The sequence below is a fragment of the Streptomyces albiaxialis genome (genome assembly GCF_039530985.1).
GTDB classification, from domain to species: domain Bacteria; phylum Actinomycetota; class Actinomycetes; order Streptomycetales; family Streptomycetaceae; genus Streptomyces; species Streptomyces albiaxialis.
In genome coordinates this window covers 56,175-112,848 of record NZ_BAAAPE010000006.1, presented here as the reverse complement: position 1 = coordinate 112,848, position 56,674 = coordinate 56,175, and the positions used below count along the sequence as shown (strand labels likewise).

Sequence of the window (56,674 nt, the reverse complement as noted above, 5' to 3'; positions counted from 1 at the left end):
GAAATCGCCACCTACGACCGCGCGTTGGCCGAGGCCGGGCTCCCCCCGGTGCCGGTCTTCGGCTACATGCCGGGCCTCTCCGGCGACGTCGCCCCCGTCGCGGGCTTCGACTACGAGGCGCTGCACTACCTCCGCCGCGCCTATCTGCTGCTGGTCAGCGGCCTGGAAGTCACCGCCGTCGACCAACTGGGCGGGGACTACGAGCAGTTGCTGGAGATGTTCGAGCAGCCCGCCCAGCAGTCCCACCTCGTCTGGCACTTCGACCACGCGGGCGCGTACGTCCCGGTCGACTTCGCCGCGCCGCTGGCCGGGGACGAGCTGCTGGAGGGCGGCGGCCCGCTCGGCTCCAGCCACGGGCTCCTGCGCGAACTCCAGGCCGTCGCCCCGCACCTGGGCATCGACCCGGCGAACCCGCCCCCGGCGCCCGCCGCGCCGATCCGCCCCACGGAGCTGGACGAGCCGGCCGCCTCGGCGGCCATCGGATACGACGACGGCACCCCGTTCGGCCGGGAGCGCCACGTCTGGCTCGGCCTGCACGCCGCGGCGACCCGGAGCCTCGCCCAGGGCTCAATGATCGTCTTCAGCTAGCCGCCGCGGGACACGGCCCCTTGCCGGGGGCCGGGGACCGGGGGCTTACCGGGTTTACCCCTCCGGCGGCCGTTGCCGCGGCATGTTCGGGCGGGTGCCCGGAGCGCCGGGGAACGGGGGCGGCGGGAACCGGTTCCAGCGGGGCCCGCCGCCCCCGCCGCCGGGCCCTGGCCCGTGCCCCGCTCCGGCGGCGCCGCGGGCCGTGCGCGCGCCCCCGTGCAGATGCAGCGGCCCCGAGAGCGTGCGGAACTCGACCATCCAGTCCGCCGTCTCGGCCCGCACGATCTCCTCGACGTCCTCCGCGAAGCGCCGCAGCACCGCGAGCGACCGCTCGGCCGCCTCGCCCGCCGTCCCCTCGGCGGGCCCGAGCACCTCCCGTACGCGCTCGGCCGCCCACTCGTACTGGAGAACGGTCAGCCGTGCCCGTACGGCCTGGGCCGTGGCGATGTCGCGCATCCAGCCGGAGGTCAGCCCGAGGCAGCGGTCGGCGGCGAGGCACACCGCGGCGCCGAGCAGCGCCACATACCCCCACCAGGGCTCTGCGGCCGGGGGTCCCGGGCGCACGCCCGCCAGCGCCAGCAGCGGAAGCAGCCCGCCCACCGCGCCGCCGCCCACCGCGCACACCCGCAGCACACGCGCTCCCCGGCGCTTCCACACGCGGTCGTCCAGATACCGGGCGACCACGCGCAGGGCGTCCTGCTCCACCCACTGGTACAGCTCGTCCAGGCGCTCCGCCGGCTCCCCCCAGTCCCCGGACGGGAAGGCCCGTCCCAGCAGATCCCCGGGCCGCATCTCCGGCTGACTCACCCGCACTCCCCACGCTCGGAGCTGAACTCGGCCCCCCTTCATACAGCCGGACATACGGCCGGAGACGTCGCCCGGAGGCCGTACGAGGGCCCGCCGCACACGGAATCGCCCCCTGCTCAGGCAGGGAAGCCCGGACCCCCGCCTCCCCCTCTCACCCGAAAGAGGCTCCCGGGTCGCCCGCTAGGCTGAGCGCGTGAGGATCCTGGTCATTGGCGGCGGTGCCCGCGAACACGCAATCTGTCGCTCGCTCTCCCTCGACCCCGAGGTCACGGCCGTGCACTGCGCGCCGGGCAACGCCGGGATCGCGGAGGTCGCGACGCTCCACCCCGTCGACGCGCTCGACGGCGCGGCCGTCGCCGACCTGGCCGTCTCCGACGCGGTGCGGGCCGACCTCGTCGTCGTCGGCCCGGAGGCCCCGCTGGTCGCGGGCGTCGCGGACGCCGTACGGGAGCGGGGCGTGCCCGTCTTCGGCCCGTCCGCGGAGGCCGCGAAGCTGGAGGGCTCGAAGGCCTTCGCCAAGGACGTGATGGCGGCGGCGAACGTCCCGACCGCGCGCAGCTATGTGTGCGCGACCCCGCAGGAGGCCGACGCCGCGCTCGACGCCTTCGGCCCGCCGTACGTCGTGAAGGACGACGGGCTGGCCGCGGGCAAGGGCGTCGTCGTCACCGACGACATCGAGCGGGCCAGGCAGCACGCGCGGGACTGCGGCGGCGCCGTCGTCATCGAGGAGTTCCTCGACGGCCCCGAGGTCTCCCTCTTCGCGCTCACCGACGGCGAGACCGTCGTCCCGCTCCAGCCCGCCCAGGACTTCAAGCGGGCCTACGACGCGGACGAGGGCCCCAACACGGGCGGCATGGGCGCCTACTCCCCGCTGCCCTGGGCCGACCCGAAGCTGGTGGACGAGGTCGTCGCCACGGTCCTCGAACCGACCGTGAACGAGCTGCGCCGCCGCGGCACCCCCTTCTCCGGGCTGCTCTACGCGGGCCTGGCGATCACCTCGCGCGGGGTGCGGGTCATCGAGTTCAACGCCCGCTTCGGAGACCCCGAGACCCAGGCGGTGCTGGCCCGGCTGAAGACGCCGCTGGGCGGCTTCCTGCTCGCGGCCGCCACCGGGCGGCTCGCCGACTTCCCCGCGCTGCGCTGGAGCGACGGCGCGGCGGTCACGGTCGTCGTCGCCGCCCACGACTACCCGGCGAAGCCCCGTACGGGTGACCGTATCGAGGGCCTCGACGCGGTCGCGGAGCAGGACGAGCCCGAGGCGTACGTGCTGCACGCGGGCACGAAGCGGGACGCGGACGGGCACCTGGTCAGCGCGGGCGGCCGGGTGCTGTCCGTCACGGCGACCGGCGCCGGCCTGCGGGAGGCGCGCGAGCGCGCGTACGCCGCGGTGGGCCGCGTCCGGCTCGACGGCTCCCACCACCGCTCGGACATCGCGCGCGAGGCGGCGGAGGACTCCGCTCTGTGACCCCGCTCCGGGCCGCCAGGGTGGCCCGGGGTGGCGCGGAAGGGTGGCGGAATCGTCCATAACCCCTGGACGGTCCCCGGGCAATACCTCTCCCCAAAGCCATTCCATCGAGTGACCGGACCCTTGTCCGGCTGACGGTCCCGGACGCCCCAACTAGGGTGCCGCACAAGCGGTATGGACCAAGCGCGTCCGACTGGCGCAGCGCGCATTGCGGTGTCAGTGCGCGGTGCCACAGTGGGTGGGAAGCCGGAGAAGCCGGAAGTCCGCGACATCGTCGGGGGTGTGTGAGCTCGTGGCCGGGGTTGGTCAGCAGGCGGACGCGCGATCGGCGCGCGCACACGCCCTCGCGGTGCTGCGGATCCGCAGCTCGGCGCTGGGGGCCGCGCTGCTGCCCGCCGCCGTCGCCGTCATCCTCCTCGCGGGGCACACGACGGGTCACCTGGGCCCGGTGTGGGAGACCCCGCGCTGGATCGTCACGGGAGTGGCGCTCGCGGTGCTCGCGGCCGCGGCGGCGGTCGCCGCCGTGATCGCGCGGGCCCGGCCCGCCGTCTCGCCGACCGTCCCCCTGGAGGAGCGCGAGGCCCCGGATCTCTACGCACTGGTGCGGGACCTCGCCGACCGGCTCGACGTGCCCGCGCCCTCCGCCCTCGCCCTCACCCCCGACTGCGACAGTTGGCTGGAGGACCGCACCCACCCGGCCCAGTCCGAGGACGCGGGGCGCCCGCGCGGACCGCGCGGCAGCCGCTCCCGGGACGCGGCGCCCGTGCTGGTCATCGGCTCGCCCTTCCTCTGGTGGATGCGGGTCGCGGAGCTGCGGGCCCTGCTCGCGCCCGTCGTCGCGGGCACCGGCCCCTCCGCGCACCCCGACATAGCCGCGGCCCGCCGCTTCGTGCGCGGGCTGGACGCCGCGGTGGCCGTGGCCGAGCGCGCGCGGACGACGAGTTCGGGCGCGGGCATCGGCACGGCCCTGCGGCTGGTCGGCGTGCTCGCCCGGGTGATGCTGCGCGCCAGCGGGCCGCACGCGGCCGAGATGGAGCGCGGGGTCGCCGCCGCGGCCTCCGAGCGCGCCCAGAGCGTGGACTACGGCCTGCGGGTCGTCGCCCAGGAGCAGGTCGGCCTGGCGTACGCGGGCTGGGACCGGCTCCTCACCCGCGTCGCGCTGCCCGCCTGGCGCCTCGGCCTGTGGCCCTCGCGGCTGGACGCCGGGGTCGTCTCGGCGCTGACCGAGCTGTCCCGCCGCGACCGCCTCGCGGAGGGCTTCACCTCCCGCCTCGGCGAGCGCCCCGCCTGCGACCTGCTGGAGGAGCCCGGCGCGGTGGACGGCGCCGTCTCGCTCCTCGCCGCCCGCCTCTTCCACGGCCCCCGGCCCACCCCGGGCCCGGGCGGCCCGGCGCCCGAGTGGACGCCCGTCGACTGGTCGGCGTACCCGGAGGAGGTCGTGGACCGCATCTGGCGCACCGAGGCGGCCCGCCTCTTCGACGCGCTCGCGGACAGGGAGCCCGCGCCCCGCGCCGACGCGGACGGCACCCCGGACGCACCCGGCGGGGACCCGGCTCGGGACCTGTCCCCGTCCCCGTCCCCGGAAGCGGACCGGCGCCGTGCCGGCGAGGGCGACGCGCTGTGCGGCCCCACGCTCGCCCGCGTCCTCGACCACCTCACCGGCTCCGGCTCCGGCTCCGGCACCGGCCCCGGCTCCGGCTCCGGCTCCGGCACCGGCGAGGCGCTCGCCGCCCGTATCAGCGCCGACGTGGCCCGCGAGGAGGCCGCGGGCGCGGCCGAGGAGTCCGGCGCCCTGAGCGGTGCGGGCGGCGTGGGCGCCGTCCCGGGCGCGGGGGACATGCTCCCCGCGCCCCCGGCCCCGATGGGCCTGCCCCTCCGTCCCCCGCGCAGCGGCCGGGAGCTGCTGGCCGACCACGTCACGGCGGCGGTCTGCTGCGCGACCGTGGACACCGCGGGCGGCGCCCCCGGCCTGGACTGGCTGGACGGGCCGACGCTGCTGGTCGCGGGCGAGCGCAGGACGGACCTCTCGCGCCCGGTCCTCGCCCTGGTGGAGGAGGGGGACGCACAGCCGTTGCGCGAGTGGCTCGCGTCCGTCGGCGTGCGCCCCGACAAGCCCGTGCGCCTCGTCTGAGAGATCAACTCCAGCCAATTCACCACGAACGGTGACTACGCGCTTGCGTAATGTGATGTGCTGTCTGCCGTCAGCAACTCGTGACAAAGGGAGCGACGCGGGGCGAGCGGGAAGGGCCGGGTGGCGCAGGTGGGGTCCGAGCAGACCGAGCAGATCCGCAGGTGGGAATCGGGAGCGCTGGCGCACGCCGTCACCGATCCCTTCGGCCAGGGCCCGCTGCCCTGGCTCAGGGTCAGCGAGCACTACTTCGAGAACGGCCGCCTGGTGCCCTGGTACGTCGAGTGTCTCGACCCGGCGCCCGGCCAGACCACCGGCACCCCCGAGCTGCTCCTCGGCCGCGAGGGCGGGAACCGGCTGCTGGCGCCCCCGCGCCCGCGCCGCGTCTCCGGCAGCGGCCCGACCACCGCCGACGACGTGCGGTGCCAGATCAAGGGCTTCGCCTCCGTCGCGGGCGGCACCGCGCCCGGCGAGTCCATCGACTTCCGCATCACCGTCAATCCGCCCCAGCCCTTCGGCGTCGACGTCTACCGGATCGGGCACTACGGGGGCGACGGTGCCCGGAAGATCACCACCAGCCCCCGGCTCTCCGGCATCCAGCAGCCCCCGCCGCTCACCGCCGACCGCACCGTCTCCTGCCACCACTGGTGGCTCTCCTGGCGCCTCCAGATCCCGGACTACTGGTCGACGGGTGCCTATGTCGCCGTCCTCACCACCGCCGACGGCCACCGCTCCCACATCCCCTTCACGGTCCGCGACCGCGACCCCGCAGACCTGCTCCTCGTCCTGCCGGACGTGACCTGGCAGGCGTACAACCTGTTCCCCGAGGACGGCCGCACCGGCGCGAGCCTCTACCACGCGTGGGACACCCACGGCCGCCTCCTCGGCGAGGAGGACGCCGCCGTGACCGTCTCCTTCGACCGGCCCTACGCGGGCGCGGGCCTGCCCCTCCACGTGGGCCATGCCTACGACTTCATCCGCTGGGCCGAGCGGTACGGGTACGACCTCGCGTACGCCGACACCCGCGACCTGCACGCGGGCGCCGTCGACCCCGCCCGCTACCGCGGCCTGGTCTTCCCCGGCCACGACGAGTACTGGTCGGTGCCCATGCGCCGCGCCGCCGAGAAGGCCCGCGACAGCGGCACGTCCCTCGTCTTCCTCTCCGCCAACACCATGTACTGGCAGGTCGAGCTGGACACCCTCCCCTCCGGCGCCCCCGACAGCCTCCTCACCTGCCGCAAGCACCGGGGCACCGGCCGCTCGGCGCTCTGGCGCGACCAGGGCGAGCCCGAGCAGACGCTGCTCGGCATCCAGTACGCGGGCCAGGTCCGCCGGCCCTCCCCCCTCGTCGTGCGGAACGCGGAGCACTGGCTCTGGGAGGCGACCGGCGCGGGCGAGGGCGACGAGCTGCCGGGCCTGGTGGCGGGTGAGGCCGACCGCTACTTCCCGCGTACGTGCCTGCCGGACCACTCGGAGCGGATCCTGCTGGCCCACTCCCCGTACCGGGACGGCGGCGGCACCCGGCGCCACCAGGAGACGTCCCTGTACCGCGCCCCGTCCGGCGCCCTCGTCTTCGCCTCCGGCACCTTCGCCTGGTCCCCGGCCCTCAACCGGCCCGGACACGTGGACGAGCGGATCCAGCGGGCGACGGCCAACCTGCTGGACCACATCTGCAAGCGGGACTGACCGCACCCCCGAGGGGCACTCGTACGGTCCCCCGGACGGGGTAAGGGAGAATCGCCCCCAGGGAGTACGTCGGCTGCCCCGGGAGGAAGAGAACGTGAGCGGATTCGTCGAGAAGCCCGAGCCCGTGCAGGTGCCCCACCTCACGCACCTGCACACCGGCAAGGTGCGGGATCTCTACCAGAACGAGGACGGTGACCTCGTGATGGTCGCCAGCGACCGCGTCTCGGCCCACGACTGGGTGCTTCCGACCGCGATCCCGGACAAGGGCCGCATCCTCACCAAGCTCTCCCTGTGGTGGTTCGACCAGCTCGCGGACCTGATCCCGAACCATGTCCTCGGCACCGACGTCCCCGAGGGCGCCCCCGCCGACTGGGAGGGCCGGACCACGGTCTGCAAGTCCCTGCGGATGGTCCCCGTCGAGTGTGTGGCGCGCGGCTATCTCGCCGGCTCGGGCCTCGCCGAGTACGAGGCGAGCCGTACGGTCTGCGGGCTCGCCCTCCCCGAGGGCCTGGAGAACGGCTCCGAGCTGCCGGGCGCCCTCTTCACCCCCGCCACCAAGGCGGCCGTCGGCGACCACGACGAGAACGTCGCGTACGAGGAGGTCGCCCGCCAGGTCGGCCCCGAGGCGGCGGCCGAGCTGCGCCAGGCGACCCTCGCGGCGTACGACAGGGCGCGGGACATCGCCCGGGACCGGGGCATCATCCTGGCCGACACCAAGTTCGAGTTCGGCTGGGACGGGGACGTCCTGACCCTCGCCGACGAGGTGCTGACCCCCGACTCCTCCCGCTTCTGGCCCGCCGACCAGTGGCAGCCGGGCCGTTCGCAGCCGTCCTTCGACAAGCAGCCGATCCGCGACTGGCTGGTCTCGCCCGAGTCCGGCTGGGACCGCGCCTCCGAGCAGCCGCCGCCCCCGCTCCCGGAGGAGGTCGTCACGGCGACCCGCGCCCGCTACATCGAGGCGTACGAGCGGCTGACGGGCGTCTCCTGGGCGTAGGCCCGCAACGGTGTACGAAGAAGGGCCCCGGTCCGAAGACCGGGGCCCTTCTCATGCGGAGCGGACGACGAGGCTCGAACTCGCGACCTCAACCTTGGCAAGGTTGCGCTCTACCAACTGAGCTACGTCCGCATCACCCACGGGTCGCCCCGTGTGCGCGCCCCAGTATAGCCAGTCGCCGGGGCGCTCAGATCCACCCCCGCTCACGGGCCATCCGGGCCGCCGCGTGCCGGTTCTCGGCGCCGATCTTCGTCGCGGCGGCGGAGAGGTAGTTGCGCACCGTCCCCTGCGTGAGCGAGGCCCGTTCGGCGATCTCCGCGATGGGCGCACCGTCGGCGGCCAGCTCCAGCAGCTCGGCCTCGCGCGCGGAGAGCGGGGAGTCCCCGGCGCTGATCGCGTCGGCGGCCAGCTCGGGATCCACGTACCGGTTGCCGTCCCGCACCGTGCGGATGATCTCCGCGAGCTGCTGCGCGGACGCCGTCTTCGGTACGAAGCCGCGTACGCCCGCCGCGAGCGCCCGCTTCAGATGCCCGGGACGGCCGTGGCTGGTCACGATCATCGTCCGGCAGTCCGGCAGCGACTCCCGCAGCTCCGCCGCGACCCGCACCCCGTCGACGCCCGGCATCTGCAGGTCGAGCACCGCCACGTCGGGCCGGTGCGCACGGGCCATCGCGAGCGCCTCGGGCCCGGACGCGGCCTCGGCGACGATCGCGAGGTCATCCTCCAGCGCCAGCAGCGCCGCGAGGGCGCCCCGGATCAGATGCTCGTCATCGGCCAGCAGCACGCGGATGGGCGGGGGACCGCTCCCCGGCCCCCCGCCCCGCACCTGACTCCCGTCGCCCACCGTCACCGTCTCCTTCACCCTCGCCCGTAACCCTGTGATCCCCCGATCCCGAACCGTCCCCGGCGCCGCCCCCAGAAGCCGCACCGTCCCGCGTGGCCGTGCCGCTCGACGCGGTGTCCTCGCGTGGCACCTCGGCGCGCAGCCGGAAGGTGCCCCGGCCGTCGTGGCCGGCGGTCAGCGTGCCGCCGAGTGCCGCCAGTCGTTCGCGCAGGCCCGGAAGGCCCGAGCCGCCCTCCGGCGGGCCCGCGTCGCCGCGCGCCCCGTCGTTCTCGACCTCCAGCACGACGGCCCCGGTCCCGGTCCCGGTCCCGTTCCCGGCCCCGCCCCGTACGCGGACACGTACCCGCACGGTGCAGTACGTCGCCTCCGCGTGCCGCAGCACATTCGTGGCCGCCTCGCGGACCACCCAGCCCAGGGCCGATTCCGCGCGCGGCGGTACGTCCGCGTCGGCGCCCTCGATACGGCAGTCGACCCCGGCGGCGCGCAGCACGCCGCGCGCACCGGCCAGTTCGGTGGCGAGCCCTGCCTCGCGGTAGCCGCGGACGACCTCGCGGACCTCGGTCTGGGACTCACGGGCGAGCCGCTGGACCTCGTTCATCTGCTCGACGGCCTTCTCCGCCGCCTCCGGCCCGCGCCGCGCCAACTGGACGGCCAGCTCGCTCTTGAGCGCGATGACCGACAGGTTGCGGCCCATCACGTCGTGCAGGTCGCGGCCGAAGCGGAGCCGCTCCTCCGCGACGGCCAGCCGCGCCTGCGCCTCCCGGGCCTCGGCCAGCTCCCGCATCACGGCGATGTACCAGGCGGAGGAGCGCGGCGTGAAGAGGTTCACGCCGCCGGCCACCAGCATCAGGAACGCCGTGGGCGCCAGGTCCCCGGGCCCCATCCCGGCGAGGGCGAACGCCACGAGCGGCACCACCAGGTAGGCGCCGACGACCCTGGCCCCCTGGCGCCATGTCACCGTCAGCCCGTAGACGGCCGGGAACGGCGCCAGCACGGCGAACATCGTCAGGCCCGGCGCCTGCGGATCCTTCTCCAGGCCACCCGTCGCGACCACGGCGGTCACCAGCGCGGTCAGCACCACCATCAGCACCGCGAGCACCGCGATCCGCCGCCGCGGCGGCTCCGCCTCGCCCAGGTAGCAGTCCAGGCCCTGGCGCAGCCCGCCCCGTACGAGCAGGCACTGCGCCAGCCCGACCGCCGCGATCGACCACGCCAGGGCGGTGCCCGTGGGGGAGTGCCGGGCCGCGGCGAGGAGCTGGGGGATGCCGCCGATGTAGAACGCCCAGGGCGTGACGTTGAGCATCCACCGCGAGGAGGTCTCCACCTGCTCGTGGCTGCTGCGCCGGTACCACCCGCGCCGTTTGTCCCTGGCCCAGCCGATCACTGTCTCTCCCGTCCACCGCCGTGCCGCCGTCGCCGCCGTGTCAGCGGCGCGGCTCCCAGCGGAACCACCGTCGTACAGCAAACACCCCGAGCGCGATCCACAACACCGCCGTGCCCAGCGCGCGCATCGTGTCCATGCCGCCCAGCTCGCCCGTCCAGCCGCCGCGCAGCAGGTCCGTGACCGGCGTCAGCGGCAGCAGCCGGCAGATGTCGGCGACCCGGTCCGGCAGGATCTCCAGCGGCACGAACATGCCCGAGCCGATCAGGCTCACCATCATCAGCGGCATCGCCGTGAGCTGTGCCATCTCCGTCGTACGGGTCAGGGCCGCGGTCGCCACCGCGAGCACCACCATCATCGGCAGCCCCAGCACCAGCCCGGCGACGATCAGATCGGGCCGCTCGGGCGTCCCGACGTCCATCACGACCGAGCCGCCGATCACCAGCACCACGGCCTGGATCAGCCCGATGCCCACGGCGGGCAGCGCGGCGGCGGCCAGTATCTCCGGCTCGCTCGCCTGTCCGGTCCGCAGCCGCTTGAGCACCAGCTCCTCGCGCCGCGCGACATAGACGCCCAGCAGATTGCTGTAGACCGCGAAGATCAGCACCATCCCGATCGAGCCGGGCAGCACGGCGGTGCCCAGGGAGAGCCCGTTCTCGGCGAGCTGGTCCTTCGGCATCGTCTGCTTCATCGAGAAGGTCAGACCGATGGGCAGCGTCAGCGCCACGAACAGCGCCGCCTTGTTCCGCAGGAGCAGCGTCAGCTCCGCCCGGCCCAGCGCCAGCATCCGGTTCGCCGAGGCCCTGCCCGTCATCGTCGTCGCACTCATGCGAACGCGCCCTCCCTCGTGTTTCCCGCTCCCGTCGTCTCCGCCTCGGCGATCTCCAGGAACGCCTCCTCCAGCGACGCCGAACGCGCCTGGAGCCCCTCCAGCTCGACGCCCTCGGCCCGCGCCCACAGCAGCAGTTCGGTCAGGGCCTCCTGGAGCTGCGGGGTCTTCACCGAGACCGTCCGCCCGTCCACGGCCGCGGGCACGGTCAGCGGCAGCCGCTCGGGCGCCACCCCGGCGGGCAGCTTGAACCGGATACGGGACGGCCGCGCGGCGACGACCTGTTCCGTCGTCCCGGCCGTGACGATCTCCCCGGCCCGCATGATCGCGAGCCGGTCGGCCAACTGCTCGGCCTCCTCCAGATAGTGCGTGGTCAGCAGCACCGTCGTGCCCTCGTGGCGCAGCGCCCGCACCAACTCGGCCGTCTCCCGGCGCCCTTCCGGGTCCATGCCGGTCGTCGGCTCGTCGAGGAACAGCACCTCGGGCCGCCCCACCAGCGCCAGCGCCAGGTCCAGCCGCCGCCGCTCGCCGCCGGAGAGCTGCTTGACGCGTACGCCCGCCCGCCGGGCCAGCCCCACCAGCTCCAGCACCTCGGGCACGGGCCGCGCCTCGCTCATGCAGCCGGCCCACATCCGCGCCGTCTCGGCCACGGTCAGCTCGGACGGGAAGCCGCCCTCCTGCAACATCACGCCGGTGCGCGGCCGTACGTACGCCCGCTCGGTGAACGGGTCGAAGCCGAGCACCCGCACCTGCCCCGCGCTGGGCCGCGCCAGCCCCTCCAGCACCTCGACGGTCGATGTCTTGCCCGCGCCGTTGGTGCCGAGCAGCGCGAAGATCTCGCCCTCGCGCACGGAGAACGAGATGCCGCGCACGGCCTCGTACCCGCCCTCGTACCGCCGTTCCAGTCCCTCAACCTCGATCGCGTCCATGCCCCAAGCCTTCCGCCGGGAAAGGGGAGCGGGCGGTGCGCGGCGTCATGGATGCGCATGACGAATGTCATCCGGGCACATCCGGACTGGAACGGGGCCGGGAACACGACGAAGGGCCCCGGTCCAACGACCGGGGCCCTTCTCCTACTTGAGCGGACGACGAGGCTCGAACTCGCGACCTCAACCTTGGCAAGGTTGCGCTCTACCAACTGAGCTACGTCCGCACTGCCCTCACTGTACCCGACGGCCGGGGCCGGGGGTCCAGGGAAAGGAGAGCGGGTGACAGGAATCGCACACTGCGCCTCCCCCTTGGAAAGGGGGCGCTCTACTACTGAGCTACACCCGCGTGTCCGTGAGGTCTTCCCCGTTTCCGGGGCTGCCCTCGCGGCGTGCCTGAACTTTAGCCGATCACAGGGGGTCGATGGCAAGTCGGTGGAACGAAGGGGGACGAAGAGGGTGAAAACCCCCTTCGGTCCCCTCGCTCAGCGGGAGGCGTTGAACGCCTCGTAGATCTTCTTCGGGATGCGGCCCCGGGCCGGCACCTCGTACCCGTTCGACTCGGCCCAGGCGCGCACCGCGCGCGGGTCGGGCGCCACGGACGTGCGGTGGTACGTCTTGCCGGACTTCGCACGCTTACGCCCCGCCTCGACATAAGGCGCGAGGTCCTTGCGGAGACGTTTCGCATTGTCGCTGTTGAGGTCGATCTCGTACGACTTCCCGTCGAGTCCGAAGGAGACCGTCTCCGCCGCTTCCCCGCCGTCGATGTCATCGGAGAGTGTGACCACTACGCGCTGTGCCACGGATATCGGTCCTTCCTTCAGGATCACGAAAGGGATCACTCCGCCTTTCCGTCCGGCCCGCCGGGGACTTGACCTCCCATGACGCGCACTGCCGGAACCGGCCGAGTGATCCGGCCGTCGGAGTGAGTCCCGCTATAGGGGACGGGTCCATTTTCTGCTGTGCGAGACCTGCGGCAGCAGGCATTGCATTGCCGGGCCCGGAATTCCGAGAGGAACCGTGCCGCAATCGGGACCATACGTTTTCCCCGGCCGTTTTCCCAGTGCTTCACGAACTCTAGGCCCGATCGTCACGTATATCAACGCGCGTAGATTTTCGAGCCGGGTACGCTGGCCAGCGCAGCCTCACCGCCGCGCCCCCGCGCAGAACACCTAGGAGTACCCGTGGCTCGCGTCGTAGTCGACGTCATGCTGAAGCCCGAGATCCTCGACCCCCAGGGACAGGCGGTGCAGCGCGCACTGCCCCGCCTGGGCTTCGAGGGAATCGCCGATGTCCGCCAGGGCAAGCGCTTCGAGCTGGAAGTGGAGGGATCCGCCGACGAGCTGGACGACGCGGCCCTCGCCCGTATCCGGGAGATGGCGGAGACCTTTCTCGCCAACACCGTGATCGAGGACTTCACCGTCCGCGTCGAGGAGTCCGAAGGAGCCACGGCGTGACCACCCGTATCGGCGTCGTCACATTTCCCGGTTCGCTCGACGACCGTGACGCGCGGCGCGCGGTCCGTATCGCGGGCGCCGAAGCCGTTCCGCTCTGGCACCGCGACAAAGGTCTGCACCAGGTCGACGCGGTCGTACTCCCGGGCGGATTCTCGTACGGCGACTATCTGCGGTGCGGGGCCATTGCCCGCTTCTCCCCGGTGATGGAGAGCGTGATCGAACAGGCGAGGGCCGGAATGCCGGTTCTCGGTATCTGCAACGGCTTCCAGGTGCTGTGCGAATCCCATCTCCTGCCGGGCGCGCTCACTCGGAACGACCACCTCCACTTCATCTGCCGGGACCAGCGCCTGCGCGTCGAGAACGCGGCCACGGCCTGGACGTCCGACTACGCGTCCGGCGACGAGATCACCGTCCCGCTCAAGAACGGCGAGGGCGGTTACGTCGCCGACGAACGCACCCTGGACGAACTGGAGGCCGAAGGCCGCGTCGTCTTCCGGTATCTGGACGTCAACCCCAACGGCTCCCGCCGCGACATCGCCGGCATCACGAACGAGGCCGGGAACGTCGTCGGCCTCATGCCGCACCCGGAGCACGCCGTCGAGTCCCTGACCGGTCCCACGACCGACGGGCTCGGCTTCTTCACCTCGGTACTCAAGAAGCTGGTCACGCACGCATGAGCCCCACGCCTTCCCACGGTCACCTGGACACGGTCACCCACGCCGAGCAGACCCCCGACAGCGAGCAGCCCTGGGCCGAACTCGGGCTGAAGAAGGACGAGTACGACCGCATCCGCGAGATCCTCGGCCGCCGCCCGACCGGCGCCGAGCTGGCGATGTACTCGGTCATGTGGTCCGAGCACTGCTCGTACAAGAGCAGCAAGGTCCATCTGAAGCAGTTCGGCGAGAAGGCCCCGACCGAGGGCCCCGGCGCCGAGGCCATGCTCGTCGGCATCGGCGAGCAGGCGGGCGTCGTGGACGTCGGCCAGGGCTACGCGGTCACCTTCAAGGTCGAGTCCCACAACCACCCGTCGTACGTCGAGCCCTACCAGGGCGCGGCCACCGGCATCGGCGGCATCGTCCGCGACATCATCGCGATGGGCGCCCGCCCCGTCGCCGTCATGGACCCGCTGCGCTTCGGCGCCGCCGACCACCCCGACACCCGGCGCGTGCTGCCCGGCGTCGTCGCGGGCATCGGCGGCTACGGCAACTGCCTGGGCCTGCCCAACATCGGCGGCGAGGTCGTCTTCGACCCCTGCTACCAGGGGAACCCGCTGGTCAACGCCCTGTGCGTGGGCGTCATGAAGCACGAGGACATCCACCTCGCGAAGGCCGCCGGGACCGGCAACAAGGTCGTCCTCTACGGCGCGCGTACGGGCGGCGACGGCATCGGCGGCGCGTCGATCCTGGCGTCCGAGACCTTCGAGGACACCGGGGGGAAGCCGGCGAAGCGCCCGGCGGTCCAGGTCGGCGACCCGTTCCAGGAGAAGCTGCTCATCGAGTGCACCCTGGAGGCCTTCCACGCCGACCTCGTCGTCGGCATCCAGGACCTCGGCGCGGCCGGGCTCTCCTGCGCCACCAGCGAGCTGGCCTCCAACGGCTCCGGCGGCATGCGCGTCGAGCTGGACGACGTGCCGCTGCGCGACTCCACGCTCTCCCCCGAGGAGATCCTCATGAGCGAGTCGCAGGAGAGGATGTGCGCGGTCGTCGAGCCGGGCAAGGTCGAGGACTTCCTCGCGATCTGCGAGAAGTGGGAGGTCACGGCCACGGTCATCGGTGAGGTCACCGAAGGCGAGCGGCTGGAGATCTTCTGGCACGGCGAGAAGATCGTCGACGTCGACCCCAGGACGGTCGCCCACGAGGGCCCGGTCTACGAGCGCCCGTACGCCCGCCCCGACTGGCAGGACGCGCTCCAGGCCGACGACCCGGCCAAGCTGCCGCGCCCGTCGGGCGGCGAGGAGCTGCGCGAGGCCGCCCTGGCGCTCCTCTCCTCCCCGAACCAGGCGTCCAAGTCCTGGATCACCGACCAGTACGACCGTTACGTCCTCGGCGACACGGTGCTCGCGCAGCCGGAGGACGGCGGCATGATCCGTATCGACGAGGAGACGGGGCTCGGCGTCGCCGTCTCGACGGACGGCAACGGGCGGTACGCGAAGCTCGACCCGTACGAGGGAGCGCGCCTGGCGCTCGCCGAGTCGTACCGCAACGTCGCCGCGACCGGCGCGCGCCCCCTCGCCGTCACCGACTGCCTCAACTTCGGCTCGCCCGAGGACCCGGCGGCGATGTGGCAGTTCGCCGAGGCGACGCGCGGCCTCGCGGACGCCTGCCGCGAGCTGGGCACGCCGGTGACGGGCGGAAACGTCTCGCTCTACAACCAGACCGGCGAGGCCGCGATCCACCCGACGCCCGTCGTGGGCGTCCTCGGCGTGATCGACGACGTCACGCGCCGTACGCCGATGGCGTTCCGCGACGAGGGCCACCTGCTCTACCTGCTCGGGGAGACCGCGGAGGAGTTCGGCGGCTCGGCGTGGTCGCAGGTCGCCCACGACCACCTCGGCGGCACCCCGCCGCGGGTCGACCTGGACCGGGAGCGGCTGCTCGCCGAGATCCTGATCTCGGCCTCGCGCGACGGCATGGCCGACGCGGCGCACGACCTCTCGGACGGCGGCCTGATCCAGGCTCTCGCCGAGTCCTGCCTGCGCGGCGGCAAGGGCGCCCGGATCGTCGTCCCGGACGGCATGGACCCCTTCGTCTTCCTCTTCTCCGAGTCGCAGGGCCGCGCGGTCGTCGCGATCCCCCGCAGCGAGGAGGTCCGCTTCACCGACATGTGCGCGGCGAGGGGCCTGCCGGCCACCCGTATCGGCGTGGTCGACGGCAACGCCCTGGAAATCCAGGGTCACTTCACGCTGCCGCTCGGCGAGCTCCGCTCGGCCCACGAGAAAACGCTCCCGGAACTGTTCGGCTGACGCCGGGAGACCGATGGGGGGTGCCCCCAAGAGAGGGCACCCCCGCTTCTCCCTCGAGCACCCGAGATGCCTGCGCCCCTTACGGGGCGAGGGCTGGGTTCGGGCTGCCCCGCGCGCTGCTTCGCAGGCTGCGGCTACGTCGTGGCTTGTCGCGCAGTTCCCCGCGCCCCTGAAGGGGCAAGCCCTGGAGTTCCGGCCCCCCGAAAAGGGGCGGGCTCTGGAGAGTCGGGCGAGCCCCTTGGGGGCTGGGTAGTCTCGGCGGCATGGCGCCAAGAACGTACGACCCGGCGAGGACCCGCAAGGCCCTGGTGGCCCAGGTCGAGGCCGTGGCCGAGGCCGCGCACCGCCTGAGCCCCGAGCAGCGCGCACTGCCCACCGCGCTCCCCGGCTGGGACGTGCACCATCTGCTCGTCCACATCGCGCTCCAGATCGACGCCGTGCCCCGCTTCCTCGCCAGGCCCGAAGCCCCCGCCACCGGCCCCGAGGTGTCGCTCACCGCCTGGGCCCTCGGCACGCGCACCCTCGCCGACCAACTCGACGCGCAGACCCGCGAGGACGCCGCCACGTGCGAGGACGGCGCGGCCCGTATCGACGCGGCCGTCGCCGACCTGGAGCCGGTCATCGAGGAGGCGGTCCGCGAGGACCTGCTGATCCCGCACCACTTCGGCGCGATGCGCATGCACGACTTCACCGTGACCCGGCTCGTCGAGCTGGTCGTGCACAGCGACGACCTCGCCCGCGCGACCGGCGCCCGCGTCCACCTCGACCGGCTCGCCCTCGCCGCCACCGTCCGGCTGCTCGCCGACACGCTCGCGGCGAAGGCGCCGGGCGGCTCCGTGGAGGTGCGGATCCCGCCGTTCGCCGTCGTCCAGGCCGTCGAGGGCCCCCGGCACACCCGCGGCACCCCGCCCAACGTCGTGGAGGCCGACCCGCTCACCTGGCTGCGCCTTGCCACGGGCCGTACGACGTGGGACGAGGCCCTGGGCACCGCCCACCTCTCGGCGAGCGGCGAGCGCGCCGACCTCTCGTCCCTGCTCCCCGTGCTCGGCTAGGACGCGTGGCGAATATCACCGCCCCGCCCGGCACTCCGCGAGGGACAAACGTGAGGAGTGCGACAACTGTGCTCACGCGCAGCGACAGGCGGCGCCCGTGACGTGACCGGGGCCCGTGCGAGGGGCCAGGACAGGGCCGGAGGGGCATGCGCGGGCGGGATCGTGACCGCGAAACGGTGCAGGCGTCAAGTACCCCCCGGCCCCGTGGAACGTTCCCCGGTTCGGCCCATCCCGGCACCTGTCCTAGACTCGAAGGCGTGCCACGTGGTGACGGACGACTCAACCACGACCTCCTCCCCGGCGAGAAAGGTCCCCAGGACGCCTGTGCGGTCTTCGGCGTCTGGGCCCCCGGAGAAGAGGTCGCGAAGCTCACGTACTTCGGGCTGTACGCACTGCAACACCGCGGTCAGGAATCCGCGGGCATCGCGGTGAGCAACGGCTCCCAGATTCTCGTCTTCAAGGACATGGGCCTGGTCTCCCAGGTCTTCGACGAAACCTCCCTCGGCTCGCTCAAGGGCCATATCGCGGTCGGTCACGCGCGTTACTCGACGACGGGCGCCTCCGTCTGGGAGAACGCCCAGCCGACCTTCCGCGCGACCGCCCACGGCTCCATCGCCCTGGGCCACAACGGAAACCTCGTCAACACGGCGGAGCTGGCCGAGATGGTCGCCAAGCTCGCCGTCAACGGGAACGGGCGCGCGACCCAGGTCGCCGCCACCAACGACACGGACCTGGTCACCGCCCTCCTCGCGGGCCAGACCGCCGAGGACGGCACGCCGCTCACGGTCGAGCAGGCCGCTCCGAAGGTGCTGCCGCAGGTCCAGGGCGCGTTCTCCATGGTGTTCATGGACGAGCACACGCTCTACGCGGCACGGGACGCGCAGGGTATCCGCCCCCTCGTCCTCGGCCGCCTGGAGCGCGGCTGGGTCGTGGCGAGCGAGACCTCGGGCCTGGACATCGTCGGCGCCAGCTTCATCCGGGAGATCGAGCCGGGCGAGCTGGTCGCCATCGACGAGAACGGGCTCCGCTCCACCCGCTTCGCGGAGGCAAAGCCGAAGGGCTGCGTCTTCGAGTACGTCTATCTCGCCCGCCCCGACACCGACATCGCCGGGCGGAACGTCTATCTGTCCCGCGTCGAGATGGGCCGCAAGCTCGCCGCCGAGGCCCCGGCCCCGGACGCCGACCTGGTGATAGCGACACCGGAGTCCGGCACCCCGGCCGCGATCGGGTACGCCGAGGCGAGCGGCATTCCGTACGGCTCGGGCCTGGTGAAGAACAGCTATGTGGGCCGGACCTTCATCCAGCCCAGCCAGACCATCCGCCAGCTCGGCATCCGCCTCAAGCTGAATCCGCTCAAGGAAGTCATCCGCGGCAAGCGCCTGGTGGTCGTCGACGACTCGATCGTCCGCGGCAACACCCAGCGCGCCCTGGTCCGGATGCTCCGCGAGGCGGGCGCGGCCGAGGTGCACGTGCGGATCAGCTCCCCGCCGATCAAGTGGCCGTGCTTCTTCGGCATCGACTTCGCGACGCGCGCCGAGCTGATCGCCAACGGCCTCTCGGTCGAGGAGATCGGCAAGTCCCTGGGCGCCGACTCCCTCGCGTACATCTCCATCGACGGCATGATCGAGGCGACCACCATCGCCAAGCCGAATCTGTGCCGTGCGTGCTTCGACGGCGAGTACCCGATGGATCTGCCCGATCCGGAGCTGCTCGGCAAGCACCTGCTGGAGACCGAGACGTCCGAGACGGACGTCGACGGCATCGGCACTCTGACGGCCGGCGTGGGCGCCTCGGACGCCCTCAAGCGCCCGTAGCCCCGAGAGCGGTTGTGGGCAGCCGTGCCGAGCGCGCGGGTGGGCACAACCGGCCCCACCCACCCACACAGAGACGCGAGACGTACACAGCCATGACCACCAACCCCGAAGGCGCCAGCTATGCGGCGGCGGGCGTAGACATCGAGGCGGGCGACCGCGCGGTCACGCTCATGAAGGAGTGGGTCAAAAAGACCCAGCGTCCCGAATCGCTCGGGGCGCTGGGCGGCTTCGCCGGCCTCTTCGACGCCTCCCGCCTCAAGGGCTACGCCCGCCCGCTGCTGGCCTCGGCCACCGACGGCGTCGGCACCAAGGTCGCGCTGGCCCAGCGCATGAACATCCACGACACGATCGGCCATGACCTGGTCGCGATGGTCGTGGACGACCTGGTCGTCTGCGGCGCCGAACCGCTGTTCATGACGGATTACATCTGCGTCGGCAAGGTCGTCCCCGAGCGCGTCGCCCAGATCGTCAAGGGCATCGCCGAGGGCTGCGTCCTGGCGGGCTGCTCACTGGTCGGCGGCGAGACGGCCGAGCACCCGGGCCTGCTGGGTCCCGACGAGTACGACGTCGCGGGCGCGGGCACCGGCGTGGTGGAGGCGGACGCGCTGCTGGGCCCGGATCGCATCCGTACGGGCGATGTGGTGCTCGCGATGGCCTCGTCGGGGCTTCACTCGAACGGGTACTCGCTGGTCCGGCACGTGGTCTTCGACCGGGCGGGCTGGTCGCTGGACCGCGAGGTCCCCGAGTTCGGCCGGACCCTCGGCGAGGAGCTGCTGGAGCCCACCAAGATCTACTCGCTGGACTGCCTGGAGCTGGCCCGTACGACCGAGGTGCACGCCTTCTCGCACATCACCGGCGGCGGGCTCGCGAACAACCTCGCGCGGGTGATCCCGGAGGGGCTGCACGCGACCGTGGACCGCGCGAGCTGGACTCCGGCGCCGGTCTTCGGCGTGGTCGCCGACGCGGGCGGCGTGGCGCGCGAGGAGCTGGAGAAGACGCTGAACATGGGCGTCGGCATGATCGCCGTCGTCCCGCAGGAGTCGGTGGCCCCCGCGCTCGCCACCCTGGCCGACCGGGGCGTGGACGCCTGGGTCGCCGGCGAGATCGGCGAGCGGGCAGGCCGCACCGAGGCAGTGACCCTCACCGGGGATCATGCGCGCTGAGCGTCCCCGCGGGACAGCACAGAACCCGGTCCGGCTGGTGCCGGACCGGGTCACTGTGAGCAAACGTCAAGCGCGACGTCGGTGCGAACCGTGGTCGGTCGAGTCGGTGGTGTCCGCCTCGTCCGCCTCGTCCTCGTCCCGGTCGTCGTACAGATCCGCGTACTGTGCGTACGGGTCGTCGTCCAGCTCATCGTCCTCGAAACGCTCGCCGTTCGGCGGCTGCTTCGACGTCGATGCGCCCAGCTCCTCGGCCAGGCGCGATAGGTCCGTCCCACCGCTGTTGTACTTCAGCTGGCGGGCGACCTTCGTCTGCTTGGCCTTGGCCCGGCCGCGCCCCATGGCTCGACCCCCTCAACGACGGGGCTCGACGGCCCCAGAGTCTTGACACGCGTTCATGGTTCAGAGCGGTCTCTCACAGGAGAGACCGGTACTCAGGGCTTCAACGGTACCTGCTTCCGCGGCCGTACGGTACGTCGCCCGCACGACACGGACGCCGTCCGACGCGCCCGGTGACCTTCACTTCGCTGGTCACCCGCGATTTTACCTTCCTGTAGAGGACCGACCCGCCGAGGGGGCATGAGACGCCTCTCACGGCGCTCCCGAGCGGCGTTATCCGGCCATCTCCCGGGCCGCTGCCTGGGCCATCCGCTGCTCCGCGAGACGGTCCGAGGCGGCGGCCGGAGGGATTCCGTCCGCCTGCGCCCGGTCGAAGATCGAGAGGGTCGTGTCGAAGATCTTGGAAGCCTTTGCCTTAGCGCGTGCGAAGTCGAATCCGTGGAGCTCGTCGGCGACCTGGATCACGCCGCCGGAGTTCACCACGTAGTCCGGCGCGTAGAGGATCCCCCGGTCGTCGAGGTCTTTCTCGACGCCCGGGTGGGCGAGCTGGTTGTTGGCCGCGCCGCAGACCGCGCGGGCGGTCAGGACCGGCACGGTGGCGTCGTTGAGGGCGCCGCCCAGCGCGCACGGGGCGTAGACATCCAGCCCTTCTGTCCGGATGAGCGCGTCGGTGTCGGCAACGGCCACGACCTCGGGGTGCGCGTCCAGCACCCGGCGCACGGAGGCCTCGCGCACATCCGTGATCAGCACCCGCGCGCCGTCCTCCAGCAGATGTTCGACCAGGTGGTGGCCGACCTTGCCGACGCCCGCGACGCCGACCGTACGTCCGCTCAGCGTGGGCGCGCCCCACAGGCGCTGGGCGCTGGCCCGCATGCCCTGGTAGACGCCGAAGGCGGTGAGGACGGAGGAGTCGCCCGCGCCGCCGTTCTCGGGCGAGCGGCCGGTGGTCCACCGGCACTCCCGCGCGACCACGTCCATGTCCTGGACGTAGGTACCGACGTCGCAGGCCGTCACGTAGCGACCGCCGAGAGAGGCCACGAAGCGGCCGTAGGCGAGCAGCAGCTCCTCGCTCTTGATCTTCTCCGGGTCGCCGATGATCACGGCCTTGCCGCCGCCGTGGTCGAGCCCGGCCATGGCGTTCTTGTACGACATCCCGCGCGCCAGGTTGAGCGCGTCGCGCACGGCGGCCTCCTCGGGGTTCCGCTCGTCCGCGTAGGCGTGGAAGCGGGTGCCGCCGAGGGCCGGGCCCAGCGCGGTGGAATGGAGGGCGATCACGGCCTTGAGGCCGCTCGCCCGGTCCTGGCACAGCACGACCTGCTCGTGCCCGCCCTGGTCGGAGTGGAACAGGGTGTGGAGGAACGGCTCGCTCGACGTGTCCACGCTGACAGTCTCACGTACGTCAGTCACGGTGGTGACTCCTGTATTCGTGGTGGAAACCCTCTGCCGGGCCCACCCGCTTGTGGCAGGAGAAGGCCAGGGGGAGGGCCGGTCGTCAGAAGCGTACGACCTGCGCGTCGCGGGCACGTTGCGGTCCCACAATCGGGGTAGTCAACTGTCTCCCAGGCCTGTCCGCACCGGTCTTCTCGGTGACACCGTTTCTTTGGAGGAGTGCGTGGCTGAGAAAGCGTCGGTCATCGTCCCGTACGCCGCGTATCTGCGGGTCTATGAGCCGCTCGCCGCCTTCCCCGAGCCCGAGCGGTCGCACTGGATCGCCTACGCCAAGCGCGAGCGCTTCCCGACCGCCCAGGACGAAGTCCGCCGCGCCCTCGCCGACTTGCTGCCGGTCCCGCCCGTGGTGGTGCCCGTACGGGAGAGTGCCGAGGCGTTCGTGGCGGAAGTGGACGGTGTGACGTGCGTCTGCCCCTGGCGCACCCGGCTGCGGAGCTGGCAGTCCCTCGCCGCGCTCACCCAGGCCGCGGGCGACCGCGAGCTGGCGCTGCCCCAGCCGGTCCTCGACGCGGCGCTCCCCCCGGTCGTACGGCGGCAGGCCGCGGCCGACTACGAGCGGTGGCGCGAGCACAACCCGGACGCCCGCCCGTGGATCCGTACGGCGCTGTGGCATGTGCCGGTCCGGTGGTTCGTGCTCTTCGTCGACGAAGAAAGGGAGTTTGCCAAGCCGGAAACGGGTGAGGAGAGCGGTCAGCAGTTCGTCCTCCGGTACCGGACACCCATGGTCCAGGCGCGGCGTCGCCTCGCACGTGGCCTGAAAGTGCTCCGCGAGGAACTGGAGGAGGGGCCGCTCGTCGACGGACTGGTAGATGTAGGCCGCTGGCTGGAGGAATTCCACCCGCGTTCCCTGGTCGAACTGGACTACGGCGGACTGGCCCACGCGATCCCCGAGGAGCAGCTCGCGGGGGACCACTCTGCCGCTGACGTGGCGGAAGGTCTCGCCGCGCTCCGCGAGGGCGACGGCGAGCGGGCCGGCGAGGCGTACGAGCGGCTGACGGAGCGCTGGCGGACTGTCAGGGAGCTCCAGTTCGCGTCCTAGACGCGGACCGGGGGCGAGGAGAGGGCGAGATGTGGCGAACGCCACGTCCAGGACCTACGTCCTGAACCGGGCTATTGCCTCAAGCGTGATGGACAGCACTTACCGGGGTCTTGCTCTCAGACCTACCCCTCGTGTCAAAATAGGACAAGGAGTCCGCACGGGGCTCCTTCCGTCCAACTAAGGGCGGAAAGATCGGTATTGCGCTCCTTGGTGGGTCTGGTGACCCCTGCTCCCGCTGTGACTGATCGTCACGGCGGTGTGACTGTCCGCTATGGGACGGTCCATCGGCTTCCGCCGAGGTTGAACACCTGAGAGGGCAATTCCATCGGTTTGGCCGACGTGGCTGGACAGATGGTGTAGTTGTAGTGCCGAGGACAAGCCGTTCGTCCTATAACCGACTCGGCTCGCGTACGCCATTTCGGGCAACGCGGGTCAAGGTGCAGAATTTAGAGGAAAGAACCGTGATGGTTCGGTTCTCCCGAGGAGGCCGCTCATGACCGCTCGCACCCCTGATGCCGAGCCGCTGTTGACCCCGGCTGAGGTTGCCACGATGTTCCGTGTGGACCCCAAGACGGTCACGCGCTGGGCAAAGGCGGGCAAGCTCACGTCCATCCGCACGCTCGGAGGGCACCGCCGCTACCGCGAGGCGGAGGTGCGCGCACTGCTGGCGGGCATCCCGCAGCAGCGCAGCGAGGCTTGATCAGGCGAAACAACACCATATAGGGGCGTTTTCGGGGCCCCCACCCCGACACGGCGCCCATTGAGCACCACACGACAGGCTCTGCCCCAACAGTGCTTGCTCGTGGATCGCGCTGGACTCCGCCGGGTCCAGCGCGATCTTTTTGTTCCCGTCGCATGCCCGTCGCATGCCCGCCGAGTGCCCGTTCGGGGGCGCCGACTGCCCTTCCTGTGCCCGCTCTTGGGCAGCACTGATCGAGAGTGATCGGCTTCGGTGAAGGGTGTCAGGGGAGTGGTGCAATTGCACATATAAAATTGACGAGGTGTGAGGGGGCCTCAAGTTCCCCGTCAGTACGGAGGAGTTCGGTGACACCCGTCACAGTGGCGGGCACTTGTCGCAGGCCGAGGGGCTGCGATAAAGAACGCCTAAGAGCGGGTCACTTGGCAGCGGACCCCTTGTCCTCGGACTCCATCGCCAGGCGCAGGAGGCGATGGCAGATCGGGCAGTGCCGCGTCACATGCCGGTATCGCGTCGCGGCCGCCAGATGCGCGCGCAGGAGTGCCTTGGTCTCGTGTCGCCGGGGGGAATTCGGAGCCGTCGTCATCCGCCGCACCTCCTCTAGTAGAGGTACCCCGGCCCCGAACGGCCGTCAACCGCAAGGGCCGCGCGTATAGGCCACCGGAAAGAGCGACAGGCACACGAAGAAGGGCCCGCACCGATCGGTGCGGGCCCTCTCTCTGCGGTCCTGACGGGATTTGAACCCGCGGCCTCCACCTTGACAGGGTGGCGAGCACTCCAAACTGCTCCACAGGACCTTGCTCGTGCGCGCTCGGCGCGAAACGAGACTCTACAGCAGGTCAGGGGCCCAGGGCGAACTCACTCTGCGTGCCCGTCGCGCTACGGCGCCGCCGCGTCCACGGCCTTCATGATCCGCTTGTCGGAGACCGGGTACGCCGTGCCCAGCGCGTGCGCGAAGTAGCTGACGCGCAGCTCCTCCACCATCCAGCGCACGTCCCGCGCCGCGCGGGGAACGGGGCGGCCCGGCGGGAACTGCTCCAGCAGCCACAGGTACTCGTCCCACATCTCGCGGACCTTGGCCATGCGGGTGCGGTCGCGCTCGACGTTGTGGGGGAGCTGCTGGAGCCGGCGGTCGGCCGCGACCAGGTACCGCATCAGGTCCGGGAGGCGGCCCGCGCCGTGCTCGGTGACGAAGCCCGGCTTGATGAGGCCGTCGAGCTGCTGCCGTACGTCCGCCGCCGACTCGGCGAGGACCGGGCTCGTGGTCGTCCGCAGGCGCTGCTCGCAGGAGTGCCAGGCGGCCAGGACCTCCTGGACCTGGCGGACCGTGCGCAGCGTGCCGTCGACCAGGTCGGCGCGGACCGCGTCGAAGAGCTTGCGGTAGGACTCCTCGTCCCAGGCCGGGCCGCCGTGGGCCGCGATGAGGCGGTCGGCGGTCGCGGTCACGCAGTCCTCGAAGAGGGCCTGCACGCTGCCGTGCGGGGAGCGGGAGAGGGCGAGCTTCTGCCGGTTGTCGAGCTTGGACTGGGCGAACTTGGCGGGGTCCGAGGGGATGTTGAGGAGGATGAGGCGGCGGGTGCCGCGCCACATCGCCTGCTGCTGCTCGGCCTCGGTGTCGAAGAGCCGTACGGCCACCGAGGAGCCCTCGTCCACGAGCGCCGGGAAGGCCTTGACGGGCTGGCCCGCGCGCCGGGTCTCGAACGTGCGCGAGAGGGTGCCCAGCGTCCAGTCCGTGAGGCCGCCGCGCTGCGGGGTCTCCCCGGCCGGAGGAGCCGCCGCCTCGCCCCCCTGAGCGCCGTCCTGCGCCTTGCGCGCCGCCTTGCGCGACCTCGCGCGCTCCGAGGAGTCGAACGCCTTCGAGAGCGCCTTCTGCGTCTGCGGCTTGAGCTTGAGCTGGAGCGCCTCCAGGTCCTTGCTCTCCTCCAGCTTGCGGCGGCGCTCGTCGGTGACCCGGAACGTGATCTTCAGGTGGTCCGGGACCTTCGCGAGATCGAAGTCCTGTGCCGTGACGGGGACTCCGACCATGCGCTTCAGTTCGCGCGCGAGCGTGTACGTCACCGGCTCCTGGAGCGGCTGCGCGGTCTCCAGGAAGCGCTTGGCGAAGTTCGGCGCCGGCACGTAGTTGCGCCTGATCGGCTTGGGGAGCGAGCGGATCAGCTCGGTGACCAGGTCCTCGCGCAGACCCGGGATCTGCCAGTCGAAGCCCTCCGGGGTGACCTGGTTGAGCACCTGGAGCGGCACGTGCACCGTGACGCCGTCCGCGTCGGCCCCGGGCTCGAACTGGTACGTCACCGGCAGGACGAGGCCGCCCTGGCGCCATACGTCCGGGTAGTCGGAGGCGGAGACCTCCTCGGCCCGGTCGCTGATGAGCATGGACTTCTCGAAGTTGAGCAGGTCCGGCTCGTCGCGGCGCTTCTTCTTCCACCAGGAGTCGAAGTGCGCCCCGGAGACGATGTCCTCGGGCACGCGCTGGTCGTAGAAGTCGTAGAGCGTCTCGTCGTCCACGAGGATGTCGCGGCGGCGGGCGCGGTGCTCCAGCTCCTCGACCTCGTCGAGGAGTTTGCGGTTGTCACGGAAGAACTGGTGGTGGGTGCGCCAGTCGCCCTCGACCAGCGCGTGCCGGATGAACAGGTCGCGGGAGGCCTCCGGGTCGATGCGCCCGTAGTGCACCTTGCGCTCCGCGACGACCGGCACGCCGTACAGCGTCACCCGCTCGAAGGCCATCACCGCGGCCTGCTTCTGCTCCCAGTGCGGCTCGCTGTACGTCCGTTTGACCAGGTGGGCGGCGAGGGGCTCGATCCACTCCGGGTCGATCTTCGCGTTCACCCGCGCCCACAGGCGGGAGGTCTCGACCAGCTCGGCCGACATGATCCAGCGCGGGGGCTTCTTGAAGAGGGCCGAGCCGGGGAAGACCGCGAACTTCGCGCTGCGCGCGCCCAGGTACTCGTTCTTCTCCGTGTCCTTGAGCCCGATGTGCGACAGCAACCCCGCGAGCAGCGACTGGTGGACGGCGTCCTCGGACGCGTCCTGGTCGGAGAGGTGGATCTTCATGCCCTTGGCGACCTGGCGGAGCTGCGTATAGATGTCCTGCCACTCGCGTATCCGCAGGTAGTTCAGGAACTCCGTCTTGCACATGCGGCGGAACGCCGACGAGGACAGGGCCTTCTGCTGCTCCTTCACGTACCGCCACAGGTTGAGGAACGACAGGAAGTCGCTGCCCTCGTCCTTGAAGCGGGCGTGCTGCTGGTCGGCCTGCTGCTGCTTGTCGGACGGGCGCTCGCGCGGGTCCTGGATGGAGAGCGCGGCGGCGATCACCATGACCTCGCGCACGCACCCGTTCTTGTCGGCCTCCAGCACCATGCGGGCCAGCCGCGGGTCGACGGGGAGCTGGGCGAGGGAACGGCCGGTCCTGGTGAGCCTGCGCGCGCCCTTGTCCTTGCCCGGCTCCAGCGCGCCCAGCTCCTCCAGGAGCTGCACGCCCGCCTTGATGCTGCGGTGGTCCGGCGGGTCGATGAACGGGAACTTCTCGATGTCCCCGAGCCCGGCCGCCGCCATCTGCAGGATGACCGACGCCAGGTTCGTCCGGACGATCTCCGGGTCGGTGAACTCGGGGCGGGAGAGGAAGTCGTCCTCCGAGTACAGCCGGATGCAGATGCCCTCCGACGTACGCCCCGAGCGGCCCTTGCGCTGGTTGGCGCTGGCCTGGCTGACGGGCTCGATGGGGAGGCGCTGGACCTTGGTCCGGTGGCTGTAGCGCGAGATACGGGCGGTGCCCGGATCGATCACGTACTTGATGCCGGGGACGGTGAGCGAGGTCTCCGCGACGTTCGTCGCCAGGACGACGCGGCGGGTGCCCGGGTGGGACTGGAAGACGCGGTGCTGCTCGGCGTGCGACAGGCGGGCGTAGAGCGGGAGGACCTCGGTGGGGATCCCGCGCCCGCCCCGGAACTTCTTCTCCAGCGCGTCCGCCGTGTCCCGGATCTCGCGCTCGCCGGAGAGGAAGACGAGGATGTCGCCGGGCTCCTCGCGGTGCAGCTCGTCGACCGCGTCGCTGATGGCGGTGACCTGGTCGCGGTCGGGCGCGTCCGAGTCCTCCTCCAGCAGCGGGCGATACCGCACCTCCACCGGGTACGTACGCCCGCTGACCTCGACGATCGGGGCGTCCCCGAAGTGCCGCGAGAAGCGCTCCGGGTCGATCGTCGCGGAGGTGATGACGACCTTCAGCTCCGGGCGCTTCGGGAGGAGCTGGGCGAGATAGCCGAGCAGGAAGTCGATGTTGAGGCTGCGCTCGTGGGCCTCGTCGATGATGATCGTGTCGTACTGCCGCAGCTCGCGGTCCTGCTGGATCTCCGCGAGCAGGATGCCGTCGGTCATCAGCTTGACCAGCGTGCGGTCCTTCACCTGGTCGGTGAAGCGGACCTTCCAGCCGACGGTCTCGCCGAGCTGCGACTTCAGCTCCTCCGCGACGCGCTCCGCCACCGTACGGGCCGCGAGGCGGCGGGGCTGCGTGTGCCCGATCGTGCCGTGGATCCCGCGCCCCAGCTCCATGCAGATCTTCGGGATCTGCGTCGTCTTCCCCGAGCCCGTCTCGCCCGCGACGATCACGACCTGGTGGTCGCGGATCGCCTCCAGGATCTCGTCCTTCTTCTGGCTGACGGGGAGCTGCGGGGGATACGTGATCTCCGGCACGGACTCCCTGCGGGCCTCCACGCGCAGCTCGGACTCGTCCATCGCCGCGGAGATCTCCGCGAGCACGGCGGCGCGCGCCTCGGGCTTGCGGATCTTGCGCGCACCGTCGAGCCGCCGCGCCAGGCGCGACTGGTCGCGGAGCGTGAGATGCGGGATACGGGCCTGGAGAGCGGCGGGCGAGGGAGGCGTGGAAGTCGACATACCTGGTCCAGGATCGCACCAGGGGCCAGCCGCTGGCGAACCATTTGGGCTCCGGGCACACGGCCGCCCCGCCCCCGGCCGTTAGGCTGGCGCCGGAACGTACCGTACGAGCGAGGACAGAGGGCACCCCGATGAGCCGGAGCCGGACCCCCGAGCGCGGCCTCGCCGTGCTCGCCGGGCTGCTGCTCCTGGTGTGCGGGGTGCTGTTCGGCGCTTCGCCGGCGAGCGCGGCGCCCTCCGGCGCCGGGTCCGCGAAGCCCGCCGCGCACGCGTCCGTCGCGCACGCGGCGTCCGCCGCCTCCGCCCCCGCCTCGTACGAGGAGCCCGGTACCGGCGACACCTCGCCGGGGCCCGGCTGTCACAAGCAGAAGAAGGGCGACGTCGACGGGGCCGTGCCCGCGCCCGCCTCCGGCGCGCAGAACCTCGTGGCGGCCCTGTCCGCCTGCCTCGTCCCCGAGTCGCACGCCGCGCTCGGCGCCGCGCACGCGCGCCCGCCCGTGCGCGGGCCCACTCCGGCGCAGCCCCCGACCCCCGTAGAACTCTCCGTCCTGCGCGTGTAGACGCGCCGCCCCGGCATACGTGTGTGCCGGGGCAGGCCGCTCGCACCCGTATCCAGGACAGGAGACGTGACGTCCGTATGCGCCCACGTATGCGTTCACTTCCGCTCGCCCTGCGCGCCGTGGCCGGATGGCCTTTGTCGCGGTGGGGCGTCGCCGCGGGGGCGGCCGTGCTCACCGCGTTCGCGGTCGGGCTGCCCACCGCCGTGATCCCGAACCCGCTCTTCGCCCGCTCGGTGGCCACCCCGTGGTGGGGCTACCCGGTGCTCGCCGCGACGGCCGCCCTCGCGGGGGTGCTGCTGGCGACGTACGTGCGTACGGGCCGCCGCCGGGAGGCGATACGGGGCGACGGCTCGCGGCTCGGCACCGTGGGCGGGCTGCTCGGCTTCTTCGCCGTCGGCTGCCCCGTGTGCAACAAGCTCGTGCTGCTCGCGCTCGGCACGTCCGGGGCGCTGAACATCTGGCAGCCCGTGCAGCCGCTGCTGGCCGTCGCCTCGCCGGCGCTGCTCGCGGTCGCCGTCGTACGGCGGCTCGCGGGCGAGGTCGCCTGCCCCGCCGTACCGGCGCCGTCCGTCTGAAGACTTTCCTCCCCCGACCTTCGCTCCCTCCGCGGGAGTCCCAGGAGATCCCCCATGCCTTCCACCACCAAGTCCGCACCGAAGAACCGCAAGGGTCTGGTCATCGGCGTCCTCGTGGCCGTCGTCGCGCTGCTCGCCGGGTGGCTGTCGCAGTACGCCGTGAACGGCGACGACAGCGGCTCGGGCGGCGGCTCCGGCGACAACGCCACCCTGCACGGCAAGGAGGACACCTCGGCCGGCGACCCCGCGCTGATGAAGCTCGCGCGCCGGGACGACGGTGACCCGTACGCGCGGGGCGACAAGGACGCGCCGGTCGTGATGATCGAGTACGCGGACTTCGGGTGCTCGTTCTGCGGCAAGTTCGCGCGGGACACCGAGCCGATGCTGGAGAAGAAGTACATCGACAAGGGCGTGCTGCGCATCGAGTGGCGCAACTTCCCGATCTTCGGCAAGGGCTCCGAGCGGGCCGCGCTCGCGAGCTGGGCGGCGGGCAAGCAGGGCCGCTTCTGGCAGTTCTACAACACCGTCTACGCCGACAAGGGCAACGAGAAGAACGGCTTCTCCGACGACCACCTGCACGACATCGCCAAGGAGGCGGGTGTCGAGGACCTCGACAAGTTCGACAAGGACCGCGCGAGCGGGGCCGCGAAGAAGGCCCTCGACAGGGACCGGAACGAGGGCTATGGCCTCGGCGCCTCCTCCACCCCCGCCTTCCTCGTCAACGGCGAGCCGATCGCGGGCGCGCAGCCGGACGAGGTCTTCACGGACGCGATCGAGCGCGCGGCGAAGGCGGCCGAGCAGAAGAAGGGCGGGAAGAGCTGATGGAGGTCGGGTACCTCGCGGCGTTCCTCGGCGGGCTCCTCGCCCTGCTCAGCCCGTGCAGCGCGCTGCTGCTGCCCGCGTTCTTCGCGTACTCGATCGGCTCGGCCGGCAAGCTGCTCGCCCGTACCGGCGTCTTCTACCTGGGCCTGGCCACCACCCTGGTGCCGCTGGGCGCTGCGGGCTCGTACGCCGGACGGTTCTTCTACGGGCACCGGGACACGCTCATCTCGGTGGGCGGCTGGCTGATCATCGCGCTCGGGGTGGCGCAGATCCTGGGCCTCGGCTTCGCGCCGCGCCGCCTCCAGGAGATGTCGGGCCGTATCCGTCCGACGACGGTGGTCTCCGTCTACGCGCTGGGCGCGGTCTACGGCCTCGCGGGCTTCTGCGCCGGTCCGATCCTGGGCAGCGTGCTGACGGTCGCGGCGGTCAGCGGCAACCCGGTCTACGGCGGGATGCTGCTGGCCGTGTACGCGCTGGGCATGGCGGTGCCGCTCTTCCTGCTGGCGCTGCTCTGGGAGCGCTTCGATCTGGGCGGGCGCCGGTGGCTGCGCGGGCGCGAGCTGGCGCTCGGCAGGCTGCGCCTGCACACCACCTCGCTCCTCTCGGGCCTCTTCTTCATCCTTCTGGGCGTGCTCTTCCTCGCCTTCGACGGCGCGGCGGCACTGCCCGGACTGACGGACGTGGACGGCGCCTTCGCGGCGGAGCAGTGGGCGAAGAAGGCAGGCAACGCGGTGCCGGACGGGGCGCTGCTCGGCGTCCTGGCTGCGGGAGCGGTGGGCCTGGTGCTGTGGCGCCGGCGCGCGGGGGACAGTGGCGAGGACGAGGCACCACCCCGGGGAGAAATGTCCGAAAGAAAGTAAATGATCCTGTTTTAATCTGGCTCGCATGAGCGAGCGACAGCAGGACGGGTCCGGGCACGGGGCGCACGGCAGGAAGCCCACCGCGCGGGGGCACTGGCACTCCTTCAAGGAGTCCCCGTTCTTCCCCGCGTCCGTGCTGGTGCTGATCCTCGCGGCGGCGGCCGGGCTCTTCGCGGGCTCGTACACGTACGCCATGGCCAACCCGACCCCGCACCACATCCCCACGGCCGTCGTCGGGAAGGCGGAGAGCCAGCGGGACCGGGTGGCCTTCATCCAGGGCATGGAGAAGGCGCTCGGCTCCTCGCTGGAGCTCCATCACTACGGCACCCAGGCCGAGGCCGAGGACGCCATCGAGCGCCAGGAGGTCTTCGCGATCATGCGGGCCGAGCGGCCGCCCGAGGGTGCCGAGCGGCCCAGGGGCGTCGAGCTGGACGTCTCCAGCGCCTCCGGCTCCTCGGTGGCCCAGCTCCTCCAGCAGGCCGGTCCGCAGGTGGGGAAGAAGGTCGGGGTCCAGGTCCAGGTGCGGGACCTCAAACCGCTCGGCAAGGGCGATCCGCGCGGGCTGGCGATCTTCTACATCTCGCTCGCCGCCGTGATCATCGGCTTCGTCGGCGCGATCCAGCTCAGCGTCCACGCCCGCGCGCTGAACCCTCCCGAACGGATCGCGTTCACCGCCGCCTACGCCCTGCTGGGCGGCTTCGTGATCGCGGCGGTCGTCGACTGGGGCCTGGACGCGGTCCAGCTCCCCTTCGTCCACTCGTGGATGATCCTCGCCCTGACGATGTTCACGTCGGGCATGGTCTTCACGATGTTCAACACCCTCTTCGGCCGCTGGGCGATGGTGCCGACCTGGGGCGTGATGGTCCTCCTCGGCAACCCGTCCTCGGGCGGCGCCGTCTCCTGGCCCCTCCTGCCGTCGGTCCTCGGCGAGATCGGCCGCTGGCTCCCGCCGGGCGCCTCGGTGAACGCCCAGCACACCGCCGTCTACTTCCCCGGCCACCAGCTCGCCCAGCCCTACCTGGTCCTCGCCGCCTGGGCCCTGGTCTCCTGCGCCGTCTTCTGGACCTGGCGCCACCGCCACCCGGGCGGCCGCCCCACCAGCCGCCACGCGGCGGACGCCGCTGCCGCGTAGGGAGAACCCCGAGAACCCCGCCCACGCGAAGGGCCCCGTTCCTGGAGGAACGGGGCCCTTCGACTGCGGCGGTGGCTGGGGCCGGGGTCGAACCGGCGACCTTCCGCTTTTCAGGCGGACGCTCGTACCAACTGAGCTACCCAGCCGCGCGGTCCTGACGGGATTTGAACCCGCGGCCTCCACCTTGACAGGGTGGCGAGCACTCCAAACTGCTCCACAGGACCTTGCTCTTCGCTTGTGCGCGAGCACTAGTCTCGCACAAAGCGGCGCGTGCTCCCAACGGGATTCCCTTGAGGGGTGTGGGGGCTTGTCACCAGGGGTGACGTCGCCCAAGCAGACTACCAGACCGCGGGGGGTCCCGATGACCGTCCGGACCCCGGGTCAGCGAGGTGTGCCGCCGCAATCCTCCGCCCGTACGGGCACCGGGTGCCGGCGGTGCCGAGCCGGGCCCGTTTCAAGCCGGGGGCGGCCGCGGGGAGTTCGGATCGGCGCCCTCCGGAGGGGAAACGGGCACGGAACGGGCGCACTCGGCCCTCCGAACGGGCCCGGCTCCGACCCCGTGCAGGCCGTGCGACCTCGGACGGGGCGATATGCGCCCCGGGCGCACTCGGGCAGGAACGGTCTCGTGACGGCCCTGGTCCGCCCGGACCAGGGCCGGTACAACTCTCCACACGGGCCCGAACGGGCACGTTGCTGACCGTACGGAGAGCGGAGCGCGAGGGGAGCGGGCGTGGTGAGCGTGAGGAGCGCGGAGGAGCGCCAGCGGGAGATCGTCGGTGAGGCCCGCCGCACCGGCTCCGTCGACGTCGGCGAGCTGGCCGAGGAGCTGGGCGTCGCCAAGGAGACGATCCGTCGCGACCTGCGCGTCCTGGAGTCGCACGGGCTGCTGCGCCGTACGCACGGGGGCGCGTATCCCGTGGAGAGCGCGGGCTTCGAGACGACGCTCGCGTTCCGCACCACCCTGCACGTCCCCGAGAAGCGCCGTATCGCCGCCGCTGCCGCCGAGCTGCTCGGCGAGGCCGAGACCGTGTTCATCGACGAGGGCTACACCCCCCAGCTCATCGCCGAGGCGCTGCCGGAGGGGCGGCCGCTGACCGTGGTGACCGCCTCGCTCGCCGCCGCCGGGGCGCTCGCGACGCGCGACGAGATCACCGTGCTGCTGCTCGGCGGGCGGGTGCGGGGCGGCACGCTCGCGACCGTCGAGCACTGGACGACCAAGATGCTGGCCGCGTTCGTGATCGACCTCGCGTTCGTCGGCGCGAACGGGATCTCGCGCGAGCACGGCCTGACCACCCCCGACCCGGCCGTGAGCGAGGTGAAGGCCCAGGCCGTACGGGCCTCGCGGCGGCGGGTGTTCGCGGGGGTGCACACGAAGTTCGGGGCCGTGAGCTTCTGCCGGTTCGCGGAGGTCGGCGAGTTCGAGGCCATCGTCACCTCCACGGGGCTGCCCGCCTCCGAGGCCCACCGCTACGCGCTCCAGGGGCCGCAGGTCATCCGCGTCTGAGACCCCCGCCAGGACCACCACCAGACCCGCCCCCGAGCCCCGCCCCTCCCTCGCGCGGCCCCATATGACCGTTATGTACGTCTATGACCAGGAGCCCCCATGCGCAGTCAGAGCCGACGACTCAGGACGCGCGCCGCGCTGTCGGCCGCGCTCGCCGCAGCGCTGACCGGCCCGCTGCTGTCCGCCTGCGCGGGTGCGGGCAGCCTCGGCACCGGCGGTGACACCATCAACGTGCTCATGGTGAACAACCCGCAGATGACCGAGCTCCAGAAGCTCACCGCGAAGCACTTCACCAAAGAGACCGGCATCAAGGTCAAGTTCACGACGCTGCCCGAGAACGACGTCCGCGACAAGATCGGCCAGGACTTCGCCAACCAGGCCGGGCAGTACGACGTGGCCACGATCAGCAACTACGAGACGCCGATCTACGCCAAGAACGACTGGCTGCGCCCCCTCGACCCGTACACGAAGAAGGACAGGGCGTTCGACCAGAAGGACATCCTGCCGCCTCTTCGTGAGTCCCTGACCGGCGAGGACGGGCAGATGTACGCGCAGCCGTTCTACGGCGAGTCGTCCTTCCTCATGTACCGCAAGGACGTGTTCGAGGAGCACGGCCTGACCATGCCGGAGCGGCCCACCTGGCAGCAGGTCCAGAAGCTCGCGGCGAAGGCCGACGGGGTGAAGAAGGGCATGAGCGGCATCTGCCTGCGCGGCCTGCCCGGCTGGGGCGAGATGATCGCGCCGCTGACCACGGTGGTGAACACGATGGGCGGCACCTGGTTCGACAAGGACTACAACGCCGAGCTCGACGGCCCCGGCTTCCGCAAGGCCGCCAAGTTCTACGTGGACCTCGTCCGCGAGCACGGGCAGTCCGGCGCCGCCCAGTCGGGCTACGCGGAGTGCCTCAACAACATGACGCAGGGCAAGTCGGCCATGTGGTACGACGCGACCGCCGGGGCCGGCTCGCTCGAAGCCGCCAAGTCCCCGGTCAAGGGCAAGATCGGCTACGTACCCGCGCCGACCGTGAAGACCGAGTCCTCCGGCTGGCTCTACACCTGGGCATGGGGCATCCAGAAGGCGTCCCGCAACCCCGACAAGGCCTGGAAGTTCATCTCCTGGGCGTCCAGCAAGAAGTACGAGCGCCTGGTCGGCGAGGAGTTCGGCTGGGCCAACGTCCCGGCCGGCAAGCGCGCCTCGACGTACCGCATCCCCGAGTACCGCAAGGAGGCGGGCGCCTTCGGGGAGGTCACCCGGAAGGCCATCAGCGAGGCCGACCCGCGCGACCCGGGCCTGCAGAAGCGGCCCACCATCGGCATCCAGTTCGTGGACATACCCGAGTTCGCCGACCTCGGCACCAAGGTCTCCCAGGAGCTGAGCGCGGCCGTCGCCGGACGCAAGTCCGTCGACTCGGCGCTCAAGGAGTCCCAGCGGCTGGCCCAGGAGGTCTCCGACGAGTACGAGGGGCGAGGCCAGTGACGACCGCCGTACGCACACCCGCGCCCCGTCCCAAGACGCCGCCCGCGGCGCCCGGCAAGCCCCCGGCCAGGCTGCGCGCCTGGGTCACCCGGGCCCCGCTGCTGCCCGCGCTGGTCTTCCTGATCATCGTCACGCAGCTCCCGATGGTCGCCACGCTGATCATCTCGTTCCTCGACTGGAACGCGCTCTACCCCGAGGCCCGTTCGTTCGGCGGCTTCGGCAACTACTCCGAGGTCCTCACCGACCCCGACCTGCGGGAATCGGTGTTCACCACGATCCTGCTGACCGTCGTGGTGGTCCTCGCCAGCCTCGTCCTCGGGCTGCTCATCGCGCTGCTGCTCGACCGGAGCTTCAAGGGCCGCGGCATCGTCCGCACGATGCTGATCGCGCCGTTCCTCGTGGTGCCCGTCGCGGCGGCGCTGCTGTGGAAGCACGTGCTCTACAACCCGGAGTACGGCCTCTTCAACGGCGCGCTGAACTGGCTGTTCGGGGACAGCGCGCCCCAGCCCGACTGGATCGCGGACATGCCGCTCGGCGCCGTCCAGATCTCGCTGATCTGGCAGTGGACGCCGTTCATGATGCTGATCCTGCTCGCCGGGCTCCAGAGCCGCCCGGCCGAGGCGATCGAGGCGGCGCGGATCGACGGGGCCGGCGCCTGGCAGATCTTCCGCTTCATCACGCTGCCGCACCTGCGCCGCTATCTGGAGCTGGGGGCGCTGCTCGGCACGGTCTACATCGTGCAGAACTTCGACGCCGTCTTCACCCTCACCTCGGGCGGCCTCGGCACGGCCAACCTGCCGTACACGATCTACCAGACCTTCTACCAGGGGCACGAGTACGGCGTCGCCTCCGCGGCCGGGGTCCTGGTGGTCATCGGGTCGCTGATCATCGCGACGGTCGCGCTGCGCGTCGTCTCGTCGCTGTTCCGCGAGGAGGGGTACGCCTCATGAGCACGCTCACCGTGAAGCCGAAGCCACGGGCCGCCGGGAAGCGGGCCGCCCGGAAACCGGGCGGGGACCCCGTCGCCACCGCCAAGCAGCGGCGCCGCAACGCCGGGCTCGGGCTGCTCGCCTGGGTCGTCGGCATCCTCTTCGCGCTGCCGCTGCTGTGGATGGCGCTGACCTCCTTCCACTCCGAGTCCGACGCGGCCACCAACCCGCCCTCGCTCGCGGCCCCCCTCACCCTCGACGGCTACCGCACCTTCTTCGGCGCCGGGGGAGGCCCCACGCCCTGGTACGCGCTGGCCAACTCGCTGACGGCGTCGCTCGTCTCGACGGCCCTCGTGCTCGTCCTCGCGCTCCCGGCGGCGTACGCGCTCTCGATCCGGCGCGTACGCAAGTGGACCGACGTGCTCTTCTTCTTCCTCTCCACGAAGATGCTGCCGGTCGTCGCGGGCATCCTGCCGATCTACCTCTTCGCCAAGAACACCGGCTTCCTCGACAACATCTGGCTCCTCGTCATCCTCTACACCTCGATGAACCTGCCGATCGCGGTGTGGATGTGCCAGTCGTTCCTCGCGGAGGTGCCCGTCGCGCTGATCGAGGCCGCGCGGATCGACGGGGCGCGGCTGCCGCAGATCCTGCTGCGGGTCATCGCGCCCGTCGCCGCGCCGGGCATCGCCGCGACCGCGCTGATCTGCTTCATCTTCAGTTGGAACGAACTCCTCTTCGCACGGGTGCTCACGGGCGTCGTCGCCCAGACAGCGCCCGTCTTCCTGACCGGCTTCATCACCAGCCAGGGCCTGTTCCTGGCGCAGGTGTGCGCCGCGTCGCTCGTCATCTCCCTGCCGGTTCTCGCCGCGGGGTTCGCCGCCCAGGACAAGCTGGTCCAGGGCCTGTCGCTAGGAGCCGTGAAATGAAGGCAGCCCTCGTCGAATCCGTGGGCAACGTCTCCCTCACCACCGTGCCCGACCCCACGCCAGGTCCGCGCGAGGTGGTGGTGAGGGTGGCCGCGTGCGGGCTGTGCGGCACCGATCTGCACATCCGCCAGGGCGAGTTCGCACCCTCGCTGCCCCTGGTGCCGGGCCATGAGTTCGCGGGCGAGGTCGTCGCCCTCGGCACGGACGTGACCGAGCTGGCCGAGGGCGACCGGGTCGCCGTCGACCCCTCGCTCTACTGCCACGAGTGCCGCTACTGCCGCAGCGGCCACAACAACCTCTGCGACCGCTGGAACGCCATCGGCGTCACCAGGGCGGGCGGCGCCGCCGAGTACGCGCTCGCGCCCGTCGCCAACTGCGTCAAGCTGCCCGACCACGTCCGCACCCAGGACGCCGCGCTCATCGAGCCGCTGTCCTGCGCCGTACGCGGCTACGACGTGCTCAAGTCCCAGCTCGGCTCCCACGTCCTCATCTACGGCTCCGGGACGATGGGTCTGATGATGCTGGAGCTGGCCAAGCGCACCGGCGCCGCCAGCGTGGACGTCCTCGACCTCAACCCCGAACGGCTCGCCACGGCCCAGAAGCTGGGCTGCTCGGCAGCCGCCGCGACCGCCGACGAACTGGACCTGGCCGAACGCGGCGGCTGGGACCTCGTCGTCGACGCCACCGGCAACGCCGCCGCGATCCAGGACGGCCTGGGCCGCGTCGCCAAGGCGGGCACCTTCCTCCAGTTCGGGGTCTCCGACTACGCGACGACGGCGACGATCGAGCCGTACAAGATCTACAACCAGGAGATCACCATCACCGGCTCGATGGCTGTCCTGCACAGCTACGAGCGCGCGGCCGAACTCTTCGCCGGCGGCGTCCTGGACCCGGACCTCTTCATCTCGGACCGGCTCCCCCTGGACGAGTACCCGGCGGCCCTGGACCGCTTCGCGGCGGGGAAGGGCCGGAAGATCGTCGTCGTGCCGTGACCGCGCGGGGCCAGGCCGTGTCCGGCGGATCATGGTCGCCCTCATCTGAGGGCTGGGCAGGGGCTGCCCCGCGCCCCTAGAGGAACGGGGCGCTCCTCGGAGCGCCCCGTCAGGGGCGCGGGGAACTGCGCGACAAGCCACAACGCAGCCGCAGGCTGCAACGCATGGCACGGGGCAGCCCCTGCACAGCGGCCAGGCCGCGGCAGAGGGCACCATGATCCGCCGGACACGCCCTACCCGCACAGCGCGTCGTCCAGCACGGCGTCGATCGGCCCGCCGACCCCCTCGTCGGCGGGCCAGTCGGCCAGGTTCGCGGAGAGGATCACGCGCCGCTCGCCGTCGGGCGTCGCGAACGCGAGCGTCGCCCAGCCCGGGATGCCGCCCGTGTGCCCGACGGCCGTACGGCCGCAGCTCAGCTTCCGCGTCTTGAGCCCGAGCCCGTACCGCGCGCCGGGCTCCCCGGCCGGGACGGAGCGGTTCATCTCCCGCCACTCGGCGGGCCGCAGCAGCTCGCCCCCGGTGAGGGCCCGCAGGAACCGGTCCAGGTCGCCCGGCGAGGAGACGATCTCCCCGGCGGGGCCCGCCAGGGACGGGTTGAGGGCGGTGATGTCGGCCCCGGCCGCGTAGCCGTGCGCGTGCGGGCCGGGGAGGCGCGGGTCGTCGCCGGGCACCCGTGTGTGCCGCATCCCCAGCGGGCGCAGGATCCGGTCCCGTACCTCGTCGCCGTACGGGCGTCCGGTCGCATGCTCGATGATCAGCCCGGCGATCAGATAGTTGGTGTTCGAGTAGCCGTACTCCGTGCCCGGCGGGAACGCGAGGGGGCGCGCGGCGGCCTTCCGCACGCGCTCGGCCTGGTCGTGGTGGCGGAAGCGCGTACGGACGAACTCCCGGCCCAGCGGCAGGTCCCGCGCCACGTCGTACAGCCCCGTCCGGTGCTGGAGGGCCATCCGCACGGTGATCCGCTCGCCCAGCCGCTCCGGCAGCAGGCCCGGCGGCAGAGAGCGGGAGACGGGCGCGTCGAGGTCCACCCGCCCCTCGCCGACGAGCTGGAGCAGCACCACCGAGGTGAACATCTTGGTGGCGCTGCCGATGCGGAACCGCCCGTCACGCGGCACCGGGGCATCCCCCGACCGTGTCGCGCCGCCCGCCCTGCCCCGCCAGGTGCCGTCCCCCACGGCCACCGTGGCCTGCGCCCCCACCGCGCCGCCGCGGACGAGGCGGTCGAGGTCGCGCTGGACCCCGCCGCTGCCGGAGTCCGCGGCGGTGGCGGGCAGGGCGAGTGCGCCCGTCGCCGCGGTGGCGAGCAGGCAGGTGAGCAGGGAGCGGACGACGCGCATGGTGTCCCTTCGGGCCGAGTGCCGGGCGATTCCGTCCCGCCCATTCCACGGCACGCGTCGCCGCAGGTCACGGGGGCCAACCCCCGCCCTGGGGTACGGAATTACCGAACCGCTCAGCCCTCCGCGAGCGCGAGGTCCACCGCCGCCTCGGCGTGCAGCCGGGTGGTCGGGAAGACCGGCACGGGGCTGTCCCCGGGCCCGATCAGCAGCTCGATCTCGGTGCAGCCGAGGACGACGCCCTCCGCGCCGCGTGCCACGAGGCCGTCGATCACGGCCTTGAAGTCCTCGCGCGACTCGTCCCGTACGACGCCGACGCACAGCTCCTCGTAGATCACCTGGTGGACGCGGGCCCGCCCCTCCGCCTCGGGCACGAGCACGTCGAGCCCGTGCGAGGCGAGCCTGCCCCGGTAGAAGTCCTGCTCCATGGTGAACGCCGTGCCCAGCAGGCCGATGCGGCGCATGCCCCGCGCCCGTACGGCGTCGGCGGTGGTGTCGGCCAGGTGCACCAGCGGGATCCGCACCGCGTCGGCGACCCGGTCCGCGACCTTGTGCATGGTGTTGGTGCAGATCAGCACCATGTCGGCGCCCGCCGCCTGCACCGCGAGCGCGGCGTCGGCGAGCAGCTTCCCGGCCTCGTCCCAGCGGCCCTGCGCCTGGAGCGTCTCGATGTGCGCGAAGTCCACGGAGTACAGCACGCAGGGCGCCGAGTGCAGTCCGCCCCGGCGCTCCCGCGTCAGCTCGTTCAGCAGGCGGTAGTACTCCGCGGTGGACTCCCAGCTCATCCCGCCCAGCAACCCGATCGTCTTCATGCCCCACTCTCGCACGGAGGTCCGTCCACGGTCGTACGGATACCGGCCGCGGCCCGGCCGCGCGGCGGAGCGGGATCGTGCCCGGGCCCGACGCCGTACGGGCGGCCTGCCTGCGACCTTCGCGGTATGAGCGATCACCGACGAGCGGCGTACGGGGTGCTGGGCTGGGCCGTGGCCCACGGGACCTTCGCGACGGCCTGCGCGCTGACGGGCACACGGCTCTTCCCCGGCGGCGCGGAGTGGCCGGACTGGCTCGCCGCCGCGACGGCGGCGGCGGGAGGGGGCGCGGCGCTCGCGACGGTACGGGCCCGTCCCGTACGGGACGCCGACGTACGGGGCGGGCCCGTACGGCCCTTTGTGCGGGGCCTGTTGTGGACGGCGTGCGTCCTGTCGGCGGTCTCCGCGTTCAGCCTGCTCATGGACGTGCTCGGACTGCTGTTCCTCCAGGGTGTGGACAGTCCTGCGCGCGCCGCGCACCACGCGCTCGGCGCCGTGGGCGCGGTGCTGCTGGCGGCGACGGCGCGTTCGGCACGCGGGGGCGGGCCGGGCGGGCCGGGCGGGCCGGGTGGATCGGGTGGGGTTCCGCGTGTGACGTCCCCCGAGGCCCCGCGCCGGGTGCGGTACGCGGCGTACGCGGGGGCGCTCGCGTTCGTCCCGTACGCCGCGATGAAGCTGACCTGGGCGCTGGACGGCACCTTCGCGGGCGTCAGCGGGGCGGAGATGAGGGAGCGTTCGGAACGGAACGGGGCCTCCGGACTGTGGCTCGCCCTGGAGTCCTGGGGCCTGGACGGCACGGTGCTGCTGGCCGCGCTCGGCGTGTTCCTGCTGCTCGGGCTCGTACGCCCCTGGGGCCGGGTCTTTCCCCGCTGGGTCCCGCTCCCGGCGCTGCGCGGCAGGCCGGTGCCGCGCTGGCTGCCGCTGACCCCCGCGCTGCTCGGCGCCGCGACGCTCGCGCCGTACGGCGTCATCGGCACCGGCTACCTCGCGCTGTGCTCGGCGGGCGCCCTGGAGATGCGGCGCGGCGACTTCCCCACGCCCCGGGACGCGCTGCTCGTGAGCTGGATCGGCGTGGGCGCCTTCGCGCTGTACGGCCTCGCGCTCGCGCTCGCGGCGCGCTCGTACTGGCTGCGCACGGGCCGGACCGCCGGTCCGCGCATTCGCATGTAACAGCCACGTATTAGGCGGGGTGCCGGTGGAACGCGGCGTGGGCCTCCCCGTGTCTTACCCGGCAGTAAGGCACGCCCCCCCACAAAGGAGAACCGATGCGCCTCCGGAACCTCTCCCTCGTCGCCATAGCCGTCGCCGCGGGACTCTCCCTCACGGCCTGCCAGGGCGACGACGGCTCCTCCGACTCCTCGGCCCCGTCGTCGTCCTCCTCCGGGAGCGGCGATTCGGGCGGCTCCGGTGGCTCCGGTGGCTCGGGGGAGGGCTCGACCGGCGGTTCAGCGGGCGGATCCGGCTCAGGCTCCGGCTCCGGTTCCGGCTCCGCCGGGTCCGGTTCCGGGTCCGGCCCCGCCGGTTCCGGCACCTGCAAAACCGCGCAGCTCGCGATCAGCAGCAACCACGGCATGGGCGAGGGCGACATCCTCGTCCACCTCAAGAACACCGGGTCCGCCACCTGCACCCTCAAGGGCTTCCCTGGCGTGGACCTCAAGGGCAAGGACGGCACCGTGAGCGCCCAGCGCAGCAAGCTCGGCGCGCCGACGGTCCGCGTGAAGCCCGGCAGCGAGACCCGCTTCACCCTCCACTACCCGCCGAACGATTCCGGCGGTTCGGGCGTGACCTTCGACCGCATGGTCGTCACCCCGCCCAATGAGACCCACTCCAAGACGCTCGGCACGAGCGTCAACATCCCCGCGTCGGACTCCTCAGGACCGGCGGTCAGGGTCGATCCGGTGGGCACGGGCAAGTAGCGCGCGGACGAGGCCCTCGCTCGTCGCGTCCTCTCAGAGCTTGCCTTCGAGCAGTACGGTGCGGTGGCCGCCGAGGCGGCGTGAGAGGTCCGCGACGAACTCGGCGCGCAGCGTGGGCCAGTTCCAGAACGTGAAGCCGAGATGGCCGAACGCGAAGTGGTCGTCGGCCCAGATCCACGTGTGCACGGGAGCCGTCCGGCCGCAGGAGGCGCACGCGACGGGCTCGTCGTCCCCGTCGGCCCAGGAGCCCACCGCGGCCCTGAACCGGTCCCACCTCTCGTCGATGAGCGTCCAGCACTCGTCGACGAGGGGCAGCTCCGTCGCGCAGTGCGGGCAGGTGACGGCCGAGGGCTCGCCCTGCCCGGCGTCGAAGACCGTACGCCCGACGGAGACGTGCAGGCCGTTGCTCCACACGTTGACCAGCTCGGGATCCGGGTCCTCGACGGCTTCCGCGTAACGCGTCCCCGGCGCGTGCCCGGCGTCGGCGCCGAGGACGCAGTCGGTGCGTTCCGCCGAGACGAAGCCGTCCGCGATCAGCCAGTCGAGCATGTTCGCCGCGAGCCCCTGCGCCTCCCCCGGCGAGACCTCGGTGTCGACGATCGTCTGGAACCAGTCGCCCATGATCTCCCCTCCCGTTCCCGTGCCTGCGTACCGTACGCGCTGCCACGGACATGCGCGGCGGCCCAAGGGGCCATAGGGGCCTACGGGCGGCGCCCCAGATAGGCGGCCAGCCGTTCGTAGGCACCGGCGTCCTCGGAGACCGGCACGACCGGGCCGAACCGCCCCCGCTCGTCGCGCTCTTCGGGCGGCGCGAACGCCGCGAAGGCGCGCAGTGCCCGCTCGGCGAGGTCCGGGTCGAGCCCCGCGAGCCGCCCGGTGGCGTGCGCGAGGTCCCAGGAGTGGGCCGTGAACTCGTGGGTGTAGGCGTCGACGACGTCCCGGCCGGGCATCGTGGCCCACGGAAGGGCGACCATGCCGTCGAGCCGCGCGTCGTCGGCCCACACCCGCTCCGCCGCGCCGCGGGCCCGCGCGAACGCGGCCGCCCATCCGCTGTCGGGGACGCCCTCGACGACGTCGGGGAGACCGCGCGTATCGCCCCCGGCGCCGACGCGGGCGAGCTTGTCCAGCACGGCGACCACGTGCCCGAGCAGCGCCCGTACGTCGTACTCCGCGCAGGGCGTGCGCGCGCCCAGCTCCTCGGGGCGCACCGCCGCGACCTGCTCGCCCATCTGATCGAGCGCACGGCCGAAGAGGGGACGCGGGTCCTGTGCCGGCTGAGAATCCATGACCGGCACCCTAGGCGCCGCCACTGACAGCGGAGTTCGGCCCTCACATGACCGATATCGCGTCTCTCATACGTCATATGACGCATTGACCCCACAGTGCGGTCACGGTTGCATGCTCATGGTCCTCCGGCGCGGATCCGGAGGCGCTACCGCGTCCTGCCTGGGGGGAAGATGACGCGAAACACGAACGTGAACGCGAGTACGAGACGTCGTGTGCGGACGAGAACGGCCCTGAGCGCCGCGGCGGCGGCCTGCGCCGTCACGGCGGTGCTGCCCGGGAACGCCTCGGCCGGGCCGAGGCTCGCGGCGGACATCGAGAGGATCAGCGTCGCGTCCGACGGCACCCAGGCCGACGACAAGTCGGCCGACGCCTCGATCTCGGCCGACGGCCGCCGCGTCGTCTTCTCGTCGTCGGCGAAGAACCTCACCGCCGACACCCCGTCGACGGGCGACAAGGTGTACGTCCGCGACCGCCGCTCGTCGCAGACGACGCGCATGGGGTACCTGGCCCCGACCCGGCCCCCGGTGATCAGCGGCAACGGGGAGTACATCTCGTACTCCCACGTGTGGATGGACAACGTCCGGATCCGCCAGTACGAGGTGAGCACGGGGAGATCGATCTCCGGCAACTGCTCGCTCTTCAGTTGCAGCCAGCCGTCCCTCAGCACCGACGGCGGCCTCATCGCCCAGATCAGCGTCTCCTACCGGCAGCAGACGTACGGCCAGCGCGTCGAGGTCGAGGAGCGGCGGACCGGCACCCTCAAGACCGTCGCGACCTTCGCCCACACCAAGCCGGCCGGCCCGTCCCTGAGCAGCGACGGCCGCTACCTCGCCTACCAGGACGCCGAGGCCGGTGACGTCTTCGTGCACGACCGCACCGACGGCACCACGTCGGCCCCGATCGAGGGACCGTCCAAGGAGGCGTCCCTCGTCCAGCTCAGCGGCAACGGCACCAAGGCCGTCTACCTCTCGGGCGGCGACACCTACGTCCACGACCTCGCGACGGGCACCGCCCAGCACCTCCCGGGCGTACGCGGCGTGGCCATCGACCCCACCGGCCGCTACCTCCTCTACGCCCCGGGCGGCACGACCGGCCCGTCCCTCGTCCTCCGCGACCTGCGGACGAACACCGACGAGACCGTCGCGACCCAGCCGGCGACCGCCGGCCCCGGCGCGGTCAGCGCCGACGGCCGCGACGTCGTCTTCCACTCCGCGGCCGACGACCTCGTCCCCGACGACACCAACGGCACCCCGGACGTCTTCGTCCGCCGCCTCTACTGAGGCGGGCGACCAACCCGCGCCTCCCCGCTCGTCGTGGCGAACATGTTCGCTACGATGAGCGTCGTGGGTGTGAGAAGAGAGCCGGTCAGCCGCCGGGAGCGTCCGGCCAAGCCTGCCCTGTCCCGGCGCGGAATCGTGGACACGGCCGTGCAGATCATGCGGGCCGAGGGGCTGGAGAAGGTCACGATGCGCCGCTTGGCGCAGGAGTTGGACACCGGTCCGGCCTCGCTCTATGTGTACGTTGCCAACACGGCCGAGCTGCACGCGGCCGTCCTGGACGCCCTCCTCGGCGAGGTCGATCTGAGCGGCGGGAAGGGCGACAAGGACAGCGAGGGCGACAAGGACAGCGAGGGCGGCAAGGGCGGCAATGACTGGCGCGGCCAGCTCCGCACCGTCATGACCTCCTACACCCTGGTGCTCTTCGAGCATCCGCAGCTCGCCCGATCCGCTCTTGTCGCCCGGCCGAGCGGCGAGAACTACCTGCGGCTGGTGGAGCGCATCCTCGACCTCCTCTCCCGCAGTGGCGCCGGCCGCGAGCAGGTCGCCTGGGGAGTGGACAAGCTCCTCCAGGACGCGACGGCCACCGCCGCCGAGCAGGCGACGCGTGAGCGCGACCCCCACTCCGAGGACGACTGGAGCGCGGCTGTCGGCGTGCTGCACGCTGTGGACGAGACCACGCATCCGGCGATCAGCGCGCACATACCGCATCTGGTCAGCGGCACGGCCGAGGACCGGATGCGCTGGAGCTTCGACGTGCTCGTCAACGGCATCACGGCTACCCCTGTGCCCGGCCAGGCCCGCTGAGCCCGGCGGGCGCGGGCGCCGCCACGCCGGTGAGCGTCGCTCACCGACCCCCCGCCCCCCTCCTGCCCTTCTGTCCTCCTGACCTCCTGACCTCCTGACCTCCTGTGCCGGGTCCCGGTCCCGGCCGGCCGCACGTGCTGTCCGTCCCCGAACACGGTCACCCCGAACACGTTCGCTACGATCTTGATTGTGACGAACATGTTCGTTACGCTGTGAGTGACGGACGGTCCGGTAGTCGGCGGGGGTACGGAGCCGCACCATTCACTGAGCGTGAAGGAGCAGGTCATGAACGAGATTCCCCACGCTGCCGATGACACGACCACCGAAGCGGTGCCCGTATTGATCGTCGGCGGCAGCCTGGTAGGGCTGTCCGCCGCGGTCTTCCTGACCTGGCACGGCGTTCCGGTCGTCCTGGTCGACAAGCACCACGGCAGCTCCCCGCATCCGCGTGCGATCGGCTTCACCACCCGCACGGTGGAACACTTCCGGCAAGTGGGGGTCGACGTGCCGCCGTCGCAGCAGGGCATGAAGCCGCCGCGGCGGGCGCGGGTGGAGAGCCTGACCGGTACATGGCTGGAGGAGTACCCGTGGACACCGGGCGGCAAGGGCGCCTACGGCGCCGAGGACTCCCCGGTGCACGCGATCGCGATCACCCAGGACAGGCTCGAACCCCTGCTGCGTGACCGGTCGGCCGAGCTGGGCGCGGACCTGCGGCTGGGCACCGAACTGATCGGCTTCGTCCAGGACGACGACGGCGTGACCGCGACACTGCGCCGCCGCGACGACGGCCACGAGTACCGCCTGCGCGCCCAGTACGTGGTGGCCGCGGACGGCGCGACCAGCGCCGTGCGCGAGAAGCTGGGCATCGCCCGTCACGGCGCCGGCCCGCTGTCGGTGCAGCGCAGCATCCTCTTCCGTGCGCCCTTGGACGAGTACCTGCGGCACGGCGTGGTCCAGTTCGAGATCGAGCAGCCGGACTTGAAGGCATTCCTGACCACCTACTCCGACGGGCGGTGGGTGCTGATGCTCAGCGACGACATCGAGCGTGACGCCGACGAGCAACGGCGGGTGGTGCGGCAGGCGGTCGGCCGTACCGACATCCCCGTCGAATTGGTGACCACCGGCCGCTGGGACCTGGCCGGGCTGATCGCTGACCGCTTCTCCGACGGCCGGGTGTTCCTCGTCGGCGACGCCGCCCACCAACTGCCGCCCAACCGTGGCGGCTTCGGCGCCAACACCGGAATCGACGACGCGCACAACCTGGCCTGGAAACTCGCCGCCGTGCTGGCCGGGAGGTCCGGGCCCCGGCTTCTGGACACCTACGATGCCGAACGCCGGCCTGTGGCGGACCTCCGCCATGACCAACTGTTCGCACGCGCCGACTACAAGGCCTACCTGACGGCCCCCCGGACAGACGTGCCGGTGCTCGACGACGCGTCCGTCGAACTCGGCCAGCTCTACCGCTCGGCCGCGGTGCTGGGCGCGGGCGCCGACCTGCCGCCCGCGCGGCGACCGGAGGAGTGGGCCGGCCAGCCCGGCACCCGGGCCCCGCACCTGTGGATCACCGTCGACGGTGAGGAGCGCTCGACGCTGGATCTGTTCCGGCGCGACTGGGTGCTGCTGTCCGAGGACGAGCGCTGGGCCGCCGCCGCGACCCGGGCCGCCGAACGGCCGGGCATCCCCGTCACGTTCGTACACATCGGCACCGACGCGAATCCGGTGGAGCCCAACGGCAATGCCAGCGCCAATGCCAACGCCAACGCCTTCCGTACCGCCTACGGCCTCGAATCCACCGGGGCCGCCCTGGTCCGGCCCGACGGATACATCGCCTGGCGCACCCTCACAGCCCCGGCCGATCCCGCCCGAGCGCTCGACGCCGCGTTGAACGCCACCGCTGTGCCCACCCGCACCACCGAGACAACGGCATCGGAGTCCTGATCATGACCGCCACCACGCTTGAGGAGCGCATCCTCCGCCTCGAAGACATCGAGGCGATCCGTGACCTGACCGCCCGCTACGCCGACGCGATCAACAAAGGATGGAACGGCAAGACCGTCGACGCCGACGCGATCCCGGGCATCTTCGCGGCCGACGCCCGCTGGGAAGGCTTCGACGGCGAGGTGACCCACGGCGCGGACGCGATCGCGGCCGTACTGCCCAAGGCCACCTCCGCCGTCCAGCTCTCCATGCACACCTTCCTCAACCCGGTCATCACCGTCGACGGCGACACCGCCAGCGGGAACTGGCTGATGTGGGTCGGCTCCGTCATGGCCGACAACCCCCGCTCGGTCTATATGAGTGCCGACATGACCTACACACGCACCGATGAGGGCTGGCGCATCCAGACCGTGCTCATCGGCTTCGGAACCATGGTCCGCGGCAGTGAGGGTGGCACCGCTTGACGGTCCTGGAAGGGAACTTCGGGTCCGGCAGGACGTCGCCCCGCGGCGCCCCACGGCACCCACTACGCGCGCTTCAGCATCCCCATCGCCCGCGACGGCGGAATCGCCGACCCTCGATTCGGGGGTTAGCCCCAGCCGGAACCGGGAGGTCAGCAGGATCGCGCCAAGTGATCACGTTCGGAGAGGCTCGGGTGTCCCAGCACTTCCCCAGGAGTTGACTCGTGCGTGAGCAAGCAGAGCGAAAGTCCCGCTCTTCCAGAGGACAGCGGAGCGGTCGTCGCGGAGCCGTGAAGGACGCGGTCACGGTGGTCGTCGGCGTCATGACGGCGGGCACCCTGGCGCTGCCTGCGGCATCCGCGGCATCGTCGGCATCGGCCGAGCCCGCTGCGCCCAGGACGGACTCCGTCCAGCGGGGCCTGAACGCGCTGGTGCGCTCCGACGGCCCGCCCGCCGCGCTGGCGAGTGTCAAGGACCGCGACGGTCGCGCCCGTACGTACACCGCCGGGGTCGGCGACCTGGCCACCGGGGCGAAGGTGCCCAGGGACGGTCAGGTGCGGATCGGCAGCAACACCAAGACGTTCACCGCCGTCGTCGTGCTGCAACTGGTCGCTGAGGGCAAGATCAGCCTCGACGCCCCCGTCGAGACCTACCTGCGCGGCCTCGTGCGCGGCGACGGCATCGACGGACGCCGCATCACCGTCCGCCAGCTCCTCCAGCAGACCAGCGGACTCCCCGACTACGTCAAGCACCTCGGCGAGGACATCCGGTACTACGCCCCCCGCGACCTCCTCGACCTCGCCCTCCAGCACAAGGCCGACTCCGCTCCCGGCACGAAGTGGGCGTACAGCAACACGAACTACGTGCTGGCCGGCCTCATCGTCCAGAAGGTCACCGGCCGGCCCGTCGGCCAGGAGATCACCCGACGCGTGATCGACCGCATCGGACTGCGCCACACCTCTTTCCCCGCCCCGCACGACATGACCATCCGGGAACCCCACCCCAAGGGCTACCAGCAGGGGGAAGCGGGCACGCCACCGCTCGACGCCACGGAATGGGACCCCTCCTGGGCGTGGGCGGCAGGGCAGATGATCTCCACCAACTCCGACCTCAACCGGTTCTTCGCCGCGCTGCTGTCCGGTCGCCTCCTCCCGAAGGCCCAGCTCGCCCAGATGCGCACCACTGTCCCCGCCGGTCCCCCCTTCGCCTCCGGAGCCCGCTACGGCCTGGGGCTCGTGAGTACGCCCTTGTCGTGCGGTGGTGTCTACTGGGGCCACGGCGGAAGCATGACGGGATACGAGACCCGAGGCGGAGCCACCGAGGACGGCCGCGCCGCCAACATCGCGGTGACCACTCAGCCGGGCCAGGCCACCATGAAGCGCGTCGAAAACGTCGTGGACACGGCCCTGTGCCGTTGAACGGCCCCTGGGGCGGCCACGGGGGTTGAACGGATTCGGCGGGCCCACGGGTATCTGGGCTCAGGCCGGGTCTTCCAGGGCTTTGATGAGGAGATGAGACAGACGGCGGAACTCCTCGGCGTTGGCCCTGTCGAACTTCTCCAGTGCCGGAGCCAGACGGGCCTCGATCTGGAGGAAGGTCTCATCCGTCAACTTGTGTCCCTTGGCGGTGAGATGGTTGTCCACCACTCGGCCGCGGGCCGGGGAGCGCTCCACCAGCCCCTCCTCCTCCAGGGTCCGGACGAGACGGTTGACGGCCTGCGGCGTGTGGACCGCGGCGCGCGCGAGCTCTGAGGCCGAGGCGCCGGGTGTCCGCTTCAGCTCCCGCAGCACCGTCCACTGCCCGAGAGTGAGCCCCAGAGGGTGGATGACCTGCTCGATCCGGTCGGCGAAGTGCTGCCGGACGATCCTGGACAGTGCACCGATTTCGATCCCCTGAGGCAGCGGGTCGCCCGAGTTCTTCATGTTTGACAGTGTACTCGTCGCGTTCTATATTGAATCAAGATTCAATGTGGAACTATGATTCAATGTTGATCGGCTGTCGGCTGTCGGCTGTCGGCTGTCGGCTTGAGCGATCGAGGTGTCCGCTCCAAGCCGGAGTGCAGGTCCCGGGCCGGCCGATCTGTGGAGTCGACTCGGCTTCCGCCCCTCCCCACGTCCGTATCCGGAGACAGAACATGCCCGTGCCCACAGCCGCCCGTGCCACAACGGAGTCAGCCGCGCGACAGAAAGCCCCGCCCGGCTGGCTGGTCGTACTCCTGGCCACTTCCTGCGGGCTGACCGTGGCCAACCTCTACTACGCCCAGCCGCTCCTGGAGATGCTGCGCCGGACCTTCCAGCTCCAGGACTCGACCGCCGGCCTGCTGATCACCCTGACCCAGCTCGGCTACGCCGTCGGCATGGTGTTCCTGGTCCCCCTCGGCGACCGCATCGAGAACTCCCGTCTGGTCTCCGTCCTGCTCACCGTCACGGCCCTGGCCATGGCCGTCGGCGGCCTCGCCCCCGCCTTCACCGTCCTGCTCATCGCCGCACTCGTCGCGGGCGCCACCTCCGTCGTCGCACAGGTCCTCGTCCCCTACGCCGCCGACCTCGCCCCCGATCACCTGCGCGGCACCGTGGTGGGCAAGGTCATGAGCGGACTGCTGGCCGGGATCCTGCTCTCCCGCACCGTCGGCAGTCTGCTCGCGGACGTCGCGGGCTGGCGCACCGTCTACCTGGCCTCCGCAGCGCTGATGGCGATCCTGGCCCTCGTCCTGCGCCGCGCGCTGCCCCACCGGGCCCCCACCAGCACCGATTCCTACACCGCGCTGCTGTGTTCCACGGCCCGCCTGATCCGCAGGCACCCGCAGCTACGCCGCCGGTCCTTCTACCACGCCTGCATGTTCGCCGCCTTCAGCGCGTTCTGGACGACCATCTCCTACGTCCTGACCACCGCGCCGTACAACTACTCCCAGCTCCAGGTCGGTCTGTTCGCTTTCGTCGGCGCCGCCGGCGCACTCGTCGCCCCTCTCGCGGGCCGCCTCGCCGACCGAGGGCTCGCCCACCGGCTCACCCCCGTGACCTGCCTGCTCGCCTGCGCCACCCTCATCTGGGCCGGCCTGGCCGCCCACCAGATCCTCGTCCTCGCCGCCGCCGCAGTCCTCCTGGACTGCGCCGTGCAGTGCTCCCTGATCTTCGGACAGCACACCATCTACCAACTCGACGCAGACGCCCGCGCCCGGATCACCAGCGTCTACATCGCCACCTTCTTCATCGGCGGCGCCATCGGCTCCCAACTCGGCACCCTTGCCTACCACTTGGGTGACTGGCACGCGGTCACCCTCACCGCGGCAGCCTTCCCCGTCCTCGCCGCGCTCGCCTGGACCACCGACCGCACCCACACCAGCAGGAAGCGCCGGGCCGCGGGCACCACATGAAGCCTGCTCCGCCTGCCCTCGCCGTCTTCGAGCTCGACGAAGCGTGCTGCGGTCAGGGACTTGCGGGCTCCGGCACGCCTTCCACCGCGTCGGCCGGCAGCCGCATCGTCTCCCGGGCCAGGACGGTCGCATCGGTGGCCCGGCCTGATGCGGTCAGCGCAGTGATCGCGGATACCGCCTGCCCGGCCCGGTCGGCGTAGGCACGGGCGTCGGCGTACGCGACGTACCCGTGCTGCGCGAACGGGCCGATGTCGAGCAGCTCACGGATGCGGGCCCGGACCCCGGCCAGGTCTCCCCGAGCGCTCGCCGCCCGGAACTCCGGACGGCGGCGCAGTCTGCCGGTCCTTGGCGACATGCTCGCGTACGAGGGCGAGCAGATCCTCCCCGGACAGGCCGGGACGCGCTCGGAGTTGTCGAGGAACGTGCCGGGAAGGCCGTGGCGCGCGTTCCTGCGGCGGATCAGCGGCGGGCGACGGTCGGCAGCACGACTGGCCGGGCATCCCGCGCTTGGACACGCCGTGGCAGGACACGATTTCGGGCGGACGGACCGGCTGGCGCCGGCGGGAGGCCAATCTGGACGGCGAGCCGGTGTTCGGCGTCGACTACCTGATCTGCCGCACCTGCCGGCTCGGCTGGGTGGAACAGCCCCACAGCGACCCGGAGTTTCAGCGGTGCGGTCTCGCCTCGGCGGGCCTGGCCGCCCTCCGTACGGAGAACCCGGGACTCTTCTGGCACGCCCTCGGCGGCCATTTCCGCGACTACGAGCCGTTCTGGGTCGGCACCGACGTGCCGGGCGGCTACCAGCAGCGCGAACTGTGTCGGTCGGCCTCGGCCCGATCGAGAGCGACGGGGTGGTGGAGGTAGCCGGGGTTAACAGCGCGGGCGTGTGACGTGGGTCATCGATGGTGGGTGTTACAAGGCGCTGGGGAGCGGCGTCTCGTGTGCATCAGGCGGACGTCCGCGGGCCGCAGTCGTTGCAGAAAGGACTCGCCGTCGAAGCCATGGACGCCGATTGTCGAGTGAGCGCGTTCCACCCTGATCGACGGCGTCGCAGTGACGTCATAGCGGTATTGATTTCGGACGCCATAGCTCGTACGCCCTGACCTCAATTTGTTCGTGCAAGACGATCACAATGAGGAGGTTCCACCATGGGGAACAACAACACACGACCCATGCTCCGGAAATTCGCCGCTTTGTCGTTGGCCACCGCCGCGGTCGGCGTCTTCGCTGTGGGCAGCGCAGATGCCGATACCTCGAAAAAGGACCGGCGCGAGGTCTTCGAACTCCAGCTCAAAGACCTTGAGCACAAGCCTATTGACCTCGGCCCGGCAGGGCCTAGCCTGGGCGATATGAGCGCCTACTGCGCCACCGCCGTAGAGAACGGCCGCAAGGTCGGATATGGGGCTGGGACGGCTCAGGTCGTTCATGTCGAGGGCAAGAAAGTCACGTCGCAGGCCGTGATCACGCTGGAACTCAAGCGTGGCTCTCTGACGATGCAATCGCTGCGGACGAACGAAGCGAGTTCGCTCGACATGGCCATCACCGGCGGCACAGGCGCCTTCAATGGCGCCCGGGGCACTGTTCGCTACTGGGACATCGCCACGCCGGATGAGAGGATGCGTGTCGAAATACTGCGCTGAGCGCATTCCACCCTGATCTCGCCGCGCGAGCACCGGTCGCGCCAACTCACCCGGCCGGCCGTTGTCGCCAACCGCGTGGCCCGAGGGCTGCGCAGGGCAGTTCCGGAAGGGGCACTCAGGACCGGCCGGTACGTTCATCCCGGCGTTCGGCCTCACGATCCAGGGCCGCGAACGGGTGCGGGCCGAGGCGGGTGAGCGCGCTGTCGTGTGATTTTGCAGGCGTTCCCTGTCCGGCTGGATGCGTTCGGGTGTTCGGTGGGCTGCTGTAGAGCGTCGGGACGGACCCTCTCGCGCCTGCCATTGTCCGTACCGTCGGCGGGGTCACCGGTGCTGCGCTTGGGCGTTATCGGCCTGTGGGCGTCGCCCGCGTGGACAGCGTCGAGGACCGCTCGCAGAGTGACCGGCGGTTCCTGAACGCGGTGGCGCACGTGATGAGCGCCCGGGGTCCGTACTCCTGTCGTAGGCGCGACGCCGTCGCCCGCGCTTCTGCGACGCCGGAACCAAGGAGACCCTGCCTGAGGAGGCGTACCGCGCTGAGGTTGATCCGTGCCTCGGAGCGCAGCATGCGTTGCTGGAGATGGGCCGACGTGATCTGGCGTACACCCCACGGCCGCGGCGGTCTCGGCGCGGTGACCCGTACGTACAAAGGGGATGGACGCGTTCGCGCTGCCGGCCCAGGCGGCATCGCACGTGATTCACGCCAAGTCCCGGGTGTGGGAAGAGATCGAGGTCATGCCCGAGTCCCGCTGTGTCGCGGTGTCGAAGTTCTGTGCGACGGTGGGGACGGTTGGGCGGAGATCCGCGAGTTGCTCGCCGCGTCCTCGCTCACGGACGACGACCTGCGAGCCTTCCTCGACGGAGGTTGACGGCCCGCCAGGTCGTCGGTATCAGGCTTGCGCGGGCCGTCCGCGCGTGGCCCGCGGGCCTTACGGTCGCGGTCGCGGGTTCCGGCGAGCGGTCGGCCGACACCATCGAACGCGTCCTGTTCGCCCTTGCCCGCGCAGGCATCAACCCCGACGACCTGGCCTGACCTCCACCGGGTGGCGGGCCGGCGGCGGGCGTCGCCAGGCGCGAGCAGGTTCGTCAGCTCCGCGATCGCCGCAGGCGAGGGTGTGACGCAGCGGCTGAGGTTGTCCGGCTTGCGGTGCCGCGACTCGGCCATCAGCAGCAGCACGTTCACCCCGTCTCGCTGCCCGAGGTGCGTCAGCGCGCTGTGCCGGAATTCGTGCAGGTCCCACGTCCTCGCGCGCGGCCGACCCGCGTCGTCGGACCTGTGCGCCCTGGACCCCGGCCGGCGCGCGGCGCCGGCCGGGGTCCAGGTCCTCGACGTTCAGCCCCCGAGTCTCCTCGCTCCGGGCCGCGGTCTCGTAGAGCATCCGACAGAGCGTCTTCTCCCTGATCCCGACGTCGCGCCGGGCGATAGGCCGGTCGATCGCGGGCCGGGAGCGCACTGGCGTCTCGGAGTCCGGGGTCGGCAGCCGCTTCGCCCACTCGCGAGGACACCAGGGCCGTCGGACGAGGTGAGTTCGCGCAGGGCCAGATGGGCGCCGCCGATACGGACCGGGTTCATGTGCGTCGACCGGCGTCCCGTTCGGTGGCCGCCGCCTTCGGCCGCGGGGTGTTCATCAGGACCGCGACGACCAGCGCGCCGGACACGATGATCCCCGCCGCCCAGGTGGCGGCCGTCTGGAAGCCTTCCAGCGCCGCCTGCTTGACGAGGTTCGGGCTGGGGGCCCGCGTGGCATGCGAGGCCAGGTGGTCCGCGGTCGCGCTGGTGGCGATCGTGTTGAGCAGCGCGGTGCCGATCGAACTGCCGACCTGCTGCGCGGTGTTGACCCCGGCCGAGGCGACGCCCGCGTCGTCGGGGTCGACTCCGTGGGTGGCGTAGTTGTAGGCCACCGGCATGATCAGGCCCGCCCCGAGGCCGGCCATGAGCCCCGCGACCAGCACACCGCCCGCATAAGAGGTGTCGGTGTCGATGGTGAGCATCCACGACATGCCGCCGGAGAGGATCAGCATGCCCGGCACGACGAGCGCCCGCGGCGGGACCTTCGGCAGCAGCCGGGCGGCGATCCCGCCCGCCGACACCAGGACCGCCACCGTCATCGGGAGGAACGCGACGCCGGTCTTGACCGGCGAGTACCCCTTGACGGCCTGGAGGTAGTAGGTCATGAACAGGAACGCCCCGAACATGCCGATCATGGCCAGTCCCGCGCCCAGATAGGCGCCGCCGCGGGTACGGCTGGCGACCACGCGCAGCGGCAGCAGCGGCTGTGCCACCCGGCTCTCGACGTAGGCGAAGGCGACGAGCAGCAGCGCACCGGCGGCCAGCAGGCCGACGACCTGGACCGATCCCCAGCCGTCGGACTCGGCGCGGGTGGTGCCGTACACGATCGCGATCAGACCGCCTGTCACCAGCAGTACGCCGGGAATATCGAACCGGGCCTTGCCCTCGCGCCGCGTCTCGGTCAGCAGCGCGGATCCGCCGACCGCCGCGACCAGGGCGATCGGGACGCTGATGTACAGACACCAGCGCCAGTCCACGTACTCGGTCAGCGCCCCGCCCGCGAGCAGCCCGAGCGCGCCCGCGGCGGCGGTGATACCGCCCCAGATCCCGAACGCCTTGGCACGCTCCTTCGGCTCGGTGAAGGTCACGGTCAGCAGCGAGAGGGCCGACGGGCCGAGGAGTGCCGCGAACGCGCCTTGCAGGGCACGGGCGATGAGCAGTGTCTCGAAGTCGCCGGCCGCGCCGCCGAGCGCGGAGGCGCCCGCGAATCCGATCAGTCCGATCAGGAACGTGCGCTTGCGTCCGGTGTAGTCGGCGATCCTCCCGCCGAGCAGCAGCAGGCTGCCGAACGCGAGGGTGTACGCGGTGATGATCCACTGCCGGTCGCCGTCCGAGATCCCCAGATCTCGCTGGAGGGTCGGCAGGGCGATGTTCACCACCGTGCCGTCCAGAACGATCATGAGTTGGGCCAGCACGATGAAGAGCAGTGCGGACCAGCGGCGCGGATCGGCGGTCGGCGCCTGCGCCGTCGTGGCTGTCGTGACTTCCATGACTCGGTCCTCACTCGTGGTGCTTGAGCCGCCGGATCGTCCGTGCGGCGTACGGGCGACCACAAGACGTCGGCCCCCGGAACCCCGTAACAGGAGCAGGAGTGTGAGGTACGCCATTGACGACGGGTGTGACGAGTCGAGGGGCAGCGGCGTCGTATGCCAGGCACGCGGCACACGTACGCCAAGCAGGTAGGAGCGGACATGAACGAGCGCGGCGGACAGGCGGCGGACAAGGAACCGGGGACCGGCAGAACGGAACCGATGGCGGACGGCGGCCGCGTCGTCGCGGCGACCGAGGCGTTCGTCACCCACCGCGCCCCGCTGTTCACCGTCGCCCACGAGATGCTCGGCTCGTCCGCCGACGCCGAAGGCGTCCTCCAGGAGACCTGGCTGCCCGGGCCGCTGTTGACCGCGCCCGACGTCGCCGAGAACGTCGAACTCGCGGACAGCTACGAGAAAAGCCTCCGACCCCGCGCTTTCGCAGGTCAG

At 71.7% G+C, this 56,674-nt stretch carries 50 protein-coding genes, 6 tRNA genes and 1 pseudogene (2 of these 57 only partly in view); 34 read left to right on the top strand and 23 right to left on the bottom strand.

Going from position 1 to position 56,674, the window contains the following annotated elements:
* A protein-coding gene (locus ABD343_RS10840) for a hypothetical protein (RefSeq protein WP_344526625.1) crosses the window boundary here: on the top strand, positions 1-588 show its 3' portion. Its footprint begins 72 nt before the window's first position; the window shows 588 of its 660 coding nt (coding positions 73-660); its start codon lies beyond the left edge, outside the window; it ends in the stop codon at positions 586-588.
* Positions 589-642: 54 nt separating this feature from the next.
* On the opposite strand, the gene ABD343_RS10835 is transcribed toward ABD343_RS10840, so the two are convergent.
* Positions 643-1,395, bottom strand: coding sequence for an SLATT domain-containing protein (locus ABD343_RS10835; protein ID WP_425578152.1), 753 nt, complete (start codon positions 1,393-1,395; stop codon positions 643-645).
* A 193-nt stretch (positions 1,396-1,588) separates the two neighbouring features.
* Between ABD343_RS10835 and purD the strand changes: the two genes are divergently transcribed.
* The 4 genes from purD (at position 1,589) to ABD343_RS10815 (ending at position 7,668) form a co-directional block, all read left to right on the top strand.
* Positions 1,589-2,860, top strand: coding sequence for a phosphoribosylamine--glycine ligase (purD, locus tag ABD343_RS10830; RefSeq protein ID WP_344526623.1), 1,272 nt, complete (start codon positions 1,589-1,591; stop codon positions 2,858-2,860).
* Between the two features lie 292 nt (positions 2,861-3,152).
* Complete coding sequence (locus ABD343_RS10825; protein WP_344526621.1) at positions 3,153-4,991, top strand: M48 family metalloprotease; 1,839 nt, start codon at positions 3,153-3,155, stop codon at positions 4,989-4,991.
* A 129-nt stretch (positions 4,992-5,120) separates the two neighbouring features.
* Positions 5,121-6,674: a N,N-dimethylformamidase beta subunit family domain-containing protein gene (locus tag ABD343_RS10820; protein ID WP_344526619.1), complete on the top strand. Its 1,554-nt coding sequence runs from the start codon at positions 5,121-5,123 to the stop codon at positions 6,672-6,674.
* 94 nt (positions 6,675-6,768) lie between these two features.
* Positions 6,769-7,668 carry a phosphoribosylaminoimidazolesuccinocarboxamide synthase gene (locus ABD343_RS10815; RefSeq protein WP_344526617.1) on the top strand — a complete coding sequence of 300 codons (900 nt, stop codon included), beginning with the start codon at positions 6,769-6,771 and terminating at the stop codon, positions 7,666-7,668.
* Positions 7,669-7,727: 59 nt separating this feature from the next.
* On the opposite strand, the gene ABD343_RS10810 is transcribed toward ABD343_RS10815, so the two are convergent.
* From ABD343_RS10810 to ABD343_RS10775, 8 genes are all read right to left on the bottom strand, one after another.
* Positions 7,728-7,800: transfer RNA gene (locus ABD343_RS10810), tRNA-Gly, on the bottom strand.
* A gap of 55 nt (positions 7,801-7,855) precedes the next feature.
* Positions 7,856-8,458 (bottom strand): response regulator transcription factor, encoded by a 603-nt coding sequence (locus tag ABD343_RS10805; protein ID WP_344526656.1) that lies wholly within the window; start codon positions 8,456-8,458, stop codon positions 7,856-7,858.
* Positions 8,436-9,896 (bottom strand): sensor histidine kinase, encoded by a 1,461-nt coding sequence (locus tag ABD343_RS10800; protein WP_344526615.1) that lies wholly within the window; start codon positions 9,894-9,896, stop codon positions 8,436-8,438. The genes ABD343_RS10805 and ABD343_RS10800 overlap by 23 nt, the downstream gene beginning before the upstream one ends.
* 40 nt (positions 9,897-9,936) lie before the next feature.
* The gene (locus tag ABD343_RS10795; RefSeq protein ID WP_344526613.1) at positions 9,937-10,722 is read right to left on the bottom strand and encodes an ABC transporter permease; all 786 of its coding nucleotides are present in this window, start codon (positions 10,720-10,722) and stop codon (positions 9,937-9,939) included.
* The gene (locus ABD343_RS10790; protein ID WP_344526611.1) at positions 10,719-11,651 is read right to left on the bottom strand and encodes an ABC transporter ATP-binding protein; all 933 of its coding nucleotides are present in this window, start codon (positions 11,649-11,651) and stop codon (positions 10,719-10,721) included. The genes ABD343_RS10795 and ABD343_RS10790 overlap by 4 nt, the downstream gene beginning before the upstream one ends.
* 151 nt (positions 11,652-11,802) lie before the next feature.
* A tRNA-Gly gene (locus ABD343_RS10785) sits at positions 11,803-11,875 on the bottom strand.
* A gap of 50 nt (positions 11,876-11,925) precedes the next feature.
* A tRNA-Gly gene (locus tag ABD343_RS10780) sits at positions 11,926-11,997 on the bottom strand.
* Positions 11,998-12,133: 136 nt separating this feature from the next.
* Positions 12,134-12,451: a histone-like nucleoid-structuring protein Lsr2 gene (locus tag ABD343_RS10775; RefSeq protein WP_344526609.1), complete on the bottom strand. Its 318-nt coding sequence runs from the start codon at positions 12,449-12,451 to the stop codon at positions 12,134-12,136.
* Between the two features lie 381 nt (positions 12,452-12,832).
* Between ABD343_RS10775 and purS the strand changes: the two genes are divergently transcribed.
* From purS to purM, 6 genes are all read left to right on the top strand, one after another.
* Complete coding sequence (gene purS, locus ABD343_RS10770) at positions 12,833-13,105, top strand: phosphoribosylformylglycinamidine synthase subunit PurS (RefSeq protein ID WP_344526607.1); 273 nt, start codon at positions 12,833-12,835, stop codon at positions 13,103-13,105.
* Positions 13,102-13,782 carry a phosphoribosylformylglycinamidine synthase subunit PurQ gene (purQ, locus tag ABD343_RS10765; protein ID WP_344526605.1) on the top strand — a complete coding sequence of 227 codons (681 nt, stop codon included), beginning with the start codon at positions 13,102-13,104 and terminating at the stop codon, positions 13,780-13,782. Before purS ends, purQ begins: the two co-directional genes overlap by 4 nt.
* Positions 13,779-16,067 carry a phosphoribosylformylglycinamidine synthase subunit PurL gene (purL, locus tag ABD343_RS10760; protein ID WP_344526603.1) on the top strand — a complete coding sequence of 763 codons (2,289 nt, stop codon included), beginning with the start codon at positions 13,779-13,781 and terminating at the stop codon, positions 16,065-16,067. The genes purQ and purL overlap by 4 nt, the downstream gene beginning before the upstream one ends.
* Positions 16,068-16,330: 263 nt before the next feature.
* Entirely contained in the window at positions 16,331-17,119 is a 789-nt protein-coding gene (locus ABD343_RS10755; RefSeq protein WP_344526601.1) for a maleylpyruvate isomerase family mycothiol-dependent enzyme, read from the top strand.
* Positions 17,120-17,376: 257 nt separating this feature from the next.
* Entirely contained in the window at positions 17,377-18,933 is a 1,557-nt protein-coding gene (gene purF, locus ABD343_RS10750; protein WP_344526599.1) for an amidophosphoribosyltransferase, read from the top strand.
* Between the two features lie 92 nt (positions 18,934-19,025).
* Entirely contained in the window at positions 19,026-20,096 is a 1,071-nt protein-coding gene (gene purM / locus ABD343_RS10745; protein WP_344526597.1) for a phosphoribosylformylglycinamidine cyclo-ligase, read from the top strand.
* A gap of 66 nt (positions 20,097-20,162) precedes the next feature.
* Here the strand turns inward: purM and ABD343_RS10740 are convergent, their stop codons facing one another.
* Positions 20,163-20,435, bottom strand: coding sequence for a DUF3073 domain-containing protein (locus ABD343_RS10740; RefSeq protein ID WP_344526595.1), 273 nt, complete (start codon positions 20,433-20,435; stop codon positions 20,163-20,165).
* Positions 20,436-20,705: 270 nt separating this feature from the next.
* On the bottom strand, positions 20,706-21,839 hold the full coding sequence (locus tag ABD343_RS10735; RefSeq protein ID WP_344526593.1) for a Leu/Phe/Val dehydrogenase: 1,134 nt from the start codon (positions 21,837-21,839) through the stop codon (positions 20,706-20,708).
* A 205-nt stretch (positions 21,840-22,044) separates the two neighbouring features.
* Between ABD343_RS10735 and ABD343_RS10730 the strand changes: the two genes are divergently transcribed.
* Both ABD343_RS10730 and bldC read left to right on the top strand, forming a co-directional pair.
* Entirely contained in the window at positions 22,045-22,920 is an 876-nt protein-coding gene (locus ABD343_RS10730) for a DUF8083 family protein (RefSeq protein WP_344526591.1), read from the top strand.
* Positions 22,921-23,413: 493 nt separating this feature from the next.
* Positions 23,414-23,620: a developmental transcriptional regulator BldC gene (bldC, locus tag ABD343_RS10725; RefSeq protein ID WP_003949541.1), complete on the top strand. Its 207-nt coding sequence runs from the start codon at positions 23,414-23,416 to the stop codon at positions 23,618-23,620.
* A 415-nt stretch (positions 23,621-24,035) separates the two neighbouring features.
* Here bldC and ABD343_RS10720 read toward each other — a convergent pair whose 3' ends face one another.
* From ABD343_RS10720 to hrpA, 3 genes are all read right to left on the bottom strand, one after another.
* Positions 24,036-24,203 carry a DUF6274 family protein gene (locus ABD343_RS10720; protein WP_344526589.1) on the bottom strand — a complete coding sequence of 56 codons (168 nt, stop codon included), beginning with the start codon at positions 24,201-24,203 and terminating at the stop codon, positions 24,036-24,038.
* A gap of 136 nt (positions 24,204-24,339) precedes the next feature.
* Positions 24,340-24,414: transfer RNA gene (locus ABD343_RS10715), tRNA-Asp, on the bottom strand.
* Positions 24,415-24,496: 82 nt separating this feature from the next.
* Positions 24,497-28,507: an ATP-dependent RNA helicase HrpA gene (hrpA, locus tag ABD343_RS10710; protein WP_344526587.1), complete on the bottom strand. Its 4,011-nt coding sequence runs from the start codon at positions 28,505-28,507 to the stop codon at positions 24,497-24,499.
* A 131-nt stretch (positions 28,508-28,638) separates the two neighbouring features.
* Between hrpA and ABD343_RS10705 the strand changes: the two genes are divergently transcribed.
* The 5 genes from ABD343_RS10705 (at position 28,639) to ABD343_RS10685 (ending at position 32,456) form a co-directional block, all read left to right on the top strand.
* On the top strand, positions 28,639-29,067 hold the full coding sequence (locus ABD343_RS10705) for a hypothetical protein (protein ID WP_344526585.1): 429 nt from the start codon (positions 28,639-28,641) through the stop codon (positions 29,065-29,067).
* Positions 29,068-29,156: 89 nt separating this feature from the next.
* Positions 29,157-29,642, top strand: coding sequence for a hypothetical protein (locus ABD343_RS10700; protein ID WP_344526583.1), 486 nt, complete (start codon positions 29,157-29,159; stop codon positions 29,640-29,642).
* Positions 29,643-29,696: 54 nt separating this feature from the next.
* Positions 29,697-30,464 carry a DsbA family protein gene (locus ABD343_RS10695; protein ID WP_344526581.1) on the top strand — a complete coding sequence of 256 codons (768 nt, stop codon included), beginning with the start codon at positions 29,697-29,699 and terminating at the stop codon, positions 30,462-30,464.
* Positions 30,464-31,324 (top strand): cytochrome c biogenesis CcdA family protein, encoded by an 861-nt coding sequence (locus ABD343_RS10690; protein ID WP_344526579.1) that lies wholly within the window; start codon positions 30,464-30,466, stop codon positions 31,322-31,324. Before ABD343_RS10695 ends, ABD343_RS10690 begins: the two co-directional genes overlap by 1 nt.
* A 25-nt stretch (positions 31,325-31,349) precedes the next feature.
* Positions 31,350-32,456, top strand: coding sequence for an ABC-2 transporter permease (locus tag ABD343_RS10685; protein WP_344526577.1), 1,107 nt, complete (start codon positions 31,350-31,352; stop codon positions 32,454-32,456).
* Between the two features lie 72 nt (positions 32,457-32,528).
* On the opposite strand, the gene ABD343_RS10680 is transcribed toward ABD343_RS10685, so the two are convergent.
* Both ABD343_RS10680 and ABD343_RS10675 read right to left on the bottom strand, forming a co-directional pair.
* Positions 32,529-32,602, bottom strand: a tRNA-Phe gene (locus ABD343_RS10680).
* 3 nt (positions 32,603-32,605) lie between these two features.
* Positions 32,606-32,680: transfer RNA gene (locus tag ABD343_RS10675), tRNA-Asp, on the bottom strand.
* A gap of 509 nt (positions 32,681-33,189) precedes the next feature.
* On the opposite strand from ABD343_RS10675, the gene ABD343_RS10670 reads away from it, so the two are divergent.
* From ABD343_RS10670 to ABD343_RS10650, 5 genes are all read left to right on the top strand, one after another.
* A complete protein-coding gene (locus tag ABD343_RS10670; RefSeq protein ID WP_344526654.1) occupies positions 33,190-33,960 on the top strand; it encodes a DeoR/GlpR family DNA-binding transcription regulator in 771 nt (256 codons plus the stop codon).
* 99 nt (positions 33,961-34,059) lie between these two features.
* Positions 34,060-35,436, top strand: a complete 1,377-nt coding sequence (locus ABD343_RS10665) for an ABC transporter substrate-binding protein (protein ID WP_344526575.1) — start codon at positions 34,060-34,062, stop codon at positions 35,434-35,436.
* Positions 35,433-36,386 (top strand): carbohydrate ABC transporter permease, encoded by a 954-nt coding sequence (locus ABD343_RS10660; RefSeq protein WP_344526570.1) that lies wholly within the window; start codon positions 35,433-35,435, stop codon positions 36,384-36,386. The genes ABD343_RS10665 and ABD343_RS10660 overlap by 4 nt, the downstream gene beginning before the upstream one ends.
* On the top strand, positions 36,383-37,294 hold the full coding sequence (locus ABD343_RS10655; protein WP_344526569.1) for a carbohydrate ABC transporter permease: 912 nt from the start codon (positions 36,383-36,385) through the stop codon (positions 37,292-37,294). The genes ABD343_RS10660 and ABD343_RS10655 overlap by 4 nt, the downstream gene beginning before the upstream one ends.
* Complete coding sequence (locus ABD343_RS10650) at positions 37,291-38,286, top strand: zinc-dependent alcohol dehydrogenase family protein (RefSeq protein ID WP_344526567.1); 996 nt, start codon at positions 37,291-37,293, stop codon at positions 38,284-38,286. Before ABD343_RS10655 ends, ABD343_RS10650 begins: the two co-directional genes overlap by 4 nt.
* A 233-nt stretch (positions 38,287-38,519) precedes the next feature.
* Here the strand turns inward: ABD343_RS10650 and ABD343_RS10645 are convergent, their stop codons facing one another.
* Positions 38,520-39,623 (bottom strand): serine hydrolase domain-containing protein, encoded by a 1,104-nt coding sequence (locus ABD343_RS10645; RefSeq protein WP_344526565.1) that lies wholly within the window; start codon positions 39,621-39,623, stop codon positions 38,520-38,522.
* Between the two features lie 113 nt (positions 39,624-39,736).
* Positions 39,737-40,432, bottom strand: a complete 696-nt coding sequence (locus tag ABD343_RS10640; RefSeq protein WP_344526563.1) for an aspartate/glutamate racemase family protein — start codon at positions 40,430-40,432, stop codon at positions 39,737-39,739.
* 126 nt (positions 40,433-40,558) lie between these two features.
* Between ABD343_RS10640 and ABD343_RS10635 the strand changes: the two genes are divergently transcribed.
* Both ABD343_RS10635 and ABD343_RS10630 read left to right on the top strand, forming a co-directional pair.
* Positions 40,559-41,599 (top strand): hypothetical protein, encoded by a 1,041-nt coding sequence (locus ABD343_RS10635; RefSeq protein ID WP_344526561.1) that lies wholly within the window; start codon positions 40,559-40,561, stop codon positions 41,597-41,599.
* 95 nt (positions 41,600-41,694) lie between these two features.
* Positions 41,695-42,345: a DUF4232 domain-containing protein gene (locus tag ABD343_RS10630; RefSeq protein WP_344526559.1), complete on the top strand. Its 651-nt coding sequence runs from the start codon at positions 41,695-41,697 to the stop codon at positions 42,343-42,345.
* Between the two features lie 33 nt (positions 42,346-42,378).
* Here the strand turns inward: ABD343_RS10630 and ABD343_RS10625 are convergent, their stop codons facing one another.
* The gene (locus ABD343_RS10625; RefSeq protein WP_344526557.1) at positions 42,379-42,966 is read right to left on the bottom strand and encodes a hypothetical protein; all 588 of its coding nucleotides are present in this window, start codon (positions 42,964-42,966) and stop codon (positions 42,379-42,381) included.
* 80 nt (positions 42,967-43,046) lie between these two features.
* Complete coding sequence (locus ABD343_RS10620; RefSeq protein ID WP_344526555.1) at positions 43,047-43,631, bottom strand: TIGR03086 family metal-binding protein; 585 nt, start codon at positions 43,629-43,631, stop codon at positions 43,047-43,049.
* A gap of 213 nt (positions 43,632-43,844) precedes the next feature.
* Here ABD343_RS10620 and ABD343_RS10615 point away from each other — a divergent pair, with 213 nt between their 5' ends.
* From ABD343_RS10615 to ABD343_RS10595, 5 genes are all read left to right on the top strand, one after another.
* Positions 43,845-44,912: a TolB-like translocation protein gene (locus ABD343_RS10615; protein WP_344526553.1), complete on the top strand. Its 1,068-nt coding sequence runs from the start codon at positions 43,845-43,847 to the stop codon at positions 44,910-44,912.
* 42 nt (positions 44,913-44,954) lie between these two features.
* Positions 44,955-45,716: a TetR/AcrR family transcriptional regulator gene (locus ABD343_RS10610; RefSeq protein ID WP_344526551.1), complete on the top strand. Its 762-nt coding sequence runs from the start codon at positions 44,955-44,957 to the stop codon at positions 45,714-45,716.
* Positions 45,717-45,986: 270 nt separating this feature from the next.
* The gene (locus tag ABD343_RS10605; RefSeq protein WP_344526549.1) at positions 45,987-47,654 is read left to right on the top strand and encodes an FAD-dependent monooxygenase; all 1,668 of its coding nucleotides are present in this window, start codon (positions 45,987-45,989) and stop codon (positions 47,652-47,654) included.
* A 2-nt stretch (positions 47,655-47,656) separates the two neighbouring features.
* The gene (locus ABD343_RS10600) at positions 47,657-48,118 is read left to right on the top strand and encodes a nuclear transport factor 2 family protein (protein ID WP_344526547.1); all 462 of its coding nucleotides are present in this window, start codon (positions 47,657-47,659) and stop codon (positions 48,116-48,118) included.
* Positions 48,119-48,339: 221 nt separating this feature from the next.
* Positions 48,340-49,533 carry a serine hydrolase domain-containing protein gene (locus ABD343_RS10595; RefSeq protein ID WP_425578151.1) on the top strand — a complete coding sequence of 398 codons (1,194 nt, stop codon included), beginning with the start codon at positions 48,340-48,342 and terminating at the stop codon, positions 49,531-49,533.
* Positions 49,534-49,593: 60 nt separating this feature from the next.
* Here the strand turns inward: ABD343_RS10595 and ABD343_RS10590 are convergent, their stop codons facing one another.
* Positions 49,594-50,037, bottom strand: coding sequence for a MarR family winged helix-turn-helix transcriptional regulator (locus tag ABD343_RS10590; RefSeq protein WP_344526545.1), 444 nt, complete (start codon positions 50,035-50,037; stop codon positions 49,594-49,596).
* A gap of 212 nt (positions 50,038-50,249) precedes the next feature.
* On the opposite strand from ABD343_RS10590, the gene ABD343_RS10585 reads away from it, so the two are divergent.
* Positions 50,250-51,488 carry an MFS transporter gene (locus ABD343_RS10585; RefSeq protein ID WP_344526543.1) on the top strand — a complete coding sequence of 413 codons (1,239 nt, stop codon included), beginning with the start codon at positions 50,250-50,252 and terminating at the stop codon, positions 51,486-51,488.
* A 67-nt stretch (positions 51,489-51,555) separates the two neighbouring features.
* Here ABD343_RS10585 and ABD343_RS10580 read toward each other — a convergent pair.
* Positions 51,556-51,883: pseudogene (locus ABD343_RS10580) on the bottom strand (SWIM zinc finger family protein); the annotation flags it as partial.
* A gap of 112 nt (positions 51,884-51,995) precedes the next feature.
* Here ABD343_RS10580 and ABD343_RS10575 point away from each other — a divergent pair.
* Positions 51,996-52,352: a hypothetical protein gene (locus ABD343_RS10575; protein WP_344526541.1), complete on the top strand. Its 357-nt coding sequence runs from the start codon at positions 51,996-51,998 to the stop codon at positions 52,350-52,352.
* A 284-nt stretch (positions 52,353-52,636) separates the two neighbouring features.
* Positions 52,637-53,128 carry an allene oxide cyclase barrel-like domain-containing protein gene (locus tag ABD343_RS10570; protein WP_344526539.1) on the top strand — a complete coding sequence of 164 codons (492 nt, stop codon included), beginning with the start codon at positions 52,637-52,639 and terminating at the stop codon, positions 53,126-53,128.
* Between the two features lie 1,566 nt (positions 53,129-54,694).
* On the opposite strand, the gene ABD343_RS10560 is transcribed toward ABD343_RS10570, so the two are convergent.
* Entirely contained in the window at positions 54,695-56,185 is a 1,491-nt protein-coding gene (locus ABD343_RS10560) for an MFS transporter (protein ID WP_344526537.1), read from the bottom strand.
* A gap of 201 nt (positions 56,186-56,386) precedes the next feature.
* Between ABD343_RS10560 and ABD343_RS40980 the strand changes: the two genes are divergently transcribed.
* Positions 56,387-56,674: the 5' portion of a hypothetical protein gene (locus ABD343_RS40980; RefSeq protein WP_425578150.1), read on the top strand. The gene runs 57 nt beyond the window's last position; 288 of the gene's 345 nt are visible here — the first part of the coding sequence; the start codon lies at positions 56,387-56,389; its stop codon lies beyond the right edge, outside the window.

What these genes read in the sequence shown, in the direction of transcription:
- ABD343_RS10630 (WP_344526559.1), top strand. Translation starts at nt 41,695, where the DNA reads ATGCGCCTCCGGAACCTCTCCCTCGTCGCCATAGCCGTCGCCGCGGGA.
- ABD343_RS10685 (WP_344526577.1), top strand. Translation starts at nt 31,350, where the DNA reads ATGAGCGAGCGACAGCAGGACGGGTCCGGGCACGGGGCGCACGGCAGG.
- hrpA (WP_344526587.1), bottom strand. Translation starts at nt 28,507, where the DNA reads ATGTCGACTTCCACGCCTCCCTCGCCCGCCGCTCTCCAGGCCCGTATC.
- ABD343_RS10635 (WP_344526561.1), top strand. Translation starts at nt 40,559, where the DNA reads ATGAGCGATCACCGACGAGCGGCGTACGGGGTGCTGGGCTGGGCCGTG.
- ABD343_RS10690 (WP_344526579.1), top strand. Translation starts at nt 30,464, where the DNA reads ATGGAGGTCGGGTACCTCGCGGCGTTCCTCGGCGGGCTCCTCGCCCTG.
- ABD343_RS10740 (WP_344526595.1), bottom strand. Translation starts at nt 20,435, where the DNA reads ATGGGGCGCGGCCGGGCCAAGGCCAAGCAGACGAAGGTCGCCCGCCAG.
- ABD343_RS10655 (WP_344526569.1), top strand. Translation starts at nt 36,383, where the DNA reads ATGAGCACGCTCACCGTGAAGCCGAAGCCACGGGCCGCCGGGAAGCGG.
- ABD343_RS10705 (WP_344526585.1), top strand. Translation starts at nt 28,639, where the DNA reads ATGAGCCGGAGCCGGACCCCCGAGCGCGGCCTCGCCGTGCTCGCCGGG.
- ABD343_RS10695 (WP_344526581.1), top strand. Translation starts at nt 29,697, where the DNA reads ATGCCTTCCACCACCAAGTCCGCACCGAAGAACCGCAAGGGTCTGGTC.
- ABD343_RS10640 (WP_344526563.1), bottom strand. Translation starts at nt 40,432, where the DNA reads ATGAAGACGATCGGGTTGCTGGGCGGGATGAGCTGGGAGTCCACCGCG.
- bldC (WP_003949541.1), top strand. Translation starts at nt 23,414, where the DNA reads ATGACCGCTCGCACCCCTGATGCCGAGCCGCTGTTGACCCCGGCTGAG.
- ABD343_RS10665 (WP_344526575.1), top strand. Translation starts at nt 34,060, where the DNA reads ATGCGCAGTCAGAGCCGACGACTCAGGACGCGCGCCGCGCTGTCGGCC.
- ABD343_RS10620 (WP_344526555.1), bottom strand. Translation starts at nt 43,631, where the DNA reads ATGGATTCTCAGCCGGCACAGGACCCGCGTCCCCTCTTCGGCCGTGCG.
- ABD343_RS10610 (WP_344526551.1), top strand. Translation starts at nt 44,955, where the DNA reads ATGTTCGCTACGATGAGCGTCGTGGGTGTGAGAAGAGAGCCGGTCAGC.
- ABD343_RS10560 (WP_344526537.1), bottom strand. Translation starts at nt 56,185, where the DNA reads ATGGAAGTCACGACAGCCACGACGGCGCAGGCGCCGACCGCCGATCCG.
- ABD343_RS10700 (WP_344526583.1), top strand. Translation starts at nt 29,157, where the DNA reads ATGCGTTCACTTCCGCTCGCCCTGCGCGCCGTGGCCGGATGGCCTTTG.
- ABD343_RS10795 (WP_344526613.1), bottom strand. Translation starts at nt 10,722, where the DNA reads ATGAGTGCGACGACGATGACGGGCAGGGCCTCGGCGAACCGGATGCTG.
- purL (WP_344526603.1), top strand. Translation starts at nt 13,779, where the DNA reads ATGAGCCCCACGCCTTCCCACGGTCACCTGGACACGGTCACCCACGCC.
- ABD343_RS10585 (WP_344526543.1), top strand. Translation starts at nt 50,250, where the DNA reads ATGCCCGTGCCCACAGCCGCCCGTGCCACAACGGAGTCAGCCGCGCGA.
- ABD343_RS10625 (WP_344526557.1), bottom strand. Translation starts at nt 42,966, where the DNA reads ATGGGCGACTGGTTCCAGACGATCGTCGACACCGAGGTCTCGCCGGGG.
- ABD343_RS10570 (WP_344526539.1), top strand. Translation starts at nt 52,637, where the DNA reads ATGGGGAACAACAACACACGACCCATGCTCCGGAAATTCGCCGCTTTG.
- ABD343_RS10590 (WP_344526545.1), bottom strand. Translation starts at nt 50,037, where the DNA reads ATGAAGAACTCGGGCGACCCGCTGCCTCAGGGGATCGAAATCGGTGCA.
- ABD343_RS10650 (WP_344526567.1), top strand. Translation starts at nt 37,291, where the DNA reads ATGAAGGCAGCCCTCGTCGAATCCGTGGGCAACGTCTCCCTCACCACC.
- ABD343_RS10720 (WP_344526589.1), bottom strand. Translation starts at nt 24,203, where the DNA reads ATGACGACGGCTCCGAATTCCCCCCGGCGACACGAGACCAAGGCACTC.
- ABD343_RS10645 (WP_344526565.1), bottom strand. Translation starts at nt 39,623, where the DNA reads ATGCGCGTCGTCCGCTCCCTGCTCACCTGCCTGCTCGCCACCGCGGCG.
- ABD343_RS10600 (WP_344526547.1), top strand. Translation starts at nt 47,657, where the DNA reads ATGACCGCCACCACGCTTGAGGAGCGCATCCTCCGCCTCGAAGACATC.
- purM (WP_344526597.1), top strand. Translation starts at nt 19,026, where the DNA reads ATGACCACCAACCCCGAAGGCGCCAGCTATGCGGCGGCGGGCGTAGAC.
- ABD343_RS10755 (WP_344526601.1), top strand. Translation starts at nt 16,331, where the DNA reads ATGGCGCCAAGAACGTACGACCCGGCGAGGACCCGCAAGGCCCTGGTG.
- ABD343_RS10790 (WP_344526611.1), bottom strand. Translation starts at nt 11,651, where the DNA reads ATGGACGCGATCGAGGTTGAGGGACTGGAACGGCGGTACGAGGGCGGG.